This is a genomic window from Cochlodiniinecator piscidefendens (assembly GCF_011326755.1).
Classification (GTDB): Bacteria; Pseudomonadota; Alphaproteobacteria; order Rhodobacterales; family Rhodobacteraceae; genus Cochlodiniinecator; species Cochlodiniinecator piscidefendens.
On the sequence record NZ_JAAOIE010000012.1, the window covers coordinates 1 to 57,107 of the forward strand.

Sequence of the window (57,107 nt, forward strand, 5' to 3'; positions counted from 1 at the left end):
TTGCTCAGCCGCATGCGCCGTAATTCCAACCGTCGCAATATCACCCTCAACTGAAACCCACTCATGATCCTCTGAATAATAGATTCCCATTACTATATCTCCCTAGCTCAACGCTTGTAGTTTGAAACCCATCAGGCCGCCTGCCCTTTGGTATACACTCAACGGTTCGGTCTTCTTTTTCTCACAGGAAAAGAAAAAGTTTCCTATCGTAAACACACTTTATCGTTAAAAGTGATCCTAAAAGAGTTCAACCATATATTTGCATACAACGGTATATATGCGAGGTTCAAAACTTAGTGCGAGTGGGCCAATATCAATGGTTGTTCTTCAGTCACTCCGCGATACCATTCAACGATCAGCGCGCGTTCTTCTTCGGACATATAGCTCACGTTTGCAGGGGGCATAGCCTGCGTTACACCAGCCTGAATGTAAATTTGGCGCGCCGCACGGGCAATATCCGCACGGGTATCTAAATAAACACCCCGAGGGGCCCATAAAATACCGTCCCAAAAAGGCTCTCGAGCATGACACATAGAACACCGCCCCATCACAATGCTCTCGACATCATCAAAACCCACTGCTTGCGCAAAAACCAACTCAACACCGGTTAACGGGCGGGCTTCGGCTTGTTCAATCGGATCTTGACGAAGAGGCGCCGTAGAAAGCCACATAATGACGATAAAAATGATCGTCGTCACGATCCAAGTCCATGTAGGATTGCCTTTGTTTGCGTGAAGTGAGTTAAAGTAATGCCGTATTGTGACCCCCATTAGAAAAACAAGAGAGGCAATAATCCAATTATATTCAGTCGCAAAGGCCAACGGGTAATGGTTACTCAGCATCAGAAAAATCACAGGCAAGGTCAGGTAGTTATTATGCGTTGAACGCAACTTGGCAATTTTTCCGTATTTTGCGTCAGGTGTGCGCCCAGCCTGAAGATCGGCAACCACAATGCGTTGATTGGGCATAATGATCAAAAACACATTTGCCGTCATGATCGTCGCCGTAAACGCACCCAGATGAAGCAAGGCAGCCCGGCCAGTGAAAACCTGCGTATATCCCCAAGCCATCACCACCAACAAACAAAATAACAAAAGCATCAAAACGGTTGGGTGTTCACCAAGTTTGCTTTTGCATAGGAAATCATAAACAATCCAACCAACAGTTAAGGATCCGGCCGAGATCAAAATTCCCTGCCATGCGGCCAGTTCGGCAACGTTCGGATCAATCAAGAAAAGTTCGGCACCTGCCCAATAGACGACCATCAGCAGCGCAGCACCAGACAGCCAAGTTGAATAGCTTTCCCATTTGAACCAAGTCAAATGTTCGGGCATTGCCGCAGGAGCAACCAGATATTTTCGAATGTGGTAAAATCCACCGCCGTGCACCTGCCATTCTTCGCCATGTGCCCCTTCGGGTAGATCGTCAGATTTGCGCAATCCTAAATCCAAAGCGATGAAGTAAAACGAAGATCCGATCCAAGCCATCGCCGTGATGACATGCACCCAGCGCACAGCAAACGCCAGCCATTCCCAAAATACCGCTAGATCATACATCTTTGAACCCTTTTTGATTTGCCCCACGTTAACGCGCTGAGGTTTTTTCTTGTATTGTCGTAATTATCCAATCACTTTCAAATGAAATCGTAAAATGACGGGATGACATGTCTTATTTTGAAAACATCCGCACTTTTGTCAGAGTGTATGAACTGGGCTCAATGTCGGCCGCCGCGCGGGATTTACGCATTTCACCTGCCGTCGCATCCTCACGTATTTCTCAATTGGAATCTCATCTCGATGTGCGCCTTTTTGCACGCACCACCCGATCCCTTCAAGCAACGGAACAAGGCCGCACATTTTACGATGGGGCCTTGCGCGTACTGGAAGCCGTCGATGCAGCCGAAGCGGGTGTAAATGACATCACCCAAACGCCAAGAGGCACTATATTTGTCGCGGCTCCGTTAGGAATAGGCCGGCGTTTCATTGCTCCGCTTATCCCACAATTCAAAAGTCAGTATCCGTTGGTCGATGTGCGGTTGCGTCTATCGGATCGAAAAATCGATCTCACCGCAGAAGGGCTCGACGTCGTGTTCTTTCTTGGAAACCCATCGGATAGCAATTTAAAAATGCGTAAAATCGCCAACTGCGACAGAGTGATTTGCGCCGCCCCCGAATACTTGGAACGCCGAGGCATTCCAGAAACTGCGCATGATTTAGTCACAGAGAAGCACGATTGCCTTGCCCTTCGGTTTCCCGGTGCACCGGAATTTCAATGGGAATTGGTAACTGAGACCGGCCCCGAACGTTTTGCTGTCACCGGCCCCTACGAAAGTGACGACGGCGACGTTTTAACAGCCTGGGCACTTGATGGGCATGGTGTCATCCTCAAACCAAGGTTTGAGGTGGCGGAACATCTACGCTCAGGCGCATTGATTCCAGTTGCCATGACGACACCACCAGTGCCAGTACAGCTTGGATGTCTTTTTGCACATCGCCGTCATCAAGATCCCAAAACACGCCTTTTCATCGAATTTATTTATGGGAAAATGTCTCAGGCGCTAAAAGACACGCTCTAATCACACTGTTTTCAGAGCTGTTTCTTGCGCAATTGTCGTGCTTTCTTACGCTTACGGTTCCATTCTCTAAGTTTGTCATACTGTCCTTCAGACACGACCTGTTTTAAAACGTCATCCAGCTTCTTTGCTTTGCGTTTCTTTTTGCGCATTTTCTCGCTGCTCTGCGCGCCCTTTAACAGAAGTTCATCAGAGGTTTGCCCAACAATCTCTTGCGTCTTCACAACAGCCCAACTCGGGTAATTACCATACGCAGAATTATCAAAGGCACCTTCGGTGACCATCAGTTCAAAACCATTTTGCTCAACGAGCTCATTCACAACACTTTGCAAAAGAGGGCATTCTTCGTGGTAGTCATCACCAGCCAAAAGCCCTCCGATTTTGACCTTGCTCGCCCATGATCGGATCGTACGGCCACCTTCGAGACCTGTGCCCGCATAACCATCCAAATACATGAAATCGAATGTTTCGTTGGGAAACAAATCAAGAGCCTCATCAAACGACATTCTTAACAGTTTGTAACTTTTAAACAGCCCGACCTTTTGCAGCGCGATTTTATATTGTTCGGTATCATGGGTATCTCCGTACATATCGACGCCAAAAAACTGATCGAACAAACCGCTTTCAACCATTCTCGCTGAATAGTCACCTGCGGCGACACCCAACTCAATTCCGGTTAAATTGCTTTGCCCCTCTAGCAATTTTAGCAAGTCAAAACGGTCGTATCCTACAAGAGTTTTGGGGGCCATTTCATTTTCTCATTCTAGGTTGCTGGATGTGCCATTATGCACTGATGAACAGCCTTTTCAATCTATTCATTCCCAAGCCAAGGCCAAACTCTGCACCAGCGCCTTTAGTGAGAAGACCAATCATTTCGAGTGCATATGTTTTTTTCTGTTCCTCGTCGTGGCCGTCGCTTCATCGCTCCCATCATGAAAGGATCCAAAAAGAACGTCCCAAGGCATTTCTGCAGTCCCGTAATTACATTCAAAATAACGGTGGTGCAGTTGATGAAAAAAATCCCCAGTATTGAACCGCTTACGATTTTCCACGCTGATCCCTTCATATCCAGAATGAGAAACGCAAGGGTTCAATCCATTTACATAGGCGTGGAAAATAAAATGGATTGGATGTGAAGGGACAACAAAATGGATCATCAAAGTGGAAAAATATAGAAGTGCCTCAATGGGGTGCATAGAAATCCCAGCCCATGGACCAATATTGATGTTCCGATGATGTAAACTGTGCGCCAGCCGATACATCGGGGGCCAATGCAAAAATCGATGCGCCCAATAAAAATGGAAACTCGACCAAATAGGAATAATGATCAGCCAAGCAATAAACCAGATAGGGTTTTCGGAAAACGATGTCTGCGGCAAGTAAGCATTGGCCGCAGCCCAGAAGTAACAAACTTCATAGGCGCTCCAAAGTGTCAAACTTGAAGCAATCGACCAAAACATATTGTCCCAAACTTGATTTCGGAACGTAAAATGCCCGTTTTTGTCAATCTGGTCTCGTTTATCAAACTTAAGCTTTTTTTGTTGCCCAATGAAGGTAATGAACCAAAGATGTAATCCTCCGGCGACAAGGCATAGCAAGATAAAATTACGCACCCAAATCTGGAAAATCCAACCAACAGATAAGGTGCGCATCTCAGCCCAATCAGGTTGAAAAAACTGATAAACCCCCAAAGCCAATGCCAATTCAATCGTTACCGAAGTAATCGCCAACCAATAAGAGCCAACCCATTTCAACCATTTCAGAGGTTGTGGTGGCCAGTTCAGAATAGGGGAGACAGGGATTGGCGATGCAGGCTGATGGTTCCACGTCGCATTGCGCCTAGGCTTATCCATGTTTTTTTCCTTTTAGGCAAACGGGTCCGATTGACTTGGATTGGTTGACAGCCAAACCGATTTAGTCTGCATAAAACAACGCATCCCTTCCCAGCCGTTTTCGCGGCCATATCCCGATTGCTTTGTACCCCCAACCGGAGATTGCGTCGCAGCATTAAAATAGTTGTTGATATAGACCGTCCCCGCTTCGATCTGATCTGCAACTCGCATCGCGCGGGCAACGTCGTTGCTCCAGATTCCTGCAGCTAGACCATAAACCGTATCATTTGCCTTAAAGATGGCTTCGCTCTCGTCTACCCAAGATTCAGTACTGACGACCGGACCAAACACTTCGTTTTGCGCCAACTCAGAACTATTTGGCACATCTGCAAAAATGGTTGGCCCAATGTAATACCCCTTATCACGACACGATGTACGCCCGTCTAAAAGCATCTTGTGTCCAGCTTTTTCAGCGGCATTGATCCGGGCCAAAACGCTTTCGTAATGTGGTTTATTCGCCATTGGTCCGATCTGTGTCGACGCATCTAATGGATCACCCACGCAGGCCTTTTGAACGACATTTACAAGCTTCTGCGTAAACTCTTCTATGATGTCAGCGTGTATCAACAACCTAGATCCGGAAATACAGCTTTGACCTCCGGGGGGAAAAATACCACCAGCGACACCATTCACAGCCAAATCAATATCAGCATCCGGGAACACAATTTGCGGAGACTTCCCTCCGAGTTCCATTACCACTGGCTTAACTTGACGCGCAGCGGTTTCAGCTGCTGCACGCCCCCCTGCTGTACCTCCGGTAAAGCTCACCATCCGTACATCGGGGTGTTCAATCATCGGCGCTGCGGTAGTTGCCCCATATCCCGTCACCACATTGATGACTCCCGGTGGAATGTCCGCTTCGGATAGAACGTCCATTAGCTCCAAGGTAGAGCAGCTCGAATGCTCTGATGGCTTGAGAACAACTGTATTACCCGCTGCAAGACAAGGCGCAAGCTTCCAAATCAACGTGCCGAGAGGCGAGTTCCAAGGCAGAACTTGGGCTACCACACCGAAAGGTGCCCCACACCACAGCTTTGTTAGTTATATGGTGTACCTACGCGCGATCCAAAACGGTTTGGGTATTGGCATCGGATGGCGACATTTACTGCAAGAATCCCTTGAAAATGGATCGTTAGTCCAAGCGTGCTCACATGAACATGAAACTCAAAGGGGCTATTTTTGTTCAATCGCCACAACAAGCGAAAAGAAGCTTGGAACGCATCATTTCATCGATTGGATCGCGAAAACCTGACGCTTAGTCTATATTTTCACCTCGAAGTAGGCCGATATTCTCTCGGCCTACTTCGGCTCTCACAGAGCTCAAGACATGGGCGTATCTTAGCTATCCCATATAGCGCCATATGCAGGAATTCCCTGTGTCTCCATGTCGTAGACCACTTTTCTGGTTAGTTTCTGGTTTGCAATAACGATCACGGCCTCCGCCCCAGTCTCGCGCACCGCCTGCAACGCAAGTGCAGAAAGGTCAGGCTTCCCATCTTTATCCGTATCCCAGATCAACGGATCTTCTGTATGCGCCTCGATTTCATCCACCAACGCGTCACCATAGGTTTTACGCGGGCTACGTGTTGACCAGATTAAGCGGTTCGGCACATCCTTAGCAAAAAGGTGCGGTAGAATAGGCCCAATACCAGACCCGGTCCCGACATAAACAACACGTTCAAACAACACTTCAATCCGCGCGACGCCACTTGTTGTGATGCCTTTCACCCAAACTTTTTTGGGCGGATTGTCTACAAATCGTCCTGTCCAATCCCCTGCCCGGGAAATCGTTAAACGATACCCTTCTTCCGTGGGTGAAGGAATGTTTGCAAAAGAATGATACTCACCAAATGGCGTCAAACTGATTGCATTTGAACTTCCAGGAAATGGCGTATCTCCGTAATTAAACCGAACCATAACAGCGTGGTCAGAAGGTTTTTCAACATCGATATCAACACGTTTCAACGATAACCATGGCGACAAAATGGATAACGTAATGAGGCACAACATCCAAAAAGCAGGTGTTTGAAGCAACACCCCTCCCAAATCACGGGTAATTGAAATCGTCTGCGCCCAAAACAGCCCTAGCACCGTCCAACCAACAAAACGATGAATTTTCTCGAACGTGTTGTGGAATTTAGCCCGAATTGGGCCCAGCGCTGAAACAACCATCAGTACCATTAGTACAACCATCGTTGAACTCAATCCCAACGTCAGATCCGAGGGCACACCTACACCGCTTAGCCGATTGGCAACCATAGCAAACAGCAGAAAGCCAAACCATATCGTACCTGCTACGGCTCCTCCTGAATGTAACCCACCCAAATGGAACACTTTGCCAGCGCCCCAACGTATCCAAAGCGGCCAACTGACAGGAATCCGAGTTGCAAGCCAGAACAACGCATTGATAACCCTTTGCTGGCGTATCAAAATTCCCACCGACAGATTGATCAGCGCCATATCTGCAATTGATCCTAGCGCATAACGACCCTCAAAGAACCAAACGCCATCGCGTATGCCGACGAAGAAGACAATTAGGTTCAAGACTGCAACAACAAAGGCGAGCCGACGATATTCCATCAGTGCTGGATGCCGTGTGAGACGTCGAAAATTGAGACGTCTAGGCGCAGGGTTTGTCATCTCCGAAGTCATTGCGCCGCGCCCTCTGCTAGATTGTTGAAATGTTGCTGAGCCAACGTCAACAATAATCGCTTGTCCAATTTACCCCGTGGTGTACGGGGCAAGGTCTCGATTGGCAGCACAGCAGCTGGGCTACAGTAGTAAGGCAAACGCTCTGCAACTTGATGAGCAGCTTTATCTGCTGATGCGGTAGCGGGGGAAATAAAGCTGACCAATGTTCGATCATCGAATTTCAAGGTGACCGCCTGCTCGCAACAATCTGACGCTTCAAGCGCGTTAGAGACTCCATCTAGCTCCACCCGAAAACCACGAATTTTGACAAGATCGTCAACACGCCCAAAATGCTCCAACTCCCCCTCTTCGGTCCAGCGACCAAGATCCCGTGTACGAAACATCATATGTCCGGGGCGAAAAGGATCGGGGCGATATCGTTCTGCAGTAAGGCTAGGGTTGTTCAAATACCCCGCACTGACACAATCCCCCCCTGCCCACATTTCGCCTTTGTGACCGATTGGAAGTGGTTGTAAATCTTCATCCAGAATATAGACGGTGTTGTTTGGTGTTGGGCGCCCAATCGACAGATAAGATTTTTCTGGACGGTGAGGCTCAGCCGTATTGATAATCGTAGTCTCAGTTGGCCCACAAGAATTATAAAACGTGCAAAAAGACCCCCAGCTGTCTGCTAATGGACGCGGACAAGGTTCCCCTGCCACCGCAGCAACCTTGACGTTTGAACATCGACTGGCATCTAAAGAATTTAAGATCGAAGGGGTTGCAATCAAGACGTCCACTTTTTCGGCTGTCTCTTGAATTGATTTGCCCCGAATGACGAGTGTCGCACCATTAGATAACGCGCCCAATGTTTCCCATGCGGCCATATCAAAAGCGATGGATAGAATTTGCCCGACTCGCCGTCCAGGCGCCATACCTAAATCACCAGGCGCGGTCAGTAAGATATTCGCCAAATTCGCGTGGGTTACTTGCACCCCATTCGGTACACCAGTGGTCCCGGACGTAAACAGGATCATTGCGACGTCACTCGGTTTTGCAGGTGACGACCCAAACTGAACCGTTTCCATTTGCGCTGTGTCTTCCATCATATCCTGATCAATTTCGATAAGCGATTGATCAGGCGTCACGGGTACCATGTCTGAAAATTCAGAAAGCGTAAGAATAACCTTGGCCTTCGTTGCCTCTGCAATGTGTCGCAAAGATTTCGCAGGGGCCACGCCTACATGTTGTGGGACGTAAGCGGCACCCACTTTGAGTATCGCTGCGATGCCAACCACCATTTCCAAAGAGCGACGTAAATAAAGACAAACAGCATCACCACGCTTGACCCCTTGCATCACAAGACGCTGCGCCAATCTGTTAGAGGCCCGATCCAGAGCGGCATAACTCAGCGTTTTCCCTGCAGCCTCAGAGGCAATCCCTTCCGGCTGAACACGCATTTGATGTAACAGTGCATCGGTAATTGTCGCAAATCGAGGGGTCTGTGTTGGTCCCCAACCAAAGGCACGAAACCGCTCCTGGTCAAGCGCACTCAGTCTGGCCAGAGGGTCAGACTGCACCGTTTGAGGATTAGAAATCTCAGATGTTGGCTGAAATCCTTTCAAGTCGTCGATGGTAATGTTTTGCATGGCGCTTTCCATTTGTGAATTCAGGTGTTAAATTTGTAATGGGTAAATTTCCCATTTGTGAATTCACATTGATTTGACAGCTGCTCACAAAACCGTTGGGTTCATTAATTTTGTGTTAATGCTAAATCAATGAAACACCGCAACGACTGTAAACAATGACAAAACCCACTGATCCCTTTGAAGCCGCCTTAGCTGCATTACTTGGCCCGTTAGCCCAAGCTATGGTCGCCCATGGAGTCACCATTGGCACAGCGACGGAAGCATTAAAAAACGCGCTGCTTCATGCGGCTTTGGCTACATCCGAAACTACAATCAATGACAGCCGCGCCAGCCTGATGACCGGGATACACCGTAAAGATATAAAAAGGTTACGCAACCTAGACGATGGAAGCATGCTAAGACGCTCTTCTAACGCGACGGCCAGTGTGATCAGTCACTGGGCGACCGATCCGGAATTTCAGGATGATGAAGGTGAACCATTAACCCTGCGGCGTAACGAAAACAGCGCCGCTCCAAGTTTTGATAGCCTCGTTCGCAAAGCTCGCATCGACATGGCCCCCGGAACCGTTTTACGCGCATTATTAGATCAGGAAGTTGTCACCGAATTGGCAGATGGTTCATACAAGTTACTCACCCATGCCTTTCTCCCCAAAGCGGGCAGCGATGCGCAAGTAGCTGCTTACCACGCGACGTTGTCTGCCCATCTCGCGGCATCTACACACAATCTTTTGTCAGACGAAGATACGGGCAGATTTTTTGATCGCGCCGTTCGGTATTCGCATCTTTCAGAAGCGTCAGTTAACGCCTTGAACGCTACCGCGAGCAAAAAGGCACAAGAATTGCTTCAGGATATCAACGCCCTAGCCCGAGACATGCAAAAAATCGATGTAGATAAAGACGAAAACGGGAAATTTGTACTGGGGGCCTATATCCTTCCAACCCTCCCCGGATCGAAGGAAGACTAACATGTCAGCGCTCCGGATTATGTTCACCCTACTTCTGTTGACCTTCAATCATGCGGCTTTTGCCCAAGACGAAGACGATCGCGAAGGGGGTATTATTGGCACCGGAATTGTCGGCACCATCACAGAGCTGGGAAGCATCTATGTCAATGAGCAGCACATTTTCATCGATGATGCCCTAGAAGTAACTGGAGCACTAGGCCATCTGACGGCCGCTGATCTGCACCCTGGTCATGTCGTCGCGGTAACAGTCCACCCAGATGGTGCCGACTGGCGCGCGCAGAGCATTCGCCAACTCTTAACCTTGGTGGGCCCTGTTGAGGCCGTAGATGACACAGGCTTTACTGTTTTAGGGACCGAAGTTGCACTTGGCGCACTCATACCACCCCCTCACTTGGGGGATTGGGTCGCAATCAGCGGGTTATGGCAGAACCAAATTGTAATTGCATCGCGCATAGACCCGGTGCACCCAAGCTATCGTCAGGCACGTATCAGCGGGACCTATTTCGGTCCGAATGAAGAAGGCCGCAACGCGATAGGCGGCACCGCTATATTGGGCCTAGAAACACGGCACCTCCAGCCCGGTGATCTGGTTCGCGCTTTTGGACAGCCCACAGCTACAGGCATTGAGGCGACGCGCATAGAGCATCGATTGTTCGAAGACGCTATCGAGGTTGTACAAATCGAAGGGTACCTCTCTCCGCCGCAGCCTTCTGGTTTATACACCGTTCTTGGCAGCGGGTTGGTGGCTTATACAGACCGCCCTGAAATGGTCGACTCCGTGAACCGAGTAATCCTATGTGGCGAAAATGGTCAATTTGAAATGCTGCAAAGCACATCACCCGTCCCCCATGAGCGCAAGCAAGTAAGGGATCGTTTGAGGTGCGCACCCTAATCAACCTCCCTATACCAACCTGAGCAACAAACAGGCGTAAACCTAGTTGCTCCCTTTATGCTCTTTCAACGATCTCAAGCGAAGCAGTCATATGCGGATGAAACGCACAGAAATAGCTAAGCTCCATGCCCTCTGTTACGATGAGCTCAACACTTTGATCTTTCGCGAGCTCACCCGTGTCCCAACCAAATTGATCAGCCGTAGCTGTATGTGGCGCGAGATCATTATTGGTCCAACGGATCGCATCGCCAACACTAACCTGAATATGATCGGGAACAAATTTAAAACGGTTGATTTCTACGTCATGCACGATTGCCCTATTAAGGGCCGCAACCTTACGAGAATTTGAAAGGGAAACCGCAATGGCTCCCCCTCCCAACAAGACATTTCGCCGAGAGATATGCCCAGTCATCAGTTTAAACTTTCAACCATCATCTCTGCATGGCCTTCGTGAACCTTAAAAATCTCAAGGCCTTGCTGAAATAACGCTCTGACTTCTTCGTTGTCGATGTTTGGGATCATAGTACCCTCAACAAGGCCATTAACCGTCTGGTGGTACGCCAATTCATTAGCCGCATATGCCTTGTCAAATTCCGCCCCACGAAGAGCAGAAAGGTCATTGATAATCTCTTCTGCTCCAGCGCTTAGCGCCTGGCTAAAAAAATTATCCTGCGCTGTCGCTCCTAATTGTTCTAGTAGACCCAAAGCTGCTGCGTTCACTGCGGTGTGGTCTCTGATCATCGTATTAGCAAATGTATGAATGTCGGAATTCGTAGAAATAGCGAGCGCAAGATGTGCATATCGAATATCGATATTATCTGCAGTGTAAGCAACATGCGCCATTTCAAGGTCATTCAAGTCACCCAAATCCTGGGCATAGACAGAAGACACGGACATTGTAGCGATAAGAGCGATTGCAGATACGAAAGGTTTCATTTCGGTAACTCCGTTTGGGTTTCAATACACCCTTAGTACCGGCGTTAATACAGGCGAAATATGCCTCAAAAACCGGGTTTTCGTGCAGATCGTTCAAAGATGCGTACTTAACAGATACGACGTTAGAGTCCCCGTATGCTTGATCTTCTTGGTGACATCTTCATCAATTTCTCTATGTGAGGTGCGCTTTATTTCAAAACTTCGTTCACCCAGCCGTGGCGTGCGGCCCATGACCTATATTGCGGGCACGAACCGGCCCGGACAGCTTTGCCGCTTGATACAGTGTTGAAAAAGTCCGGCTATACTGGTCCGCGGTGTTAATATACGGCGGAGATACACCCCAAAGCGAAACTCAATTGATATGTGGCCATTTTTCCTTCGATCCTCACGCACGTCATATTTTGATGGATCGCCTAGCTCCCTTCATTCATCTCAATAACTACGGTGAAACCGCGGATAAATAGACGGAGGTAACTAAACGGGCTATTCGCGATGAAACAGGCGGAAATCGAATGCGGTGACTTAACTGCTCTCAAGATGCCTGAAGCGATTTTTGTCCAAGGCATCAGAGGGTTTCTCGAAAGCAACGAAGCACCTGAATGGGGATTGAGCGCTTTTCCAAACAACAATCTTCGACGTATGCTTGATGTGTTTCACATCGCTCCTAACGTAACCTGGACTGTCGAAAACATCACCGCTTATTGGTATCGAGCTGCGCCGTCTCAAGAGCGTCAAGCAATTCAATTTCTTCGAAAATTGGCATCACGAACAATTCAGGGTCGAAAAAAATTGTTGGGGGAAAACCCATGCCTATAAAAAGATCAATCAGGTCTTCATCCGTAAATGAAAATTACCGAAAGTTCTGGTTTGCAAAACCCTGTAATATTGCTCGATAGCTCATGATTTAAATATCTTTTTTTCGCACAAAATTCAATCATTACCCAAATGTTCAAAATTAAATAACTTATGCGGCACGCTAATCAATACAGATAGTCGGATCGTAATCGTTTTGAGTACAATACCTCTCGGAAAACAACCTTTGTAGCACTTAAAATTACGGTTAAGATTCAACCTTCTACGAACGCAATCAAGTTTTTGCGACACTCTAACGACTCGCAACAGATGCGATGCAACGCCTAAGTAAAACGGAGTGGTAGTGTCCCACGGACGTTTTCAACGCGAAACACTTTACGCATTGAAAATTAATAATAAAAAATGATAATTTGGAGCGGGTAGCGGGAATCGAACCCGCACGACTAGCTTGGAAGGCTAGGGCGCTACCATTACACCATACCCGCGTTAGCAACCGTATAAAACTGAATAGGGGCGAGTTGCAACCCCCTCTTTTTGCAAAATTTCACCTAAGCAACGCCTTAATTCCGCCGCATTAAAATAGCCCAATAGTCAGTACCTAATTCAGGCAATTTGCACGCAGGAGGCCATGGTTTGTCTAAGAAAGTACTAATGATTGCGCTGGCCCTCGGGCTTTCACCCCAAATCGCGGCGGCTGATGAAGGCGACGCTGTCGTTGAACATGAAGTCAACATTGTAGGCAATGATTTCATGCCTCCGTTGGTTTATTCCGAACCTGGTGATGCGTTAAGGTTTGTTAATGATGACGCCGTATCTCGGACTGTTTCAGCATCTGACAACACCTGGTCAACTGGCCCCATCGGTCCCGGTGACACTGTAATTTTGCCGATCACTGAAGGCATGACGATGTCATACATCCTTCCATACTCAGAAGACGATGCGGTCATTTTTGATGAAAATGCTCCGATTCAAATGGAAGAAGTCGACATTGATGGCTTGGTAACGTTCGAAGAAATACCAAACGAATAAATCAAAACAGTGGCTTTATTGGATCGTCATCAAATGGCTCTATCAAATCTGAACCTTCTGCTCTGTTTGAATTGACCTGTGGGTGAACACGAAAAAACCGTAAGGCATCCTCGGGCGCTGCACGCATAAGCCGTGCTGCGCCTTTCCCTTTTTCCCCGAGCCAAAGCGCGTAATCCTCTGGTTTTAGCAATACTGGCATTCTGTGAAACACGTTTGAAACAACGTCGTTTGCCGGAGTTGTCACGATGGTACAGGTCTTAATCGGATCATCAGCTCCCCACTCTTGCCATATCCCGCCCAATACCAAAGGCGCGCGATCCACACTCGAAAAATACCATGGAAGGCGCTGTCCTGCAGTGTCTTTTGTCCATTCGTAATAGCCTGTAATCGGAATGAGACATCGACGCTGGCGGCACGCTTGGCGAAATGCCGGTTTCTCCGCAAGAGTTTCTGAACGCGCATTGATCAGCAACGGCCCATCGGTTGGGCTTTGATACCAATCAGGGATAAACCCCCAGCGCATCGAAATTAATCGCCTATCGTTGCCAGAGACCACAACTGAGATCTGCGTCGTTGGACAGACGTTGTAGTTTGGCACATCTGGCAAATCATTGGCAGGCACAGCCTCAAACATCTGCGCCATTGCATCAATCGGGAGAGTATTTGCAATGCGTCCGCACATATCGTGAATTTATTTCTCAATATCCTACAAAACAAAGGGGCACAAACATGCGCCCCTTCAAAGTCATTTGACCTAAGCTTTAGCGCTGGGAAATACGGCCATCCAGATAAGGCGTGTAACCACCCTGTTCTGCCATGTATTCCGCCAATACATCGGCAAGATCAGGACCATAATCATAGGCGTTCATACCACTGTCGCGGAATATTGCGTATCCATCGCCACCGCCGCGCACATAGTTATTGGTCACCACAAGGTAGGTTTTTGCTGGGTCAATGGGCGACCATGCGCCACCTTCGTTGACCATGACTTCTACAACGCGGCCCTCATTTGGAGCAACCGAAGCATCCCACTCAAAGGTAATACCAGCAACCTGCGGAAAGCGGCCTTTGACATCTTCAACTTGGCTCACACCATTTTCAAGCGCATCAATTACACCTTGGCCTGAGATTTCAAAGGTAGACAGAGTGTTCTGGAATGGCAGCACTGACAAAACTTCGCCCATGGTCACTTCGCCCGCATCCATTGAGGCTCGAATTCCACCAGAGTTTGCAATCGCTATTTGCACACCTTGATCAGCTACACGTGCAAGCATTGAATCCGCGACAAGGTTGCCCATCTGACATTCCTGCACACGGCAATTGGAACGATCACCATCAATAGCCTCGGCAGACTCAGCAACAACGTTTTGGCGAATCTCATCCAGAGGAACTGCCATTTCAGCAACACGCGCAACAGCGCTTTCATCTTCGACAACTGCGCCGTCTAGGACGATGGGTTCGCCAACCGCAGAAACAATTTCACCAGCATCGTTGAAGGTAACGTTCAATTCACCCAAAAATTTACCGTAGGCGTAAGCCTGAACAATAGCGGTATCGCCAACCATTGTCGGATATGGACCAACAGCACGCTCTTGCACGTTTGACAGCAAAGAATTTGAGTGACCGCCAACAATAACGTCAACGCCTGTTGTTTCAGCAGCAACGCGTTGGTCTACCCCATAGCCAGAGTGGCTAAGAACAATAATTTTGTTCACACCCTCAGCGGTCAAACGATCCACTTCACGCTGCACGGCCTCAACTGGATTGGAAAACGTTACATTGGGTCCGGGCGACGCCAATTCATGTGTATCTTCGGGGGTAAGACCAATCAGGCCGATCATTTCGCCACCGCGTTCGATTGTGATCGACGGCATGATCGTGTCGGCCAACAGCGGTTCATTGGTTACGTCACCATTCGACATCAGAATCGGGAATTCAACGTTGTCCGCAAATTCGCGCAATACCTCTGGGCCATCATCGAATTCGTGGTTGCCCACGGTCATCGCATCATACCCCATATGGTTCATCATTTCGGCCGCAAATACACCCTTATAATAGGTGTAGAACAATGACCCTTGAAACTGATCACCACCATCGACGAGGATCGAGTTGTTAGAACGCGCACGCGCATCACGAACCGCCGTTATCAAACGTGCAGAACCGCCAAAACATTCACCTGCAGCATTGTCCTCAGCAGAACAACCGGAATCGTATTTCGAGATCGGTTCAAAACGCGAGTGGAAATCATTGGTGTGCAAAATGGTAAGAGAATAATCAGCCGACGCCATACCAGCAGACAACGCAAGCGTAGCAGTCGCTGTGAGGAAAAGGTTTTTCATTGGGGACCCCCCTTATTGTTTTTGATGCGCCAAGAGTGACGGCAAACTCTGGCAGAGTCAAAGCCCCTGCCCCAAGTTGGCGTAACGGCAAGATGTAAACACAAGATGACGTCAAATCATTGAGCCATCCTTGACCTATGCAGTTGCTTTGGGCATTGGAACACTATGCTTATTTACAAGATCCTGCGGGCCGCGGAATGGGCCACATTCGAAAACGATCAACAGACCAATGGTGCGCCAATTGATCTGCAAGACGGCTATATCCATTTTTCAACAGGTGCACAGGCGGCCGAAACCGCTGCAAAATACTTTGCAGGTGTGGATGGCCTAATGCTTGCTGCATTCGACAGCGAAGCCTTAGGCGAAGCTCTTAAATGGGAAGAATCCCGTGGTGGAGCATTGTTCCCACATTTGTACCGAGAATTACACTTAGGTGAAATGCTCTGGGTGAAACCCTTACCATGCAAGGGCAACAGTCATGAATTCCCGGAGGGCGTCCTGTGAAATTAATCGAACGCCTAGGCCTTACGGCACTACATCGGTTTGATCCTGAAATTGCACATGGTTTGTCAATAAAAGCCCTAAAAGCCGGGGTTGTTCCACTTGCCGGCACCATTACATCCCCACGTCTTTGTACAGAAGTTGCCACGCTATCCCTCCCTAATCCGGTCGGGCTTGCCGCAGGGTTTGACAAAAACGCCGAAGCCTTGGCCCCTTTGTCACGCGCAGGGTTCGGTTTTATTGAAGTTGGCGCCGCCACCCCACGCCCCCAACCCGGCAATCCAAAACCAAGGTTATTCCGATTGACGGACGACAAAGCCGTAATAAATCGGTTTGGTTTTAATAACGAAGGCATGGACGTTATCGCCCAACGCCTGTCTCAGCGACCAAACGACGGCATCATTGGATTGAACCTTGGGGCGAACAAGGACAGCGAAGATCGTGCCGCCGACTTTGCCCGCGTATTAACGCATTGTGGGGCACATCTTGATTTTGCAACGGTCAATGTGTCGTCCCCCAATACCGAAAAACTTCGTGAATTACAGGGGGCGGCAGCGCTCGAAGCACTCTTGTCTGGGGTGATGATAGCACGGGAAAACCTAGCTCGCCCAATTCCAATCTTTTTGAAAATAGCGCCTGATCTGTCCGATAGCGAAATTGCTGAAATTGCCGAAGTAGCACGTAAAACCGGCGTTGATGCGATCATCGCAACAAACACAACACTATCGCGTGATGGTTTAACCTCGGACCACAAGAGTGAAATGGGCGGATTATCTGGCGCGCCTTTGTTTGAAAAATCAACACGTGTTCTTGCCAAACTCAGCGCAGCGACCAAAGGGGAAATACCGCTTATCGGTGTAGGCGGGGTCTCGTCAGCCGAACAAGCTTTTGCTAAGATCAAAGCCGGGGCATCCGCCGTGCAAATCTACTCAGCAATGGTTTATCATGGTCTATCCCTTGGTGCTGAGATTGCCAAAGGTCTTGAAATCCTGCTCGAAAGAGAAGGTTTTGCCAACGTCAAAGACGCTGTGGGTACAGGGCGCGAGGACTGGCTATGATCACAATATGGCATAATCCGCGTTGCTCTAAATCCCGCCAAACGCTCGCACTAATCGAAGAACAAGGCATCACCCCGAACATTCGGCTTTACCAAAAAGACGGACCAAGTGTTGCGGAAATACGCACCGTTTTGTCCCGTCTGGACCTTCCTGTCGCGGCCATCATCCGCAGCAAAGACAGCCTATTTACGGAATTGGACCTGTCTATCGATATGGACGAAGAGCGTCTCATCAATGCAATGGTTGCCCACCCAGCTTTGATCGAACGTCCCATAGTTCAATCTGACGACAAGGCAGCATTGGGTCGTCCGCCTGAGAATGTACTGACACTGTTCAAATAGGGGTAAACGGTCAATATCCACTCTCCACTTGCATCAAAACCCCTATATTGGTAACAGAACATTACCAATATAGGGAAAAGGACCCCCGATGCCAGTGATCACCAATATTGACGACCTGAAACGCATTTATAAGCGCCGTGCGCCCAAAATGTTTTATGATTATGCTGAATCAGGTAGCTGGACAGAAAAAACCTTTCGCGAAAACACCACAGATTTTGACAAGATCCGCCTGCGCCAACGTGTGGCCGTCGATATGTCTAATCGCTCAACCAAAACCCAAATGGCCGGGCAATCCGTCTCTATGCCTGTTGCACTTGCCCCTGTTGGGTTGACCGGGATGCAATGCGCCGACGGTGAAATCAAAGCTGCGCGCGCCGCAGAAAAATTCGGCGTTCCCTTCACACTATCCACCATGTCGATTTGTTCAATTGAAGATGTGGCGGAAAACACCGAGAAACCTTTCTGGTTTCAACTATACACAATGAATGACGCGGATTATGTGCGCCGTTTGATCGAGCGTGCCAAAGCGGCAAATTGCTCTGCACTGGTTATTACCCTGGACTTGCAAATTCTTGGACAACGCCACAAGGACTTGAAAAACGGCCTCTCCGCCCCGCCCAAGTTGACCATCCCTACGATGGTTAATCTTGCAACCAAATGGCGTTGGGGTCTTGGAATGCTCGGCACCAAGCGTCGCGGCTTTGGCAATATCGTCGGCCATGTCGATGGTATTTCCGATCCGTCCAGTCTGATGGCGTGGACCGCTGAGCAATTTGATCTATCGCTTGATTGGAAGAAAATCGAAAAGATCAAAGAAATGTGGGGCGGCAAAGTGATCCTGAAAGGGATCATGGACCCAGAAGACGCCAAAATGGCGGCCAAGGTCGGTGTGGACGCAATTATTGTCTCCAATCACGGGGGGCGGCAACTGGACGGTGCTTGGTCATCTATCCGCATGCTGCAACCCATTTTGGATGCTGTTGGTGGCGATGTCGAAGTTCACCTAGATAGCGGCATTCGCTCTGGGCAAGACGTATTAAAAGCCGTCGCTATGGGCGCGAAAGGCACCTACATCGGTCGCGCATTCGTTTACGGTCTGGGCGCAATGGGCGAGGCCGGCGTAACCCATACTTTGAATATTTTGCACAAAGAAATGGATGTCTCGATGGCCTTATGCGGACATCGTGATATCACCCACGTGAACAAAGATATTTTATATATTCCAGAAGGTTTCTCCGCCTTATAATTTCAGTATTTGGATCATTGATGGAAAATACCCGCGGCAGCATATTGATGGCATTGGCGATGGCTGCCTTTGCCATTGAAGACATGTTCATAAAAAGCGCGTCTCAGACTCTACCGGTGGGACAAGTCCTCATTGTTTTTGGCTTGGGGGGCATGTTGATTTTCATCGCTCTCACGAAGAAGCGAAAAGAAAGAGTCATTCATCCTGCTATCTTGCAGCGCCCAATTTTACTGAGGGCACTATCTGAAGTTATCGGTCGCCTTTCCTTTACGTTGGCGATTGCTTTTACACCTCTCTCCAGTGCTTCTGCAATTTTACAAGCAACGCCTCTGGTTGTTGTTCTGGGGGCCATCATATTTTTCAAAGAAAAAGTCGGTTGGAGACGCTGGTTCGCGATATTTATCGGCTTTGTTGGCGTCCTCATTATCCTACGGCCCGGACTCGAGGGATTTGAACCTGCATCAATATTCGCAGTTATAGGAACTCTGGGTTTTGCAGGTCGGGATTTAGCAACGCGCGCCGCGCCACCTGTATTGTCTAACATGCAGCTCGGCGTCTATGGCTTCTTCATGCTGATCCCATCAGGCGTTCTAGCGCTGTGGTTTGACAATTCCGTCAGCTGGCCCTCCATGATCGCATGGCTTTATATGTTGGGTGCCATCGTCATCGGCGTTCTGGCCTACTACGCCTTAACCGCGGCGATGCGAACGGGTGATGTGTCTGTCGTGACCCCCTTTCGCTACACCCGACTTATATTCGCATTGATCCTTGGAATATTTATCTTTGGCGAACGCCCCGATTTCATGACTTTGCTTGGCAGTGCGGTCATTGTACTCAGCGGATTATATTCTCTTTCACGTGGCAATTCGGCAAAATAGGCCAACACATCGCTTATCTAAAGAAAGCAAGTACGCCCGCCGCAGAATCAGGCTTCCCTTTTCCTTCAATCTCACCTATACGCGCGACTTCATCTGGCCCTACACCCTTGGAGGAGGGCCTAACACCAAAGGAGACCGATATGGCTGGTGAGATTCCTGATCTTAATGCTACGGTACGTTCGGGGACAGGCAAGGGGGCCGCTCGACAGGCACGCCGTGAAGGCCTTGTACCTGGTATCGTTTATGGCGGCGGCGAAGAGCCCGTTGCAATCAACATCCCATTCAACGTGCTGTTGAAAAAACTGAAAGCAGGCCGCTTTCTTTCAACACTCTTCAACCTCAAAGTTGAAGGCCACGACGATGTGCGCGTTATCTGCCGCAACGTTCAGCGTGATGTTGTAAAAGACCTTCCGACGCACCTCGACCTGATGCGTCTGCGTCGTACGTCTAAAGTTAACTTGTTCATCCCAGTTGAGTTCATCAACGAAGAAGAAGCACCCGGCATCAAACGCGGTGGTGTTTTGACTGTTGTTCGGAACGAAGTTGAACTCGTTGTGACTGCTGGCGATATCCCAGAGAAGCTGGTTGTTGACATGACTGGTCTGAATGTTGGTGACACTGTTACCATCTCTTCCATCGACCTGCCTGCTGGCGCGAAACCAACAATCGATCGTGATTTCGTTGTTGCGAACATTTCTGCTCCATCTGGCTTGCGTTCTTCTGACAACGAAGAAGGTGACGAAGGCGAAGCAACAGAAGAAGCAGCAGAAGAATAATCTCTTCTCGCTTCTATGTATTGAAACGCAGGGCCCGTGCCCTGCGTTTTTTTATGTCCAGCGCAAAGATTGAATTTCACCTCACAGGTCAGTATCATTGACCAAATAAGTTACGGAGTCATTGCATGAAGCTTTTTGTTGGCCTGGGAAATCCGGGTGCGAAATATGCCAAAAACCGGCACAACATCGGCTTTATGGCACTCGAAGAAATCGCAACTGACCATGGATTTGCCCCGTGGCGCAACAAATTTCAGGGGCAAGTCTCTGAGGGGCGGTTAGGCGGTGAAAAGGTCATTTTACTAAAGCCCGAAACTTTCATGAACCTGTCTGGTCAATCCGTTGGCGAAGCCATGCGGTTTTACAAACTCACCCCTGACGACATCACCGTTTTTCATGATGAATTGGATCTCGCCCCCGGTAAAACCCGGCTAAAAACCAGCGGCGGCCATGCAGGACACAATGGCCTGCGATCAATCCACCAGCATATCGGCGAAGCCTACCACCGTGTGCGGATGGGTATCGGGCACCCCGGTCACAAAGATCGTGTCGCTACTTATGTACTGCACGATTTTGCCAAAGCTGACGAGGTATGGCTTGATGATCTGTTGCGCGGCCTGTCTGATGGGGCAAAGCATCTCGCAGATAATGAGGGGCCAAAGTTCCTGAATGCTATTGCACTGCGCGTTGCCCCTGCGCGGTCCTCCAAGACATCCAAAGCCCCGCAAACAGAAAAGCCCACTCCAGCGCCGATCGAAGACACTCGTAGCCCTTTGCAAAAGCTCGCGGATAAATTCAGATGACCAAAACCCTGCGTGCCGCTTTCGCTGATCAGGCCATTCATTGCGACACGATGGGCAGCCCATTTATGGCCCGGCTTTTACGCCTGCTGGCGCTGAATTGGCCCGAAGTGGCCCCTCCCCCATTTGATTTATCACAGTGGGGCGGCGACATCGGCCCCTCCGGGGCTTCTATCCCGCTGCGGATATGTGGTGGACTTCATGCGTTGCATATTCTGGGCAACGCCCCAGAGCTGGGCGCCGTCTATCCTCCAAACGTCTCGAGCGATGCAGCCCTGTGGCAAGCCATCGAAACTGCGTTGCTAAGCCATGATGCCTTTTGGACAGATTGGATGCAAAGGGCGCCCCAAACAAATGAAGTACGTCGCGCAGCGGTTCTGATCGCGGCCTCCCATATGTTGGCAGATCGGTATGATCTACCGATGCGCGTATCAGAACTGGGCGCGAGCGGCGGGTTGAATTTGATGTTTGATCAATTCCACTTGGACATCAACGGGATGCACTATGGTCCCCAATCTAACGTCACCCTAACCCCGGATTGGTCCGGGCCACTGCCCATAAACTGCCCACCAAACATCGTGGAACGGCGCGGTGTCGACCTAAACCCACTTAACGCGCATAGTGCAGATGGCAGACTTCGGCTAACAGCCTATCTGTGGGCGGACCAAGAGGATCGCCTGACGCGCACCAAAGCCGCAATCGCAGTGCAAGACGCCCTGGTTGACCGCGGAGACGCCATTGAATGGCTCAGTGCGCGCATGCCACCTGTAGCGGGCCAATTGCATCTGATCTACCACACCGTTGCTTGGCAGTATTTTCCCCCGCAGGTTCAGGCCAAAGGCAAAGCTATGATCGAGGATTTCGGCGCCTCTGCAACACCAGACGCCCCCCTTGCTTGGCTGTCCATGGAAGCTGATGACAAGGGCAAAGGTGCAGCCTTATCGCTCCGTCTGTGGCCTGGCAACCATCACTACAATTTGGGTCGCGTGGATTTTCACGGCCGCTGGGTTCAATGGAATCCAAAGAGCGAAACCATCACCCGTATCTAAGACTGTCAGTCTTAAATACGAAAAAGGCGCCGTTCGAGTACCTCGCAGCGAATGTCTCTTTTGAGTCCATTTTGCCGAATCTCAGCGCCGCCGCGAATGGCTCTTTTTACTCCAGATGGTCAGTTTCAGCATTGCTTTATCGATAGGTACAACGATTGAGATTTTGAATTTTCGGAACCTTTAGTCCGCAATGATAAGAGATGCGTGAAGGTTTCGTTGTTTGCAATACCGCGAGCCATCACGATCAAACCCACACCACTTGCGACGTAGTAAAAGTTACGGCTGGACGGGTCATTGTAACACGCCGAAGAACTGCTGCCATTCGAGCATGTTTACACTGGTAACTCGGACAGTGGCAAAGGTCAGGACCCCGCCAAATAAAAAATAGACAGGCACACGCCCCAACGCATAACCGCGGAGGAAAAACCCCACTATGCCGAACAACAAGGACACAAATACGAGAAAAAATGCGATACGAAGGTTAACCATCTCAATATGCTGTGCTGCCTCCGTTTCGACAAACCGTGATGCCGCCGACGTGAACATGCACAAACACGAAATCGTGCCGAAAATGAAACCAAGAAGCGAGAAAAACACCCGCGTCCCGGCGGAGGCCAATCGCACGTTGGCTGAATACTGAGAAGCGGCAGCTTTGGCGGGTGTAGTGCGCTTGTTGAAGATCGAGCATATCATCACGATGATGCCAATAACAAAAATCGCCGTTCCAGCAAAACCAAGCCCCGCCGCCTTCTCGATCCCACTGCCGTCCCGGAGCGTTTCGTAGTTCACATTGGCGTATTTTAACACCTGACGACCTATCATCATGATCGCTGCGCCGACTACAAAATGGCGAATGTTCGGTTTCAGCGTTCCGGGATGCCCCGTGTGTGGCGCACCTCGGGTTACGGGATGTTGCTGCGGTGAGTTGGCACTAATGTTCTTTAAACGATCCTGAAAATCTGCGTTGGGCATTGGGGCGAGTTTCCAAATTCTAAAATTAACTGTTTTCGTTGATATGCCCCGAAAAAATGGCGGGAATAGGTCGAAAATTGAAACAATATATGTGTGTTGTAGGCCGCTATTTAAATTTCAACCGACAAGGGGAGGCACCAATAGCCTCCCGCTGATAAAGCGAAGCGGCGGTGTTTGAGCAGACATTTACGCAGGAGCAGCGAACGCCCGCTTGGTCCCGGCAGCACCAATTCGATGTCCGCTTTCGAAGAAGCGGAGCAACACTGTGATGGGCTGCAAACACACAACCCACCCCGAAACAAGCCTCTGTTGATCAACATGCTCTATCAATAAAAAAGGCCGCGAAACTCGCGACCCTTTCAATTGCGATATCACGCAAAACTTAGTCAGACTCAGCCATGTCAAAGCCAAGGTGCTTTGCGACTGTAAAAATATCTTTGTCACCGCGCCCACACATATTCATCACGATGATATGGTCCTTGGGCAGATCCGGTGCGATTTTCATCACATGCGCCAAGGCGTGGGACGGTTCCAATGCCGGGATAATACCCTCTTGTTGGCAACAGAACTGAAACGCTTCTAACGCTTCTTTATCCGTTATGGACACATATTGCGCACGGCCAATTTCATGCAGCCAAGCGTGCTCTGGCCCTATCCCTGGATAATCCAACCCAGCAGAGATCGAAAACCCTTCAAGGATCTGACCATCGTCATCCTGTAGCAAATAAGTACGGTTCCCGTGGAGAACCCCCGGACGCCCACCCGTAAGTGAGGCGCAGTGCTCCATCTTCATGTCGACGCCTTTACCACCGGCCTCAACACCAATGATATTAACGTCCTTGTCATCCAAGAAAGGAAAGAACAGTCCCATCGCGTTTGACCCGCCGCCAATCGCTGCAATGATGGTATCAGGCAGACGGCCTTCGCCTTCGTGTTCTTGCAACTGTTCGCGGGTTTCTTTGCCGATGATAGATTGGAAATCACGCACCATAGCGGGGTACGGATGTGGGCCAGCCACGGTACCAATGCAGTAAAACGTATCGCGCACGTTGGTGACCCAATCGCGCAGCGCATCGTTCATCGCATCCTTTAGCGTCCCACGACCAGAAGTCACGGGAACAACTTCGGCCCCCAGCAAACGCATGCGGAACACATTTGGCGCCTGACGCTCAACATCATGCGCGCCCATGTAAACGATACATTTCAAACCAAAGCGCGCGCAAACAGTAGCCGTGGCAACACCGTGCTGCCCTGCCCCAGTTTCTGCGATGATCCGCGTTTTACCCATGCGCCGCGCGAGCAAGATTTGCCCCAACACATTGTTGATCTTATGCGCACCTGTGTGGTTCAACTCGTCGCGTTTCAAGTAGATCTTAGCACCGCCAAGCGCTTCGGTCAGGCGTTCTGCGTGATACAGCGGGCTTGGACGGCCAACATAGTGCTTCCACAAATCATCCATTTCCGCCCAGAAGCTATCGTCGGTTTTGGCCTTTTCATATTCGGCCTCTAAATCCAAAATCAGCGGCATCAGGGTCTCAGAGACAAAGCGTCCGCCAAAATCACCAAAGCGGCCATTTTCATCAGGGCCCGTCATGAAGCTGTTGAATAGATCGTTCATCGCTGTTTCGCTTCCTATTAGGTTTGTGCGGCTAGAACAAAAGCCGCAATCAATTTCTCATCTTTAACGCCCGGCGCACCTTCGACACCGGAAGAAACGTCAACCTGACGTGTACCGGTTAATGCGACCGCCTCAGATACATTTTCTGGGGTCAATCCCCCTGCAAGCATCCAAGGCCGTGTCCACTGCCGGTTCGCAATCAAACGCCAATCAAAGGCAATCCCATTTCCTCCGGGCAGCACCGCGTTTTTCGGGGGTTTCGCATCGATCAAGATTTGATCCGCGACAGCCTCAAAGGCGTCAAGCTGATCTAAATCTGCCGCATCTGCAATTCCAACAGCCTTCATCACCGGCAAGCCAAAGCGACGTTTCACTTCAGTGACACGCTCAGACGTTTCTGAACCGTGCAATTGCCACATATCAATCGGCACAGCAGCATTAATCGCATCTAAAGTTGCATCGTCCGCATTCACCGTCAGCGCAACCTTCGCCACACCGAAAGGGACTTCGACCGCAAGATCGCGCGCGACATTGATGGAGACGTTGCGTGGGGATTTTTCGAAGAAGACAAATCCGACATAGGACGCGCCCGCAGCAGTTGCCGCGGCCACGTCATTCATGCAGCTCAGGCCGCAGATTTTTACTTTGGTATTCGTTGCCATATAGCGCGTTTAGCGTGTCGCGCTGCCATTCTCAAGCAAAGCAAGCACATCATCACCAGATGTTTCAGCTTTTTCTTTGCGCAAGCGGGATACTTCACGTTCCAAGGCTGCCACTTCACGTTTACCACCAGAAGCCGCCGCGCGGTGTTTATGTTCCCGCAGCCATTCCCATGTGAACCCTACCAACAAACCAACCATGATTCCCAGTAGGATTACGATAAACAATGGCAATTCAATCTGCGCAGAGAACCCAATCAAATTTGCAATTTCCTCTGGAAGAATTTGCAATGTTACAAGTCCTCTGTTCGCCAAAGCGACCAAGATAAGGCCAACAGCCAACACAGCGAGAAAGGCATAACGAATATAGCGCATCAGGATTTAGTCCCCGTTTAAACGATCACGAAGCAGTTTACCTGTCTTAAAGAACGGAACGTGTTTTTCTTCAACCGAAACCGATTCACCTGTGCGCGGATTTCGGCCCACCCGTGCTTCGCGTTTTTTGACTGAAAACGCGCCAAAGCCACGCAGTTCAACACGCTCTCCGCGCGCCATTGCTTCGATAATTTCTTCGAAAATTGTGTTTACGATACGCTCAACGTCACGCTGATAGAGATGCGGATTTTCGTCGGCGACTTTCTGGATCAGTTCGGAACGGATCATATAACTCCCCCGGGATGAAATGGCAGCGGCTCTTAATGGCCTGTTTTCTTATGGTTTCAACACTATGCCAAGATTTCCAGCTAAAAAACAGAGACAGTCTGTTTTTTTACCTATTTTCGCCGATTTCACAACTTCCAGACAAAAAAACGGCCCCCCAAATGAATGGGAGGCCGTAAAATTACAAATCTTGGTAGACTTATTCGTCGCCTTTAAGCGCTGCGCCCAAGATATCGCCGAGAGATGCGCCAGAATCAGAGGAGCCGTACTGTTCGACTGCTTCTTTTTCTTCTGCAATTTCACGTGCTTTGATGGACAGACCCAAGCGACGTGTTTTCGCGTCGATATTTGTGACACGTACGTCGATTTTGTTGCCAACGCTGAAACGCTCTGGGCGTTGCTCAGCACGGTCACGTGACAAGTCAGAACGACGGATGAATGACTTCATGCCTTCGTATTCAACTTCAACGCCACCGTCTTCGATAGCAGTCACTTCAACAGTGATGATGGAACCGCGTTTGACGCCGTCAACAACTTCTGCAAATGGGTCACCGTCAAGCGCTTTCACAGACAGAGAGATACGCTCTTTGTCGGTGTCAACTTCGGTTACAGATGCGCGTACAACGTCGCCTTTACGGTAATCACCGATTGCGTCTTCGCCGCGACCTTCCCATGTGAGGTCAGACAGGTGAACCATGCCGTCGATGTCGTTGTCGAGACCAATGAACAGACCGAATTCGGTGATGTTTTTGACTTCGCCTTCAACTTCGGTGCCAACTGGGTGAGATTCAGCAAACACTTCCCATGGGTTGCGCTGTGTCTGTTTCAGACCCAAAGAAACGCGGCGTTTTGCACCGTCGATTTCCAGAACCATAACTTCGACTTCTTGAGACGTAGAAACGATTTTGCCTGGGTGTACGTTTTTCTTTGTCCAAGACATTTCAGAAACGTGAACCAAACCTTCAACGCCTGGCTCTAGCTCAACGAATGCGCCGTAGTCAGTGATGTTGGTAACGCGACCAGTGTGTACAGACTCGAGGCTGTATTTCACGGTTACGGCATCCCATGGATCGTCTTGCAGCTGTTTCATGCCGAGAGAGATACGGTGGGTTTCTTTGTTGATCTTGATAACCTGAACTTTGATGGTTTCACCAATTGTCAGGATTTCAGATGGGTGGTTCACACGGCGCCATGCCATGTCAGTGACGTGCAACAGACCGTCAACGCCGCCAAGATCCACGAAGGCACCGTATTCAGTGATGTTTTTAACAACACCGTCAACCGCATCGCCTTCGGCCAATTTGCCGATAACTTCTGCGCGCTGTTCTGCACGTGATTCTTCAAGGATCGCACGACGGGATACAACGATGTTGCCACGACGACGGTCCATTTTGAGGATTTGGAATGGCTGCTTCATACCCATCAATGGGCCAGCGTCGCGTACTGGACGTACGTCAACTTGTGAACCAGGCAAGAACGCAACTGCGCCGCCGAGGTCAACAGTAAAGCCGCCTTTGACGCGACCGAAGATTGCACCTTCAACGCGCAATTCGTCAGCGTGTGCTTTTTCCAGACGATCCCAAGCTTCTTCGCGGCGGGCCATTTCGCGTGAAATCACGGCTTCGCCGCGCGCGTTTTCGACCTGACGAAGGAATACTTCTACTTCGTCACCGACGTTTACTTCGGGTGCTTCGCCTGGGTTAGCGAATTCTTTAAGGTCAACGCGGCCTTCCATTTTGTAGCCTACGTCGATGATGGCCTGGCCAGCTTCGACTGCGATGACTTTACCTTTTACGACAGAACCCTCAGCAGGGGTGTCAATTTCGAAGCTTTCAGCGAGAAGAGCTTCGAAGTCTTCCATAGATACGTTTTGAGCCATGAGGTCTCAGTTTCCTTTACAAGTCATTTTTCGGGCCATGCGGTTGTCTCCGCCGGTCTTTGGATGCGATTTGGTCAAAGGGTGATTCACAAACAAATGAGGGCCGGAGAAACCTCCAGACCCTGCTCACGATGTGCTTTGGACGTTGACCGCCCTTTCGACAGTCGCGGATATAGACCGCAATCGCGTTAATTACAAGGGCGAAGAGTCATGGATAAAGGCCGGATCACGACAAGGAATATGTGTTTAGCTACCCACAACACTCGCCAACCGCCCTTCTCCGGGTGTTGCCCCCATAAACGCGATTACTGAACATCCGCTTGGGTTCATTGCGCCTGCTTAATCACTGCAATCGCTTTCGCCACGGCCTCTTCAATCGACATTTCTGAGGTATCCAACAAAACCGCATCATGTGCAGCAACCATCGGTGCCGCATCGCGTGACGCATCGCGGGCATCGCGGGCGCGCACATCGGCCAACACCTGTTCGCGTGTCACATCCATATTTTTCGCCGAAAGCTCCAGATAGCGCCGTTCGGCTCGGATGACATCCGACGCGGTCACAAACAATTTTACTTCTGCGTCTGGGCAAATCACCGTCCCAATATCACGGCCATCCAATACGGCCCCGCCATCGCGACGCGCAAAGCCCTTTTGAAAATCGACCAAAGCCGCCCGAACCTGGGGGTCAGCGGCAACTTTACTAGCTGCTTGCGCCACCTCCGGGGTACGGAGCCCTTCGCCGGTCAAATCAAAGGCCGACAAAGAATAAGCGGCATCCACTGGATCATCGCCAAGCAAAACACGCCGCCCCGTTGCACGATACAACAACCCCGTATCCAAATGTGCAAATCCAAAATGCGCTGCAATCGCTTTTGAGATAGTACCTTTACCAGCTGCTGCTGGTCCGTCGATCGCAATCGTAAATGCCATATTCCGCCCCTTTGGATTCCTGCCGTTATATGCCGATGCGAATGCTGTTCCAAGTCAGGAAATTATTGACAATCAACTTGTCATAAATCATATAGCTACCATGACCCAAAAATCAGACCTCCTTTATGAATTGGCGTGGCTCAGCCGACCGCTGCATCAAGAAATCGAAGCGGCTGTTTCCGCCATGTTAGCCGAAACCACGGTGACAGTCCGTATGCGTTCAGTGTTAGAACAACTCTCAAAGCTTGGCCCATCAACTGTACCCCAGATTGCCAAAGCATTGGATATAAAACGCCAATATGTGCAGATCATGATGAACGAAGTCGAAGCCGTCGGCATGGTCGAACGTTCCGAAAACCCAGCACACAAACGATCAACCCTCTTTCATTTATCTGAGAGCGGCGCAGCAATCATTCGTCAAATTCGCGATGCAGAAGGCAAAATTATCGAAAGTTTTGGTCGCAACCTGACCCTAGACGAAGTTGAGCGCGCCCATCATGTCATGGAACATCTGCTCACCAGCTTTCGCACATTAAACCAAAGGTTAAAGACATGATTTGGATTACACTCATTATCCTCGCCCTTGTTATCTGGTGCATCATCGGCGCACGCAGGATTGGTACGATTTCTAATGGCAGCCAAATCCCGGCCGATGCGACCGGCCGCGCTCTGGTTATTATTGACGCTCAAGATTGCTTTTTAAAGAAATATGATGAAGCCGCAGTCAACGCCCTCGGCGACGAAATCAAACAGGCCAAATTCAATGGTATCCCGGTGATTGGACTGCGCCATGAATGGAAGCATCAGCCCGAAGCCCTGATGATGCGCGTTTTAGATGGTGGCACTGGTGTATCAGGCACTAAGGGGCTGCAAATCAACGCAGACCTTCGCGTCGAATTAGATCATACCGTGGATAAGTTCCGGCAGGATGGTTTCCACGATGGCGCATTAGACCAACTGCTCAGAGACCTAAATGTTGGCCATATCACGATTGCCGGTCTTGATGGAAATTTCTGCATTCAAGCCACGGCCCAAGCGGCACTTAATCGTGGCTATAGCGTAAAGCTGTCCAAATCGATCTTTGCCCGCGCCTCGGACCAATGGGAAAACACCAAAGCCAATTTGATAGCATTGGGCGCGCATACTTAACGCGCCCAATGGCGACCTTAAATCTCGTCGCGAACGACCTTTGCACCAAGCTGCGTCATCAATGGTTCAAACACAGGGAATGACGTTGCAATTGGGCTGCCATCATCGACAGAAACCGGATTATTCGCCGCCATACCCAAACACATAAATGACATCGCAATGCGATGATCTAGGTGGCTCTGACACGTACCGCCACCGGGGACACCACCAGCCCCCATACCATGTACAATCAATGTATCTTCGTCTTCTTCGGTGATAATGCCATTGGCCTCTAACCCACGCGCCATCGCATCAATTCGGTCAGATTCCTTAACCCGCAATTCTTTGACTCCACGCATGGTGGTTTTACCTTCGGCAAATGACGCAACAACTGACAGAATGGGATATTCATCAATCATGCTGGCCGCGCGCTCTGGCGGGACTTCGACGCCCTTCAACGGTGCGTGCTTAACACGAAGATCAGCGACCGGTTCGCCACCTTCTTCGCGGGCATTTTCAAACGCAATGTCCGCGCCCATTTCCACCAATGTCGTATAAAGCCCGTTACGGGTGGAATTCAAACTCACGCCCGGTACGGTTATTTCAGATCCAGGTACAATCACCGCTGCACAGACAGGAAACGCGGCTGAACTTGGGTCGCGCGGCACGGCGATCTCTTGCGGCTTCAACTCTGGCTGACCGGTCAATGTGATGACACGCCCTTCCTCCGTTTCCTCAACAGAAACTTCGGCGCCAAAACCTGCCAACATGCGTTCGGTATGATCGCGCGTTGCTTCTTTTTCGATTACTACGGTTTGACCCGGCGCATTTAACCCCGCAAGCAAAACCGCTGATTTCACCTGCGCGGATGGCATTGGCACGGTATATGTCGCCGGCGTCGGATTTGCCGCGCCAACGATCGTCATCGGCAACCGCCCGCCTTCACGCCCATAAGACGCCGCACCAAACAACGCCACCGGATCGGTGATCCGCCCCATTGGCCGTTTGTTCAATGACGCATCCCCCGTGAAGGTCGCGGTAATTGGCTGCGTTGCCATAACGCCCATAATCAAGCGAACACCAGTACCGGAGTTTCCGCAATCAATCACGTTTTCCGGCTCTGCAAATCCACCAACACCCACACCATGCACCGACCATTCGCCCGGCCCGTGCTGTGTCACCTCCGCCCCAAAGGCACGCATTGCCTTGGCAGTATCCAATACATCTTCGCCCTCAAGCAAACCCGTGATTTTAGTTTCGCCAACGGCCAGCGCACCAAAGATCAGCGCGCGGTGAGAAATGGATTTATCCCCCGGCACCTCAGCCACACCAGAAAGCGGGCCGCATTTGTGCGAAGTCATTGGAATAATGGTGCCGTGGCTGGACATGATGTATCCTTTGTTTGGTCTTTATACGCGTGATAGCGCAATCATTTCGCAAGGTCTACGCGACCTATTCGCGCCGCGTCAAAAATATCAGAGCTTTTTGAAGGTCAGATAATGTGGCGTCCGGCCCTCGCGCAGCGCTTTTTGCTCATAGCGCGTCGAAATCCAATCTGGCCAAGATGTGCGCCAATCTTCGGGGCCGTCGGCCAACCATTCAAAATCATCCCGCGCCATCATTTGCTCTAACGTCTGGCGCACGTAGTCTTCGATATCGGTCGCGACACGGAAAATCGCACCTGGCTTTAACACACGCGCCAATGGGTCCAGGTGTTCTGGCGTAACGAAACGGCGGCGGTGATGGCGCTTTTTCGGCCATGGATCAGGGTATAGCAAAAATGCCCGCTCGACCGAGGCCTCTGGCAGAACATCAAACATATCGCGTGCATCGCCGGGATGGATAGCCACATTTTTGGCACCCGCTTTGCGCAGTTTACCCAGCAGCATCGCAACACCGTTGATATAGGGCTCACAGCCAATGATCCCGACGTCGGGATTCTGGACGGCCTGATGAACCATATGTTCTCCGCCCCCAAAACCAACCTCAAGCCACAAGGGTTTGCCGCCGAACAGCGCCTCAATATCCAGAGGCGTGCGATCAGGGTTATCTTCCCAACTTACCGCGCCGGGTGACAGTGCCGCGAGATCTTCGTTCAGATAACCAACCTGACTGTCGCGCAAACCTTTACCCTTCAAGCGGCCATAAAAATTGCGCCATGGGGCACCAGAGGCGTGTTTTTCCGGGGTTTGATCGTCGGTCATCGGTCTTCCATCTCATTTCAGCGGATACACAAAAGGCGGGCTTTTGCCCGCCTTCCCTAAACAGGTTCGCGCCTTAGCGCAATCCAGCGATCAAACCGCTTTTTTCAAAGCTTCGATTAAATCGGTTTTTTCCCAGCTAAAGCCACCATCATCAGTCGGTGTGCGGCCAAAGTGTCCATAAGCTGCGGTGCGCTGATAAATCGGACGGTTCAATTGCAAATGTGTACGGATGCCCTGAGGGGTCAAATCCATGCATTGTGCCACCGCTTTTTCGATTTCAGATTCATGCACCTGACCCGTGCCATGTGTGTCGGCATAAATAGACAGAGGCTTTGCAACACCAATCGCATAAGAAAGCTGAATTGTGCAGCGTTCCGCCATGCCAGCCGCAACAACGTTCTTCGCCAAATAGCGCGCAGCATAAGCCGCTGAACGATCAACCTTTGTTGGATCTTTACCTGAAAACGCACCACCACCATGGGGTGCAGCACCACCATAGGTATCAACAATGATCTTTCGACCCGTCAAACCTGCATCACCGTCTGGCCCACCAATCACGAATTTACCGGTTGGATTCACGTGCCATTCGGTTGCAGCCGAAACCCAACCCTGCGGCAATACTTCCAGAATGTAAGGTTCAACCAATGCCCGCACATCCGCGGACGACATCGACTCATCCAAGTGCTGTGTTGACAAAACGATCGAAGAAACGCCCGTTGGCTTACCATTTTCATATGTAACAGAAAGTTGGCTTTTGGCGTCTGGGCCCAGAGCTGGCTCTGTTCCGTTTTTGCGCACTTCGGCCAAACGGCGCAAAATGGCGTGAGCATACTGAATGGGGGCCGGCATCAACGCATCGGTTTCATTTACGGCATAACCGAACATGATACCCTGATCGCCCGCGCCTTCGTCTTTGTCTGCTGCCGCATCAACACCCTGTGCAATATGCGCTGATTGCTCGTGCAACAGATTGGTGATTTCAACAGTTTCCCAGTGAAACTTGTCCTGCTCATAGCCAATATCACGGATACAATCGCGGGTGATCGCATCGATCTTACCCATGTAATCCTTGAGCTTATCTTGATCAGACAGCCCCACTTCGCCGCCAATCACCACGCGATTAGTCGTTGCAAAGGTTTCTGCGGCCACACGCGCTTCGGGTTCTTCAGCTAAAAACGCATCCAAAACTGCATCGGAAATACGGTCGCACACCTTATCAGGGTGACCCTCAGAAACGGATTCAGAGGTAAAAGTATAGTTCTGTCGGGACATTGCCTGCTCCATTTGATGATCCCCGCCACGTCAGGAAGCCGTTGTGGCAGTTCGTTACATTTGCGTTACCTAGCCAAAGACATAGGGTCAATCGGTTTTCGCCCGTGCAGACCGATTAGCCCGCCACACAAGAGAATGAGCAACAGTCCAAGCGGACCATCCCCCGTTTGGGTATAGATCGTCGCCTCCCCGGCAGTACTCAACCGATAGTCCAGATACCCTGCCTCCCCCAAAGGAAGGGATGCAGTAATAACGCCAACAGGGTTAATAAAGGCTGACACCCCCGTATTCGCTGAACGCACAGCCGGCAAAGCCTGTTCAATCGCGCGGAATCGCATTTGGGTTAAATGCTGGTAGGGACCGGAAATATCACCAAACCATGCGTCATTCGTGATTTGCAACAAAACGTCTGCGCGGCCCGCGCCTGCGCCAAAATTGGGAAATATACCCTCATAGCAAATCAACGGCAAAGCCCGACCAATCGGGGTATCAATCAACTGCGCCCCATTGCCCGGTGCAAAGCCAAAGCCACCTTGGGCAGCCAATCCGCGTATTCCGAAACGATCCAAAACTGCGCCAAACGGCACATACTCCCCAAAAGGCACCAAGTGGGATTTATCGTAAAGCGCCGTAACCCCGCCCCCATCCAACACGGCTAAGCTGTTGTGGTAGCCAGTTTCACCACGACGTTGCGCACCAACAATAACCGACGCAGTTCCTGCTGCTGTTACGATCTGTGACAAAACGGTATCGGCGTTGTTTAGAAGGGCTGGCACCGATGTTTCGGGCCAAATCACCAATGCCGGGGCTTCGCCTTGCGTTGGCGCCGCCGTCATCTCCAATCCGCGTTGGAAAAATACAGGTATCCACGCTGGGTCCCACTTCAAATGTTGTTCAGCGTTTGGTTGAATTAATCGGATGACAGGCCCCGCTTCGCGCCCATCAAACTGCGCCTCGCGCCTGTCACCCCATATCCCTGCCGCAACAACCACGACCAAGGCAATCATCTGAAAAATGCGACCCGCGAACACACAGCCCACCGCCAGTAATGTCGCAAACCCTAGGCCATGCGGCCCTACCAAAGACGCGGCTTGGGCAAATGGCGTATCAATCCACATGTAACCGAGTAACCCCCACGGAAACCCCGTGAGAATGTAGGACCGCAATATCTCAGCCAAGCACCACACCGCGATTAAAAAGAACAGACTGCGGTTCAGCCGCCGCGCAAGCCCAAAAGACAACGCCCAAAACAACGCCAAGCCGCCAGCCATGCCGAACAAAGCAAAAGGAGCCATCCAGCCAAATGTCGCAGCGTCGACCAGAAACGGCTCAACGATCCAACTCAAGACAAGCCCGAAATACCCGAGTCCCGCCCCCCAGCCGATCCATGCTGCCTGCTTTACATGTGGTGTTTGTTTGAATAGCCAAAAAAGCGCGCCCAATCCGAAAAGCGCCAAAGGCCACAGCCCCCATGGGGTTTGCCCTAACCCAATCGCCACCCCCAACAGGATGGCGATAATCAGTTTCCAACGGGTTTGAGCGCTTGCAAGCCACGCCAAATTAAGCGTCATCTGCCTTTGCCGCCAACCTCACCCGCAATCGTTTAATCCGGCGCGGATCGGCATCAACAACTTCGAATTCCGCCCCATTGGGGTGCGGGATCATTTCCCCCCGCACGGGAACGCGCCCAGTCAAAACAAAGACAAGCCCCCCCAATGTGTCGATTTCTTCGTCATCAAGACCATCGACCAAATCAACATTGGTCTCAGCCTGAAAATCCTCAAGCGGCGTGCGGGCCTCGATCAAATAACACCCCGGCATTTCTTCGGTCCACAAGGCGGCTTCGTCTTGGTCATGTTCATCTTCGATCTCACCGACAACTTGCTCGATCAAATCTTCAATGGTCACCAACCCATCCACACCGCCATATTCATCAATGACCAGTGCCATATGAATACGCTCTGTCTGCATTTTCTGCAGCAGCACACCCAAAGGCATCGACGGCGGCGCAAACAGCAATGGCCGTACCATAGCAGGCAGATCGAAAGCCTTATCATTGCCATTGAAGCCATGGCGTAATGCCATGTCCTTAAGGTGAACCAATCCAATAGGGCTATCCAACGTTCCGTCATAGACAGGAATACGGGTCAGACCGCTATCGCGGAACACCTGCACCAGATCATCTTTAGAGATATCCGAGGGCACAGAGGCAATTTCGGCCTTAGGCGTTGCCACATCCTCTAGACGCATCCGACGTAAATTCAGCATACCCGGCAACGATGCGGTCGGCATAGCGACAGGCGCAGCGGGGGCCTCTTCTTCATTTAGATCGGACGGGGACAATGCCCCAATAATGCGGCTAAAAAAGCCGCTCGATTGTGAATTGTCGTCCTCACGCGCGCTATGCGCTGCAATAGAGGATCCTTCGATGGTGTCGCCCATTGGCCCTTTCCAAAAGTCGCGCGAAATATGCGCCTCACCCTAGTATGGATTCGGCAGACCGAGTTGCGCAAGTATCTCGACCTCTAAACCCTCCATTAGGGCTGCATCTTCATCGTAAATGTGATCATAACCCAACAAATGCAATACTCCGTGAACAATCAAATGCGTCACATGGGCATCAAATGGCTTATTTTCGGCGTCAGCTTCGCGTTTGCACGTATCAAAAGAGATCGCGATATCACCAAGTTCCTCAGCCATACCTGTGGGATCGGGGACCGGCAGCTCTGGTATACCCCCGGCAAAATCCACCCCTCGTTCTTCCGAAGGCCATGACAATACATTCGTCGGCGTCGGTTTTTCCCGAAATTCTGTGTTCAATTCCGCAATACGCGCATCATCACATCCCATGATACAAATTTCGAACGCTGCGATGTCGATTGACAACCGGTTCAACACGGCGCCTGCTGCGGGTTCTGACACTGCCTCAAGCACGTCAGCCCAGCGTTCATCTTCAATCACCACATCTGTTAGCATTCAATTCAACCTGATTAAGACGCCCCGCTTAATGCGGATCGTCCTTCTCATAGGCGTTGATGATCTTGGCAACAAGCGGATGACGCACTACGTCCTTAGAGGTAAAGTAATTGAACGCGATACTATCAATATTCTTCAAAAGACGCTCTGCATCGCGCAGACCACTGGGCACGCCACGTGGTAAATCGATCTGGGTGCGATCACCCGTAATCACCATACGTGATCCTTCTCCCAATCGGGTCAGGAACATCTTCATCTGCATAGCAGTGGCATTTTGCGCCTCATCCAAGACAACAAATGCGTTCGCCAATGTACGCCCACGCATGAATGCCAGCGGCGCAATTTCAATCTTTTTATCTTCGATCAGCTTCGCCAGTTGCTTGCCCGGCAGAAAATCACCCAATGCATCATAAAGTGGCTGCATGAACGGATCGACTTTATCCTTCATATCACCTGGAAGAAAACCCAACCGTTCACCGGCCTCAACTGCGGGGCGGGACAGGATTATCTTATCAACATCCCCGTTCAGGAACATGTTTACACCAACAGCAACCGCCAGATAGGTTTTCCCAGTGCCTGCCGGGCCGATCCCAAAACCCAGCTCATTCTGAAACAGCGATTGAACATAGGCTTTTTGCGCCTCTGTGCGTGGCTCAATGGTCTTTTTACGTGTCTTGATTTCAACGCCGCCAGCTTTGAACATCTCTAGCTGATCGCCGTCACGTGTACCCGTATTGACCTCAGCGCCGCCCATACGAATTTCAGCATCGATATCGCCGGGCTCAACACCCTTACCCGCCTCAAGACGTACGTAAAGCGCATTGAGGACTCGCTCTGCTTTTTCCTGCGCTTCATCTTCGCCCATCAAAGATAAAACATTGCCCCGTCGCACAATCTGTAACGACAACGCCTGTTCTATCTGTGCAAGATTTTGATCATAAGGGCCGCATAAATCGATCAACAACCGATTATCGGGAAATTCTACCAATGTTTCACGTCCAAGCGGTTGGTTAGACGTTGGGTGTGCCAGCTCGCTAATAGCCAAATAGGCCTCCTTTGGAATGCGCCTACCCCAATCGTGCCAACTCCACGCAAGAAGGGCAAGTGATGTTTCAGTGAAACAATTGTGATTTTGACTATAATGCGTCAGTCCCTATTCAAATGCGCAAAAATTTTCGCATTTGGGCAAAACGATGGGGGAGCACAATTTTCGTCAACTGGGCTCGCTAGAAACGTACGACACTCCGCTTCGGACCCACATGCGGCACAGTGATCGAGCATCCGTATCAATGTTTCGCGCCCCAATAGCGCCTTGCGCGTCGCTTTCTGCAAATCGACTTTGGTGGCGACCGCCATTTGCTCCAGTAGACCAGTATAACCTGGCGGTGCAGCAACTTCGAACGTATTTAAGACTCCGTATAGGCCTGGCATATTGTCCACCTTTGGTGGTTAGATCACCTTTAGAATATGCAGAATTAATTAATCTCTCATAAAAAAAGGCTGCGCAAATTGCGCAGCCTTTAAGCCGAAAGATCTAATGTCTTAGATTGGGTCCCAACCGCGGTTCAGCCCAACAGCCGTTTCCGGTGGTGCAACACCTGAACAAACAGGGCGGCCATACCGATCAAGGCGGGTTGTTAGATACCCTTCGACGCCATCATCAATGATCCAGTGATCACAACCACGAGGGTCAATCCAGATACCAGCCTCTAGCGTGCTGAGGTGGTGAGAATCGATCGCACGGTCAACGGTCAAATCCTGTTTGTCACAGGCGCTAATCCCAGCGGCAAGGGCCAGAAAAAGAATAGGTTTCGTGAAAGTCATAATCGTCACTCCCCTTAGCGTACGCAAATAATTTCGACGCGGCGGTTTTGTTGCATACCTGCAGCGGTTCCATTGGTTGCGCGCGGCTGGCGTTCCCCATATCCACGAACATCGGCGATGCGCGCCCCCGCGGATTGTGCCACCTGTGCTACAGCATTGGCACGGTTCTGCGAAAGACGCATATTATATTCATCTGATGCGCGGCTATCAGTGTGACCGATCACGATATAAGATGTTGCACCGGCCTGCTGAAAGAACTGCACCAAACGTTGGCGAGCGTTCGCGTTGATATTGTAGCGATCCGTTGCAAACAGCTGGTCAGAATTCATAACCGCACAGGTTTCGATTTGGCGGCAAACAGGCGTCCCGTCGCGGTTTAGGTTGTTATCCATAAACCCTTCGACACCGTCATCCATGACCCAGTGTTCGCATCCATCTGGATCGACCCAGATCGTTGCATTGTAGCGCGTCCCAGTTACGGTCCGTTGCTGCGCAGCTGACTCCGTTGCTGAAACCACTGTAAATGTTGAAGCAAGCGCAAGCGCCAATGCGCAAGTCCCGTTCATACATGTGTGAATTGCTTTGAAAATCATGCTCCCCACAGCTCCCGTCGTTAACTATTATTTACTTGAGCGCACTTGAATACGTCGCGCCAAGCACACCATTATTACAGCAGTGTAGCAAGTTTTGGTGGGAAAGGAAGCATATTTCCCTAGATATTGTGCCCACCAAGGAAACACTAAAGGCATTTTCAAATTACTGTTGATCAAAGCCCACAACCTACGCGCAAGCACAGTTAACCTTCAGTCAACACACCCCCGAGCGAATTTTTCTCGCTATGAGTGATTCTTACCTTGCGAATGTCGCCCCGCACCACATTCTCAACAGGGGCGTGAACAGCATGAAGATACTCAGATTTCCCAATCATCTGGCCCTGAATACGTCCTGTTTTCTCAAACAACACGCTGACTTCACGGCCAACCATCGAATTTTGGATTTCGTATTGCTGCTCGCTTAGCAATCCTTGCAAACGCTGGAGCCGCTCATTCGCAACGCCAGGATCAACCAATGCGCGCTCAGCGGCGGGTGTCCCAGGACGGGTTGAATATTTAAACGAATAGGCTTGCCCGTAGCGCACTTCGCGCACCAGATCCATGGTCGCCTCAAAATCGGCGTCGCTCTCTTCAGGGAAACCAACAATGAAATCACCAGATAACAGCAAATCAGGGCGTGCTGCGCGGATGCGCTCAATCACACGGATATAGCTTTCGGCGGTGTGGCTCCGGTTCATTCGCTTCAGGATATGATCCGACCCAGACTGTACCGGCAAGTGTAAATACGGCATGAGCTTATCACAAGTCCTATGCGCTTCGATCAGATCGTCTTGCATGTCATTGGGGTGCGACGTGGTGAAGCGAATACGCTCTAACCCATCCACATCATTCAAGGCCCAGATCAACTGCGCCAAGGTCCAGTCGCCGTTTGGCCCAGCGCCGTGATATGCATTCACGTTTTGACCCAGCAACGTAATTTCACGCACGCCGCGCTCAACCAAATCACGCGCTTCGGTCAAAATACGATCAACGGGGCGGCTCACTTCAGCGCCGCGCGTATAGGGCACCACGCAGAACGCACAGAATTTATCGCAGCCTTCCTGTACCGTCAGAAACGCCGTTGGGCCGCGTTGGGCTTTGGGGCGTGATTTCAGCGCTTCGAATTTATCCTCTTCGGGAAAATCCGTATCCAGTGCCTTTTCGCCTTTGTCCACTTTGGCCATCAAATCCGGTAAACGATGATAGGTCTGCGGACCAACCACCAAATCAACCATCGGCTGACGATGCATAATTTCCGCACCTTCCGCCTGCGCAACGCAACCGGCAACACCGATTTTCAGATCAGGGTTTGCCTCTTTGAAACCGCGATACCGGCCAAGCTCGGAATAAATCTTTTCCGCAGCTTTTTCGCGAATATGGCATGTATTTAGCAGGATCATATCCGCATCATCCGGCTTGTCCGTTTGCACGTAGCCCTCACCGCCCATAGCCTCGGCCATACGCTCACTGTCGTATACGTTCATCTGGCACCCGTAGGTTTTGATGAAAAGTTTTTTTGCCTCGGCCATGGAATTTACCCTTAGATCTGTTCAGCGCGCCTTTTAACCCGTTATTGCCTGCCCTGCAACGCTTGCAATGCACCCAGAATTAACCGAATTATGAAACAGTGAACATCACCGACCTGAATGGCGTAAATATGAAATACAGTGATCTGAATACATTCCTGTCCTCTGGGGTCAAATCCCTGAAAAAAGGCCCCTATGCCTTTATCTTGGTTGAGGATCTGTCGGAGGTCGACACGACAATTCGTCATCATTTACAAGCAGGCTTTGCTGAAGTGTTGGTTTTTGGCCCCAATGAAATCGATCTGCCACCCGTCCTCAATGAACGTGTGCATCACATCATTTTTGACATGAATGAGGACCAAGCCACCGAAACCGTCATCAATGCGATGATTGAGGCAAAGCCGGGTGAATGGATGTATTACTGCTATAACGCAGAATATCTCTTCTATCCATTTAGTGATGCCCGCACCGTTGGTGAGATGCTGACCTTCCAAAACGAAGAGCGCCGCGATTCGATCCTGACCTACGTCATTGACCTGTATGCCAAGGATTTGGACACAACCCCGATGGCCGTGTCTTTAGAAACCGCGCATCTCGATAAAACCGGCTATTATGCATTGGCGCGCAACGATGCCGCCAATCACAACTACCCGAAAGAACGCCAACTTGATTTCTTCGGCGGACTGAAATGGCGGTTTGAGGAACACATACCTTATAAAAAACGCAAAATCGACCGCATCTCTTTGTTCCGTTCGAAGCCGGGCCTGGAGCTGCGCGATGATCACACCTTTAATGACGAAGAGTACAACACCTACGCCTGCCCGTGGCACAACAACGTCACTGCCGCGATTTGCTCCTTCCGCACAGCCAAAGCGCTAAAGATCAACCCCGGCAGCCGCTTTGAAATCAACAGCTTTGCGTGGCACAACTCCGTGCAATTCGAATGGCATTCCCAACAGCTGCTGGACCTCGGCCTGATCGAACCTGGGCAGTGGTTTTAATCCAATTCAGCGCAATATGCAGGCACCATAAACATAAAGTATCTAGACCATCAGAGGTTACCAGTTCCACACAGCCATCCTATCATCATGTCATACTTGCGTATCGGCCGCGACCGTTCATGACGGTTTTCATAATAGCCATCTACTATTTGAAAATGGTCCTCGCCCAGATCAATGAACATTGCCCTAGACGCAGAAGCTCGCAAGAAACCTTGCACTTGAGCAAGTCGAATACGGTTTTCAGGCCGCGTAACATCTCGACGGTAACTCGTCACTCCATCAACGTCCGCAAGAGTCGCGTGCTGTTCAAAACACTCAATGAATTCCTCATGATCACCTTGAAAAGTTAAGGCCTTTGGAAACGGGATAACTGATAAAATAGTGGTTTGAAGTGCCAAATAGAGCAAAACGAGTAAAACCAAAATAACACCTATTGATTTTGACAACCGATCAGCAAATCTCTGCCTTTTCACCCAAGGTTCCATTTAGCCAAACTTCCTAAAACACGCACAGATATAATCGAGAAATCTATATACAATCCCGACCGACCGCCAGAACCAATGCCTATTTTATTGACCCTACCCACAAAACACAAAACCGCGACAAACATTCTAATGTTGTGCGAACCGCCAATCACCCAACACCTTTACTTTCCCCAATTGCCCCCTATCCTGCCGCCGATCCATTCTGTGCGGCCTGTCATGCCCGTGCGGTTCTTTTTCTCAAACCGATAGGTTTTTTCATGACCGAAATTAAATCCGGCGATACCGTCCGCATTCACTACACTGGCACCCTTGCTGATGGGGCGACCTTTGACAGCTCCGAAGGCCGCGATCCGCTGGAATTCACTGCGGGCTCTGGCCAGATCATCGTTGGCCTGGATAACGCGATCTACGACATGAAGGTCGGCGACAAAAAATCCGTCACGATTGCCCCGGACGAAGCCTACGGCGATGTTAACCCAGATGCACGCCAAGCCGTCCCACGCGAACATATCCCGGCTGACATTCCGCTTGATCTTGGCACCATGTTGCAAATGCAAACCCCCGAAGGCCACGTGATGCCTGTGACCGTCGTTGAAGTGACCGAAACCGAAGTCACCCTCGACGCCAACCACGCGCTTGCGGGCAAAGAACTGACCTTCGATTTCGAAATCGTATCGGTCAATTGATCTAGGTCACTGAAACTCAGACCGCAAACCTATTTCTTTCATAAGGTTTGCGGGCAACTCAGGGGTGAAAATCGCTGCAATTCGTTGTCGCCTTCCCCACTGGTATATTTCATCAAATACCACCCCCATTCAACTCCCCAATAGGTCTGAAATGAAAGCAATCCTTTACCCAGCACGCGGCGAAGTCAGCGTCACCACGCTACCGGACCCAACAGCCGGCAATGACGAAGTTATAGTAAAGGTCGCCGCCAGCGGCATCTGCCATACAGATTTCGAAGTCTTAAACGCCAATTATGGAACATCCGCGTTCCCTCTCGTGCCCGGGCATGAATATTCAGGGACGATTGTTGAGGTCGGTTCAGATGTCACCGGGGTTTCTATTGGCGATCGTGTCTCCATTGATCCTAATATCGAATGCGGCACTTGTCGCGCCTGCCAACGGGGTTGGGCCCATCTCTGTGAAAAGCTTGGGGCATATGGTGTTACCCAAAACGGTGGTTTTGCCGAACTTAGCTGTGTCAAAGCCTCTGCTGTGCATCCAATCGGTGATCTCAGCTTTGCCACGGCAGCGCTGGCCGAACCGATGGGCTGTGTTCTAAATGGTGTTGAAACTGTCTTTGCGCCCAATATGGAAAACGCTCTTATTTTCGGGGCTGGACCAATGGGGCTCTTGATGGGGATTGCGTTGCAGAACCAAGGCATCTCTGACATCAGTTTTGTTGATATAGATGACTCGCGATTGGCCTTGGCCAATAGCTTTGGGTTTGGCGGGATTGCCGCAGGTTCCGCAGAATTGGCTGCAATGCATCACGGCGCCGATCTTGCTGTTGATGCCACGGGCGCCGCGCCTGTCGCTTCCCAATTGCCAAACTACATTGCAAATGGCGGCAAAGGACTGTTCTTCGGTGTTTGCTCTTCTGAGCTACGTGTTGAAATTTCACCGTTTGAAATTTTTCGCCGTCAGATAACTTTGGCTGGGTCTCATTCCCTAAACCACAATATCCCCGCGGCTCTTAAAACGATCAAAGATTACGGGCCGGATATCGAACGCTTGGTTTCACATCAATTGCCGCTAGAGGATGTCGCGCAAATTCTGGGCACGCGCCCCCCAGAACAAAGCTTAAAAGTTCAGGCGACTTTGGATTAATGAAAAACATTGCAGGAACTAACGTTGCGCAAATCGTATGCATAAAAACCATATAAAAGCTGCATAGTTCCTGCATAGAATCCATACGCCGGTTTTTTACCCGTCTGGGCTGGCGTATTTTTCCACGAAATTCTTTAAAATGCGCCCCGGTTCCTGCACATCCGCCGCATGGCACATGTCAATTAAGCGCTGTGCATCTTCTGGCGGGAAATACCCGCGATCCTTGTAAACCCCTATACGCACAGCAAAACTTTTGGCATCAGCCTCAGGGTGGAACTGCGTTGCATAGACATTTTCTTTGTAGCGGATCATTTGATAGGGGCAGCTCGGCGCACTTAACAAATGAACGCACCCCTCCGGCAGTTCTTGCAATGCCTCTTTATGTCCCACAAACGCCCCAAAAACATCCGAACACCCCGCAAGCATCGCATCCGAAATTCCTTCAGATGTCACAGAGCATTGGGTTGCACTTACGTCTTCACCATACTGGCGTTTACTAACGTCCGCGCCTAAATGATATCCAAGGATTCCAATGCCATAGCAGCACCCCATAAACGGAAAATCAGTTTTGGTAATTTCGGGCATCAACCGTAAAATGGCCGCTTCTATACGAGCCTCAATCGCGTTTTTTTTGGCTGGATCATCGCTCACACATCCCGGCCCGCCGCCAACAATCACGCCTGAATAATCCGTCAGATTTAAGGCCTGCGGCAGTTCTTCGCGATCCAAACAAACACGATGCGTTTCTTCTGATTTTAAACCCGTTTTATCCAAAAAAGCCTGATACTCATCATCAGACGCTTCCGCCTCTGGACGCAATTGCAAGATTAAAAAGGGTTTCATTGTGGCTCCGGTTTTTCTGAACCGGAAAATGACCCAAGCCCAGCGCGCCGTCAACACCAACAAAAAAGGCGCGCCAAAGCGCACCTTTCATTCTCACAAATGGCCGAAATTATTCAGCAGCGTCAATAACCTGAGGCTTTACCTGCGGTTCAGTTTGTATCTCAATCTGCCGTGGTTTCAGCGCCTCAGGCACCTCACGCACGAGATCAATATGCAACATCCCGTCCACATGACTGGCCCCGGATACACGCACATGATCCGCCAACTGGAAGCGACGTTCAAACGCGCGGGTCGCAATTCCACGATGCAGATAGGTCTTCGCATCTGTTTCCGGCGCCTTTTTCGCCGCAATGATCAATGCATTATTGCGCACCTCGACGGATAAATCAGCGTCAGAGAACCCTGCGACAGCAAGGGAAATCCGGTATGAATCGTCCGCCATTTTTTCAATGTTATAAGGGGGATAGGAATTTTGCCCGCTGTCGTTTGTTAGCGCACGATCCATAAGATCTGCGATTTGGTCAAAGCCAACAGACGCACGGTACAGAGGGGAAAGGTCAAAAGCTCGCATGGGGGATCCTCCTAAAAGCGATTCCGATAGGTGCCTTCCGAAATGGACAGGCGTTACATGAACCGGACCCACATTTGGCATCCGGTAAACTTCATGTATGTCTGGAAAATACGCTTTCAAGCCCTGCCCAGTTACGGCCTCACAAATCGCGCACCAGTGCTATTCAATTGGGAATTCATCCGCAACCTGCGAGGTTGCGTCGAGGTTTGCGTCACGGCTGTCACATCCGTCTGCAATTCCGCCATCATCTGATCCATCAACCCTTCGACTGATGTACCGATAGAAACGTCTTGCCCTCGGATATCAGCCATTGCTGAAATCACCGACACAATACGCAATTCGCCATTTTGCACTTCAAACACAGGCGCGCCAGATGAACCCGGTTCAATATCACATGACATGATCAATGTGGCGAACTGACGGCGTAGCACCTGACAACGTTCCTGCAAACTTAGGGTATCAGCACGATCTCGGCCATAGGACGCTACGCCAATTTCAGCGCCCTGCGCTGGCTTTGCACCCAACAAAAATGGGGTCACAGTCACGTTTTCAATTGGGCTTTCGAGACGAACCAGCGCCAAATCATAGTTTAACGCCGGACGCACATCCGTCGTAAAACGGTAATGCTCGTGCACAGAAATATTCACGGCACGACGATAAGCTGTCGGGCGTCCGTTGCGTAAGCCCGCCGCAAATTCAATATCATGTGCTGGACGCAACACCCCTGTCGAACGATCAAACAAACAATGTGCAGCCGTCAAAACCAAATCCGGTTCAATAAGCGCACCTGAGCAGATGCTGTTGCTGCCAATATTCAGCCGTCCAACCGCATCCCATTGCCGGCTTTGATCACTGGTTCTCAAGCTTTGCAAACCACTGTTTTGAGCAACAGCAGGCATAGCGAGGAACGCTATAAAAAATCCTAAAACTGCACATAACTTAATGATCAACTGCATCGCGCCCTCCAACATTTCCATAAAGAGGTACACACAAGGTGCGGCAAGAATAGGGCAGGATTATCGCAAAACGGGTACCTTGGGGTGTTCAGCGGCTTTCGCGGATAGTGCCGAAGGTTCAGCCCCCCCCAAAGCCCAATCGAGCAATTCTACGGTATGTACAATTGGTACGTCGGTCCCTGAACCGATCTGCATCATACATCCAATATTTCCGGCGGCGATGACATCAGGTGATTTCGCCTCCAGAGTGTTGACTTTACGTCGTTTCAACTCAGATGAAATTTCAGGTTGCATCAGATTATAAGTGCCTGCTGACCCGCAACATAGATGTGGATCTGAAGGTTCAAGAACCGTGAACCCTGCCCTTTTCAAAAGCGTTTTAGGATGGGTTTTAATCTGCTGCCCATGCTGCAAAGAGCAAGCTGCGTGATAGGCGACCCGCATGTCTTTGGCGGTGCTTTCAGGCATGTCTAACTGAATAATGATTTCCGATACATCCGCAGCCATAGCCGAAACTGCGGCGGCATCCTGTGCAAGGGCGTCGTTGCGAAACATATGACCATAATCTTTCACAGTAGTTCCGCAGCCGGAGGTATTGATCACAATGGCGTCTAGGCCATTGGCCCGTTTTTCGGCCATAACCGCCCGGATGTTTTTTGCGGCGGCTGCATGGCTTTCACCTTCACGCCCCATGTGGTGGGTGAGCGCCCCGCAACACCCCATACCATCTACAATCACAACCTCGGCCCCTAACCGTTTAAGCAATCGGATCGTCGCATCGTTGATGTCTGTATTCAGAGCCTTTTGCGCGCATCCCGTCATCAACGCGACGCGCATTTTCTTTGCTCCAACCGCTGAAAACACCTGCGGATCATCATTTCGGCTAACCGGCGGGATTTGCTTTGGTGTCATATCAAGCATCGCCCGCAAGCGCGGATCAGGTAAAAACCGTTTAAGTGGACGCGCAATTTTTGCCCCCAACAGAGCAAGACGAAACCGACCTGGATAAGGCAGTATTTTGGCCAAGCTCCACCGCAACAACCGATCCATTAACGGGCGTTTGTATGTGTTTTCGATATGCACACGGGCATGATCCACCAGATGCATATAATGCACGCCCGAAGGGCAAGTTGTCATACACGCCAAACACGATAAGCAGCGATCAACATGCTTTACTGTTTTTTCGTCAGCTGGCCGCCCAGTTTCCAACATTTCTTTAATGAGGTAAATCCGCCCTCTCGGGCTGTCCAATTCATCCCCCAACACCTGATACGTTGGGCAAGTCGCCGTACAAAACCCGCAATGCACACAGGCACGCAAAATTTCATTTGACCGGGCAAGCGCTGGAATTTCTAACTGTTCTGGCGTGAAATGTGTTTGCATGATTACCCCATCAACCCCGGATTAAATATACCCCGTGGATCAAATTTCTGCCGCAGACCTTCACTCAAACGCGTCACAATTGCATTTTCAGGTTCAAAGGATGGGAAAGCATCCCCCCGAACGAGTGTGCTGTACCCTTCGATCCCCTTTAGTATCTGACGAAGATCAACATCTTCGGGGGCCAAAGTCCAAACGAGTCCGCCCCCCCAATCCACCACATGTTCGTAGTCACTTTTCCCGACGACAGATATCATATCCGTCGGCTTCACTGAGGTCCGCCAAACATTTCCTACTTTATCACCAAAGGGCGATACGTTTCTGACGCTCTGCCATATCTGTTGGTTTTCCTCATGATCCAAGATCACCTTGGGCGCAGGGAACTCAGCAAATGTTTTTTGCAACTCTCCTAGCCGATATTTAACGGAATTCTCGAGCCCCTCAACGCGAATAAAAGTCCAAGAACTTTCGTCGCGATTTCCCCAACCTTCAGGTAAACGAGCAGCACCGGTAATATCATATGGCGACCCCAAAGCACCTGAGAATACCTTAAGCGCCGCAGCCCACCCAAGACCACTCCAGGCTAAGGTCCCAGTGCATTCCGGGATGGCCTGCACTTTAAGCGACACTTCGGTTACAACGCCCAGTGTTCCCCTGCTTCCTGCCATCAGTTTTACGAGGTCATAGCCAGTGACATTTTTCATCACCCGTCCGCCATTTTTCAAAATACGCCCGGCCCCATCGACAAAACGAACACCCAGAAGAGAATCCCTGCAGGCCCCTGCTTGAATGCGGCGCGGCCCCGATACGTTTGCGGCTACAGCACCACCAATAGTAGGTTCACCAGATGTGCTAAGCAGCCCCCGATGGTCCATCGGCTCAAATGCTAAACGCTGCCGTTCTGCGGCCAACACACGATTAATTTCTGCAATGGGTGTACCCGCTTGTGCCACCAACGTCAGAGCGCCGGGTTCATAAAGTGACACACCAGACAACCCAGCCACCGACAAAGTTTTGTCAGCCGTTACTAAATCTTTGCTCCGCGTACCACCACCAACAATCTGCAATGGGCCAGCCGTGGACTGTACGATTTCAACCACAGACTTCTCATCAATAGGTTTCATATTTGTCTTCTCGGTGGAAAGGTTACATTGAAGTGAGACGTCACGATTGCACCGGCATTCGACGTGTTTGGCTGGCTTCTAACGGAAATACTTTCGCCGGGTTAAGCAACCAATCAGGGTCAAACACATCCTTCACAGCCATCTGGATATCCAGATCATTGGGCGCGTATTGATCAATCATCAAATCGCGTTTTTCAATTCCAACACCGTGTTCCCCTGTCAGGCAACCGCCGACCTCAACACAAAGCCGCAATATGTCTGCGCCGAATGCTTCACATAGTTCCAGATCCCCTGGCTTATTCGCATCAAACAAAATCAGCGGATGCATATTGCCATCGCCTGCATGAAAAACGTTGCCGACGTCCAGACCGTATTCTTTGCTCATCTCGCCAATACGCCGCAACACAAAAGGGAGCTCAGTAACCGGGATTGTTCCGTCCAGGCACATGTAATCATTGATCTGCCCCATCGCGCCAAATGCCGACTTACGCCCAAGCCATATTCGCGCGCTTTCCTCAGAGGATTTGCTCTCGCGTAATTCAACAGGGTTATGGCGACGGGCAATTTCGACAATCCGGGCCAATTGATCGTCGATCTCTGCTTCTGAGCCTTCGACCTCAACGATCAGCAATGCCTCTACATCCGGGTATCCGGCCCCTGCAAAGGCTTCGGTCGCGCGAATGCAAGGGCGATCCATAAATTCAATGGCAACGGGCAGAATACCGGCTTTGATGATGTCCGAAACACAGGTCCCAGCAATTTCGTTATCGTCAAACCCCATAAGGATCGGGCGCGCGCCCTCTGGCTTTCGCAAAATGCGTAATGTGGCTTCGGTAACGACACCCAACTGCCCTTCAGACCCGCAGATCACCCCAAGCAAATCAAGTCCGGCTGCGTCTAAGTGCGCCCCACCGATTTCGACAATGTCACCATTCATAAGCACCAGTGTAACGCCCATCAAATTGTTGGTCGTAACTCCATATTTCAAACAATGCGCCCCACCTGAGTTCATTGCGATATTTCCAGCAATCGCACAGGCAAGTTGGCTAGAAGGATCAGGCGCGTAGAAAAAATCTTCGCCCTCAACAGCCCCAGTTACAGCAAGGTTGGTACGACCAGTTTGTACACGCACAAATCTATTTTCGTAATCTGTTTCTAACACTTCGTTCATCCGGGCCACACCCAAAATCACACTATCAGCAGTTGGCAAAGCCCCCCCTGCCAATGACGTGCCAGCCCCACGCGGCACAACTGGTACCCCTTCTTCCGAACAAATCTTCAGGATCTGAGAAACCTCATGTGTTGTTCGCGGCAACACAGCACAAAGAGGCGCACAACGATATGCCGTCAACGCGTCGCATTCATAAGCACGGGTTTCTTCTGGTGCGTCAATCACGGCATCCGACGGTAATACGGACCGGAGTCGCCGTACGATCTGCGCCTTGCGGCCTATGACCTCGGTATTTGGGGCAGGCATGTCCAATGGGGCGCTCCTTTAATTATTGGTAATAAAATATAACCAATTTAGAGAACGCGGCAAGCCCTAGTTTACTGAACCCCACACTTCCGTGTGATTCAATCAAAACGCTCTTGCTGATCATCCAGAAAACTTTGCACAAATCACATACTTGTCCAGTTAGGAAGTGAAACCAAATGAAATACGCATCGCTCTTTCTTATAATGTCTATGACATCAGTATCGGCAGATCCTGCCGTTGTTGAAGATATTGCAGCTGAAAAAAACGCCAGTGGATGGCGATTTGACGTTACGCTGCGCCATGCTGACACAGGATGGGATGACTACGCAGACGGGTGGCGCGTTGAAGCGGAAGGCGGCACAGTTTTGGGTACCCGCGTTTTGGGCCATCCTCATGTGAACGAACAACCCTTTACCCGGTCACAATCTGGAATAGAAATTCCCACTGCTGCGCAGCAAGTGTTTATCCGCACTCGTACACTAACGGGGGGGTGGGCTGAAACCACGACGCCCTTTTTGATTGATCGCTAACGGCGCCCTTCCCGCATCCAACCTGCTATCATCAATCCAACCGCGATCAACAGAAACAACCATGCAGGTAAAGCGGGGCGAATAACGACATCGGTGGTTAAATAAGCTCCCTTCGGCGTCAGCCCAATCCAACCACGTCCGGCGGCTGGCCGCCCAGCGCGGACATTTCGTAAATTTGGCATCCCCTCTTCCATGCCAATCATTCCGCCACGCATCACTGCAACAATCGGTGTCAATGCATCGTCAGATGCAATCGTGTCTACAAACTCGCGCGGCGCAGACGGCCCAAGGACAACGACTGCATCTTCGATACCGTCGCTCAGGCGATACAGCCCCACAACCGGTCCATCAAAAACCACCTCATATTGTCCGGGCGAAACCTGTGTCAGTGGCCTAACCACGACCGCCCCATCAGGCAGCGTGATTTCAACGTCAGGTACGCTTTCCTCTAACGTGCGGCGCACAATTGTCATCGACTGACCACGAACCTCCGCCCAAAGCGCTTCTTCTTCCAGTTCCGGCTCCTTCATCATCCAATGGGCCAACCGTCGCAACAATTCTGCCTGTGGGCCGCCACCTTCGAACCCGCGCGACCAAAGCCAACTGTGATCAGATGCCAAAAGCGCAACGCGCCCCTCTCCGACACGATCAAGAACAAGCAAAGGTTGCCCATCAACACCCGTCATAATCGTCTGACCGCGTTCGGGTGCAGACAATTGAATCAGCCGGAACCAACGCCCCCAATCCGTCAGTCCCTCCATCAAATCTTCGGTCACCGGATGGCGCGACCCAATTTCTGAAACTTCGGGGCGATACCCCTCTTCAAAAACTCGCGCTGTTGGGGCCGCAGGTAATACATCCGCCAGCGCCGAATGATAAAGACTATTGGCCGTCGCAAAATCTGGCCCAGCCGCAACCAAAACCGCTCCGCCGCGCTCAACATATCGCGCAACATTATCCAGATAGGCCGAAGGTAAAATGCCCCGCAATTGATACCTGTCAAATATGATAAGGTCAAAATCATCAATCTTGTCCAGAAACAGTTCGCGGGTTGGAAATGCGATCAACGACAGTTCATTAACCGGAACGCCATCTTGTTTTTCCGGAGGCCGCAAGATGGTAAAATGTACGAGATCAACGGAACTGTCAGATTTTAACAAATTGCGCCAAGTTCGTTCGCCCGGATGCGGCTCCCCAGAGACAAGCAACACCCGAAGGCGATCTCTAACGCCATTAATCTGCACCAAAGCTGTATTATTACGGTCGGTCAGCTCAAGACCCTGAGCTGCCGTCGTAAATTGAATGGTGTTCATTCCGCCGTGCGGCAACATAACGGGTACATCCAGATCAACACCTATAGGCACACGAAACGCCAGAGGGGCCTCACCGTTGATGGAAACCTGAACTTCTGCCTCCCGTTCCGGCAAAGGAGGTGCACCCATATCGTCGATACGCAATGTCAGAGTAACTTCTTCCCCCAAAATGGCATACCCCGGCGCGTTGCGTATGCTGAGGCGTCGATCCCAATCGTCGGCAAACCCGCTTCGCAATAAATGCACCGGGGCAGACAATGACGGCATAGCGTCAACGTCATGGATCAATCCATCGCTCAACACCACGACGCCAGCCAACCGCGATTGAGGAATATCTGCAAGCGCAGTGGTAATCGCCGCCGCAAGCAAACTACCTTGATCCCCATCACTGTCACCAAACCGAACAACATGCAGATCCGTATTTGAGCGACCAGATATGCGGCGACTGAGATCGTTCAATGCCTCTTCGGTTTGGGCTTCGCGCCCACCGATGCGTTGGCTGGATGTGTCATCCACAACTACAAGAACGATATCGTTTAGGGTGTCCCGCTCTTCCTGCTGCAGCGCAGGGTTTGCAATGGCGCATACTAACACAAGCGCTGCAAAGCCACGCCACCAAACGCCAGCTAACCCGCGCCAAAACGCAAAAAACACAGTCAGGATTGCCAAACCTATACAGGCAATAAGCATTGGCAACGAAACCAGCGGGTCAAAGATAATGTCATTTATCATATCGTCTACTGCCCCAGCCGATCTAACAACGCAGGCACGTGTACCTGATCCGATTTATAATTCCCTGTCAGAACGTGCATCATCAGATTGACCCCAAACCGATATGCAATTTCGCGTTGGCGTTCGCCGGTAAAGCCACGCCCAACTGGAAACATCCTATTCCCAGTACGATCAATGGCCCATGCCGACGCCCAATCATTGCCGCCAATCACAACAGGCGTGACGCCGTCATTAAGATTGCGAAACGGCATTCCTTCGATTTGTTCCGCTCCGGGAGGTGCGGCTTCGACCCAGACATCCCGTCCGGCGTAGCGCCCTGGGAAATCTTGCAGTAAGTAAAATGCACGCGTTAAAACATGATCCTCAGGAATACGTTCAAGAGGTGGAATATTCAAAGACCCCGCCAGACGTCGTAGCGCCACCGCATTCGCCCCTTCGCGCCCCGGAATATCAGCGTCGCGGGTGTCAAACAAAATCATGCCACCGCCACGCAAATAGCGATTCAACTTTGCATAAGCCTCATCTGACGGGAGCGGCTGATTTTGCGTGATCGGCCAGTACAAAAATGGAAAAAACGACAGTTCATCACGTTCCAAGTCCACGCCAACGGGTGAGGATGGTTCAATTGATGTCCTTTGGTTTAAGACCCGAGTTAACCCAGCCAACCCAGCTTGCGCCGTTCGATCCACCTCAGAATCGCCCGTAAGAACATGAGCAAGCACTACATCAGTCGTAACACCTATAGCAAAAGCGTCGTCTTGCGCTTTCACATCCATCGGCAGTGCGCTCGCCAGTAGCACAATCATTGCGCTCTTTGGAATGCTCCGCCCCCATAGGCGGCCCGTCAACCACAACGCCGCTAAGACGTCGAGTAAAAACAAACCTAAAGACCCGGTCAGCATTGGCCCCTTCAATCGTGTTTCAGGTGTCAGAGTGAGCCCTTCGATCACTGTGCCAATCGGCCAAGTCGCCGGCCGCAACACTGTATCCTCACGCATTACATTTAATGCGATCTGGCGATCAGGCCCTGCATACAACCCCGGCGGTAACGCCTGCGACAAACGCTGGATTAGCAAACTCTCGCCCGCAGTCGTAATAACGGTGTCTACATCATGCAAACTCCCAAAGGCGTCTAATGCTTTTTCCCCCACCCATGTTGTTCCTTCGAGGTCCTCGGGTGCCGGCAAAGCTGTATGAGAAGAAATCGACAAGCGTTCCAGCATTTCCACAAACAAACCTGATAGCGGAAGCGTTGACCAATCTGCGTTCGCCGTGACGTGAAACAACACAACCTGCCCAGCCCCCAATGATTTACGCGTTACCAAGGGTGTCCCATCTGCAAGCGCAGCAATCACACGTTCGGCGAGGGCCGGATCAGGCTGCGCAACGACTTGGGCATTCACAACCACATCTTGAGGAATAGTCAGACCGTAAAACGGGCTATTCTCTGGAAAAGGAAGCAACGCCTTGGGTTCCCCCCAAGTCAAAGTACCGCCAACGCTGCGACCGCCCTGCCGCAAACGAACAGGCATTAACGGGTCTTCGACGTCTCTACTTATGTCGCTCGCCGCGAGTCGCGGACCCGCAAATCGAACCAACAAGCCTCCCTGCGCAACCCACGCCGCAATATCGCGCGTTTGGCTCTGAGTAAGCTGCGCAATATCCGCCAGAACGATCACATCAGGATTGGCCGGTAAAATTGCTTCAAGCTCTCCATCAAGCAAATCGACAGACGGCTCAAGCGCGTTGTTCAGGTAATGTAGTGGCGATAGCAACTGCAATGTTTCACGCTCATTTCCCGCAGCCAGCAACGCCACTTCACGGCGCCTGAGCCCATCATCAGCCAAGCTCGTCGCGCCAGCGGTTCGGTGGCCCGAAATCTGAAACCGTGTAATACGATTGCGCAATTCCGGTTGCAGAGTAAACGCCACCTCTGCTTCGGTATCACCCGGAGCGAAATCAGCCGTTCCCACCGCTAGAATACTATCCTGACCAGCAGGGTTCAGGCCATGCACCGCAATCTCGACTTCAGCGCCAATGCCTTCGGTTGGCCGCACCGCGACAACACGCAGCGCATCGTCATCATAAACCACTGGGCGCAACGCGTAGGTTGGCCGCCCGCCCTCAATTACACGGATTGCACCGTAGGTTTGAAGAACAGTCAAAAGATCGGGGCGCCCCTCATAGGCGAGTCCATCAGAAAACCATAGCGTATCGAAATGACCCGTCAGGTTTTCGGCCCATGCGGCTGCTTCGACAAAATCAGGTTCCCACGCATTTGGGGTCATCCCCGAAACACGTTCATTCCAACCATTCGCAGCCTGAAATAGAACACCTTCTACTGGTAGATCGGTTAACATAACCACTGAAGCAGTGCGCCCTTCTCGCCCGGCTTCGGCCAAGGCTTCTTGGGCACGAGCGCGGCGTGCGTCCCAATCTCGGGCATCAGCCCATCCGCCGTCAAATAGGATCAGTAATGGCGCATCACTCCTCGCAACTTCGCCATCGGGATTTAACACAGGTCCGGCAAATCCAATGATAGCAGCGGCCACCGCCAACATACGTAGCACCAACAACCACCAAGGAGTTTTGTCGCTTTGGCTTTCGTCGTCTTTAAGGCCCAAAAGTAAGGCCACCCCCGGAAAGCGCCGCCGAACGGGTGCAGGCGGAACAGCGCGCAACAGAAGGTACAACACTGGCAATGCCAGCAATCCCCACAACAACGCCGGGGCTGCAAATCCAATTGGACCGATCACCATGTCATCACCTTTGTTCCAACGCGCGGTATAGCCACATCAATGCGATCTGTGCAGAGCTGTCAGTATGATGGCACTGATATTGCCAACCTGACGCTCGCGCCAAACGCGTTAATTCATCTTTGCGTGCAGCTAACCGATCTAAGTACCGTCGGCGCAGATCACCCGCTTTTAGGGTTTCATGCTGCAGCTGCCCGCCCATGCTTTCGAATATTGTGCGCCCATCATAAGGAAAGGCCTCTTCAGCCGGGTCCAACACCTGTAGCAAAGCGCCTCTGACGCCACGATCTGATGCTTTCTGTAGCGCGGTTTCAACTTTAGCGATGTCCCCCATGAAATCCGACACCAATACAGCACGCACATTGGGGCGCAGCCCACGCAATTCTGGCGCTCCATATTCCAAGGCCTCACGCCCCGATGCCAGAGCTTCGGCCAAGCGCAGCAACTGCGTTTCCCCGGTCGCAGGGGGCGTTTCACTATCAGCTAATCCGACACGTTCCCCGCCGCGCACCAAAAGGGTCGCTAAAGCCAATGCAACCAATCGTACCCTATGATCTTTGGTAGGGAGGTTCTTATGCGAAGAAAATGCCATGCTCTCCGATAGATCAGGCCACAAAAGAACCGACTGGGCTGCTTGCCATTCTTTTTGGCGGATAAAATGAACGTCAGACTTAGCAGACCGCCGCCAATCTATGAGCCGGGCCTCATCCCCTTCCGCAGCCGGGCGATATTGCCAGAACTCGTCGCCAAGCCCTGCCCGGCGTCGCCCATGTTCCCCGAACATAACAGTTGCCGCTAATTGTTCGGCCTCAGCTAACAGCGGTGGAAACGGCGCCGAAAGCTCCGCCGCCCCGCGCCTTAGCTGGCGCGCGTCACTCATGCGGCGACCTGAGACGCCATTAGGCTTTTGCTCACTTGATCAATCAGGTTTGTCAGATTTTCACCACGCGCGCGCGCACCAAAACTTAGCGCCATACGGTGGGTCAATACGGGACGCGCCATTGCTACCACATCATCTGGTGATGGAGACAACCGACCATCTAGTAGCGCCTGCGCGCGCGTCATCAACATCAACGCCTGCGCGGCACGCGGTCCGGGTCCCCATGCAACACTGTCTCGCACACTTTCTGGCGCGTCAGGTTCATCTGGACGAAAGGCACGCACAAGATCCAAGATCAGTTCAACAACCGTTTCCCCGACGGGCATGCGTCGCAGCAATGTCTGCGCAGCCAGTAATTCGTTCGTATCGAATACGGCTGTCGCTTCGGTCTCTTCAACACCGGTCGTTGCAATCAAAATTTCACGCTCTACATCACGAGAGGGGTATTCAACATCAATTTGCACTAGAAACCGGTCGAGCTGCGCCTCAGGCAACGGATATGTGCCTTCTTGCTCTAATGGGTTTTGCGTTGCCAAAACGTGAAAAGGTACGCCCAATGCGCGCTCTTCACCGGCGATGGTTACTCGTTTTTCCTGCATCGCTTGCAACAGCGCAGATT

General features: G+C 50.9%; 59 protein-coding genes, 1 tRNA gene, 1 pseudogene and 1 riboswitch (1 of these 62 running past the window's edge). Of the genes and pseudogenes, 20 read left to right on the top strand and 41 right to left on the bottom strand.

All coding sequences use genetic code 11. The features are described 5' to 3' along the window. Window positions 1-90, bottom strand: a pseudogene (locus tag G9C99_RS17505) (glycine cleavage system protein H); the annotation flags it as partial. 203 nt (window positions 91-293) lie between these two features. Next, complete coding sequence (locus G9C99_RS17510) at window positions 294-1,556, bottom strand: urate hydroxylase PuuD (RefSeq protein WP_166418838.1); 1,263 nt, start codon at window positions 1,554-1,556, stop codon at window positions 294-296. A 107-nt stretch (window positions 1,557-1,663) separates the two neighbouring features. Here G9C99_RS17510 and G9C99_RS17515 point away from each other — a divergent pair, with 107 nt between their 5' ends. Further along, window positions 1,664-2,575, top strand: coding sequence for a LysR family transcriptional regulator (locus G9C99_RS17515; protein WP_166418839.1), 912 nt, complete (start codon window positions 1,664-1,666; stop codon window positions 2,573-2,575). Window positions 2,576-2,586: 11 nt separating this feature from the next. Here G9C99_RS17515 and G9C99_RS17520 read toward each other — a convergent pair whose 3' ends face one another. The 5 genes from G9C99_RS17520 to G9C99_RS17540 form a co-directional block, all read right to left on the bottom strand. Then, window positions 2,587-3,321: a class I SAM-dependent methyltransferase gene (locus tag G9C99_RS17520; RefSeq protein WP_166418840.1), complete on the bottom strand. Its 735-nt coding sequence runs from the start codon at window positions 3,319-3,321 to the stop codon at window positions 2,587-2,589. A 120-nt stretch (window positions 3,322-3,441) separates the two neighbouring features. Further along, window positions 3,442-4,302 carry a sterol desaturase family protein gene (locus G9C99_RS17525; protein WP_231704127.1) on the bottom strand — a complete coding sequence of 287 codons (861 nt, stop codon included), beginning with the start codon at window positions 4,300-4,302 and terminating at the stop codon, window positions 3,442-3,444. Window positions 4,303-4,437: 135 nt separating this feature from the next. Further along, a complete protein-coding gene (locus G9C99_RS17530; RefSeq protein ID WP_166418842.1) occupies window positions 4,438-5,472 on the bottom strand; it encodes an aldehyde dehydrogenase family protein in 1,035 nt (344 codons plus the stop codon). Window positions 5,473-5,802: 330 nt separating this feature from the next. Then, on the bottom strand, window positions 5,803-7,116 hold the full coding sequence (locus G9C99_RS17535; RefSeq protein WP_166418843.1) for a ferredoxin reductase domain-containing protein: 1,314 nt from the start codon (window positions 7,114-7,116) through the stop codon (window positions 5,803-5,805). Beyond that, a complete protein-coding gene (locus G9C99_RS17540; protein WP_166418844.1) occupies window positions 7,113-8,744 on the bottom strand; it encodes an amino acid adenylation domain-containing protein in 1,632 nt (543 codons plus the stop codon). Before G9C99_RS17540 ends, G9C99_RS17535 begins: the two co-directional genes overlap by 4 nt. Before the next feature lie 155 nt (window positions 8,745-8,899). On the opposite strand from G9C99_RS17540, the gene G9C99_RS17545 reads away from it, so the two are divergent. Together G9C99_RS17545 and G9C99_RS17550 are read left to right on the top strand one after the other, a co-directional pair. Next, a complete protein-coding gene (locus G9C99_RS17545) occupies window positions 8,900-9,709 on the top strand; it encodes a DUF6502 family protein (RefSeq protein ID WP_166418845.1) in 810 nt (269 codons plus the stop codon). 1 nt (window position 9,710) lies between these two features. Next, window positions 9,711-10,601: a DUF5666 domain-containing protein gene (locus tag G9C99_RS17550; protein WP_166418846.1), complete on the top strand. Its 891-nt coding sequence runs from the start codon at window positions 9,711-9,713 to the stop codon at window positions 10,599-10,601. A 55-nt stretch (window positions 10,602-10,656) separates the two neighbouring features. On the opposite strand, the gene G9C99_RS17555 is transcribed toward G9C99_RS17550, so the two are convergent. Next, complete coding sequence (locus G9C99_RS17555; protein WP_166418847.1) at window positions 10,657-11,013, bottom strand: plastocyanin/azurin family copper-binding protein; 357 nt, start codon at window positions 11,011-11,013, stop codon at window positions 10,657-10,659. Then, window positions 11,013-11,537: a DUF4142 domain-containing protein gene (locus tag G9C99_RS17560; protein WP_166418848.1), complete on the bottom strand. Its 525-nt coding sequence runs from the start codon at window positions 11,535-11,537 to the stop codon at window positions 11,013-11,015. The genes G9C99_RS17555 and G9C99_RS17560 overlap by 1 nt, the downstream gene beginning before the upstream one ends. Window positions 11,538-11,851: 314 nt before the next feature. Here G9C99_RS17560 and G9C99_RS18720 point away from each other — a divergent pair, with 314 nt between their 5' ends. Beyond that, window positions 11,852-12,001 (top strand): cupin domain-containing protein, encoded by a 150-nt coding sequence (locus G9C99_RS18720; RefSeq protein ID WP_166418849.1) that lies wholly within the window; start codon window positions 11,852-11,854, stop codon window positions 11,999-12,001. A gap of 28 nt (window positions 12,002-12,029) precedes the next feature. Beyond that, complete coding sequence (locus G9C99_RS17570; protein ID WP_166418850.1) at window positions 12,030-12,353, top strand: hypothetical protein; 324 nt, start codon at window positions 12,030-12,032, stop codon at window positions 12,351-12,353. Between the two features lie 408 nt (window positions 12,354-12,761). Here G9C99_RS17570 and G9C99_RS17575 read toward each other — a convergent pair. Further along, window positions 12,762-12,835 (bottom strand) — tRNA-Gly (locus tag G9C99_RS17575). 148 nt (window positions 12,836-12,983) lie between these two features. On the opposite strand from G9C99_RS17575, the gene G9C99_RS17580 reads away from it, so the two are divergent. After that, window positions 12,984-13,379, top strand: a complete 396-nt coding sequence (locus G9C99_RS17580; protein WP_166418851.1) for a cupredoxin domain-containing protein — start codon at window positions 12,984-12,986, stop codon at window positions 13,377-13,379. 1 nt (window position 13,380) lies between these two features. Here G9C99_RS17580 and G9C99_RS17585 read toward each other — a convergent pair whose 3' ends face one another. Both G9C99_RS17585 and G9C99_RS17590 read right to left on the bottom strand, forming a co-directional pair. Next, a complete protein-coding gene (locus G9C99_RS17585; protein WP_166418852.1) occupies window positions 13,381-14,061 on the bottom strand; it encodes an SOS response-associated peptidase in 681 nt (226 codons plus the stop codon). A gap of 79 nt (window positions 14,062-14,140) precedes the next feature. Then, on the bottom strand, window positions 14,141-15,718 hold the full coding sequence (locus G9C99_RS17590; protein WP_166418853.1) for a bifunctional metallophosphatase/5'-nucleotidase: 1,578 nt from the start codon (window positions 15,716-15,718) through the stop codon (window positions 14,141-14,143). A gap of 165 nt (window positions 15,719-15,883) precedes the next feature. On the opposite strand from G9C99_RS17590, the gene G9C99_RS17595 reads away from it, so the two are divergent. The 8 genes from G9C99_RS17595 (at window position 15,884) to G9C99_RS17630 (ending at window position 22,364) form a co-directional block, all read left to right on the top strand. Beyond that, a complete protein-coding gene (locus G9C99_RS17595; protein ID WP_166418854.1) occupies window positions 15,884-16,222 on the top strand; it encodes a DUF952 domain-containing protein in 339 nt (112 codons plus the stop codon). Next, window positions 16,219-17,277: a quinone-dependent dihydroorotate dehydrogenase gene (locus G9C99_RS17600; protein ID WP_166418855.1), complete on the top strand. Its 1,059-nt coding sequence runs from the start codon at window positions 16,219-16,221 to the stop codon at window positions 17,275-17,277. Before G9C99_RS17595 ends, G9C99_RS17600 begins: the two co-directional genes overlap by 4 nt. After that, entirely contained in the window at window positions 17,274-17,618 is a 345-nt protein-coding gene (gene arsC / locus G9C99_RS17605) for an arsenate reductase (glutaredoxin) (RefSeq protein ID WP_166418856.1), read from the top strand. The genes G9C99_RS17600 and arsC overlap by 4 nt, the downstream gene beginning before the upstream one ends. An 88-nt stretch (window positions 17,619-17,706) precedes the next feature. Further along, a complete protein-coding gene (locus tag G9C99_RS17610; RefSeq protein WP_166418857.1) occupies window positions 17,707-18,864 on the top strand; it encodes an alpha-hydroxy acid oxidase in 1,158 nt (385 codons plus the stop codon). Window positions 18,865-18,884: 20 nt separating this feature from the next. Continuing rightward, window positions 18,885-19,742: a DMT family transporter gene (locus G9C99_RS17615; protein WP_166418858.1), complete on the top strand. Its 858-nt coding sequence runs from the start codon at window positions 18,885-18,887 to the stop codon at window positions 19,740-19,742. A gap of 140 nt (window positions 19,743-19,882) precedes the next feature. Next, on the top strand, window positions 19,883-20,518 hold the full coding sequence (locus G9C99_RS17620; RefSeq protein WP_166418859.1) for a 50S ribosomal protein L25/general stress protein Ctc: 636 nt from the start codon (window positions 19,883-19,885) through the stop codon (window positions 20,516-20,518). Window positions 20,519-20,643: 125 nt separating this feature from the next. Then, window positions 20,644-21,318, top strand: coding sequence for an aminoacyl-tRNA hydrolase (gene pth, locus G9C99_RS17625; RefSeq protein WP_166418860.1), 675 nt, complete (start codon window positions 20,644-20,646; stop codon window positions 21,316-21,318). Next, complete coding sequence (locus G9C99_RS17630) at window positions 21,315-22,364, top strand: DUF2332 domain-containing protein (RefSeq protein WP_166418861.1); 1,050 nt, start codon at window positions 21,315-21,317, stop codon at window positions 22,362-22,364. Before pth ends, G9C99_RS17630 begins: the two co-directional genes overlap by 4 nt. 291 nt (window positions 22,365-22,655) lie before the next feature. On the opposite strand, the gene G9C99_RS17635 is transcribed toward G9C99_RS17630, so the two are convergent. From G9C99_RS17635 to G9C99_RS17665, 7 genes are all read right to left on the bottom strand, one after another. Beyond that, window positions 22,656-23,336 (bottom strand): hypothetical protein, encoded by a 681-nt coding sequence (locus G9C99_RS17635; protein ID WP_166418862.1) that lies wholly within the window; start codon window positions 23,334-23,336, stop codon window positions 22,656-22,658. Window positions 23,337-23,718: 382 nt separating this feature from the next. Beyond that, on the bottom strand, window positions 23,719-24,954 hold the full coding sequence (gene trpB, locus G9C99_RS17640) for a tryptophan synthase subunit beta (protein WP_166418863.1): 1,236 nt from the start codon (window positions 24,952-24,954) through the stop codon (window positions 23,719-23,721). Between the two features lie 17 nt (window positions 24,955-24,971). Beyond that, on the bottom strand, window positions 24,972-25,616 hold the full coding sequence (locus tag G9C99_RS17645) for a phosphoribosylanthranilate isomerase (RefSeq protein WP_166418864.1): 645 nt from the start codon (window positions 25,614-25,616) through the stop codon (window positions 24,972-24,974). A gap of 9 nt (window positions 25,617-25,625) precedes the next feature. Further along, the gene (locus G9C99_RS17650; RefSeq protein WP_166418865.1) at window positions 25,626-25,988 is read right to left on the bottom strand and encodes a lipopolysaccharide assembly protein LapA domain-containing protein; all 363 of its coding nucleotides are present in this window, start codon (window positions 25,986-25,988) and stop codon (window positions 25,626-25,628) included. A 6-nt stretch (window positions 25,989-25,994) separates the two neighbouring features. Then, window positions 25,995-26,276: an integration host factor subunit beta gene (gene ihfB, locus G9C99_RS17655; RefSeq protein WP_166418866.1), complete on the bottom strand. Its 282-nt coding sequence runs from the start codon at window positions 26,274-26,276 to the stop codon at window positions 25,995-25,997. A gap of 196 nt (window positions 26,277-26,472) precedes the next feature. Beyond that, complete coding sequence (gene rpsA / locus G9C99_RS17660) at window positions 26,473-28,152, bottom strand: 30S ribosomal protein S1 (RefSeq protein WP_231704128.1); 1,680 nt, start codon at window positions 28,150-28,152, stop codon at window positions 26,473-26,475. A gap of 326 nt (window positions 28,153-28,478) precedes the next feature. Then, window positions 28,479-29,084, bottom strand: a complete 606-nt coding sequence (locus G9C99_RS17665) for a (d)CMP kinase (protein ID WP_166418867.1) — start codon at window positions 29,082-29,084, stop codon at window positions 28,479-28,481. Window positions 29,085-29,184: 100 nt separating this feature from the next. Between G9C99_RS17665 and G9C99_RS17670 the strand changes: the two genes are divergently transcribed. Both G9C99_RS17670 and G9C99_RS17675 read left to right on the top strand, forming a co-directional pair. Beyond that, a complete protein-coding gene (locus G9C99_RS17670) occupies window positions 29,185-29,640 on the top strand; it encodes a MarR family winged helix-turn-helix transcriptional regulator (RefSeq protein WP_166418868.1) in 456 nt (151 codons plus the stop codon). Next, complete coding sequence (locus G9C99_RS17675; protein WP_166418869.1) at window positions 29,637-30,233, top strand: cysteine hydrolase family protein; 597 nt, start codon at window positions 29,637-29,639, stop codon at window positions 30,231-30,233. The genes G9C99_RS17670 and G9C99_RS17675 overlap by 4 nt, the downstream gene beginning before the upstream one ends. A gap of 17 nt (window positions 30,234-30,250) precedes the next feature. On the opposite strand, the gene aroA is transcribed toward G9C99_RS17675, so the two are convergent. The 11 genes from aroA to miaB form a co-directional block, all read right to left on the bottom strand. Continuing rightward, window positions 30,251-31,600, bottom strand: a complete 1,350-nt coding sequence (gene aroA, locus G9C99_RS17680; RefSeq protein ID WP_166418870.1) for a 3-phosphoshikimate 1-carboxyvinyltransferase — start codon at window positions 31,598-31,600, stop codon at window positions 30,251-30,253. Between the two features lie 87 nt (window positions 31,601-31,687). After that, on the bottom strand, window positions 31,688-32,416 hold the full coding sequence (gene trmB, locus G9C99_RS17685) for a tRNA (guanosine(46)-N7)-methyltransferase TrmB (protein ID WP_166418871.1): 729 nt from the start codon (window positions 32,414-32,416) through the stop codon (window positions 31,688-31,690). 90 nt (window positions 32,417-32,506) lie between these two features. Then, window positions 32,507-33,688 (bottom strand): methionine adenosyltransferase, encoded by a 1,182-nt coding sequence (metK, locus tag G9C99_RS17690; protein ID WP_166418872.1) that lies wholly within the window; start codon window positions 33,686-33,688, stop codon window positions 32,507-32,509. Window positions 33,689-33,692: 4 nt separating this feature from the next. Beyond that, window positions 33,693-33,741, bottom strand: a riboswitch (SAM-SAH riboswitch). Window positions 33,742-33,753: 12 nt separating this feature from the next. Beyond that, window positions 33,754-35,259 (bottom strand): apolipoprotein N-acyltransferase, encoded by a 1,506-nt coding sequence (gene lnt / locus G9C99_RS17695; protein WP_166418873.1) that lies wholly within the window; start codon window positions 35,257-35,259, stop codon window positions 33,754-33,756. Then, entirely contained in the window at window positions 35,249-36,130 is an 882-nt protein-coding gene (locus tag G9C99_RS17700) for a hemolysin family protein (protein WP_166418874.1), read from the bottom strand. Before G9C99_RS17700 ends, lnt begins: the two co-directional genes overlap by 11 nt. Window positions 36,131-36,169: 39 nt before the next feature. Then, on the bottom strand, window positions 36,170-36,664 hold the full coding sequence (gene ybeY / locus G9C99_RS17705; RefSeq protein ID WP_166418875.1) for an rRNA maturation RNase YbeY: 495 nt from the start codon (window positions 36,662-36,664) through the stop codon (window positions 36,170-36,172). Between the two features lie 28 nt (window positions 36,665-36,692). Then, window positions 36,693-37,703 carry a PhoH family protein gene (locus tag G9C99_RS17710; RefSeq protein WP_166418898.1) on the bottom strand — a complete coding sequence of 337 codons (1,011 nt, stop codon included), beginning with the start codon at window positions 37,701-37,703 and terminating at the stop codon, window positions 36,693-36,695. A gap of 107 nt (window positions 37,704-37,810) precedes the next feature. Further along, window positions 37,811-38,095 (bottom strand): DUF6455 family protein, encoded by a 285-nt coding sequence (locus G9C99_RS17715; RefSeq protein ID WP_166418876.1) that lies wholly within the window; start codon window positions 38,093-38,095, stop codon window positions 37,811-37,813. Between the two features lie 111 nt (window positions 38,096-38,206). Then, the gene (locus tag G9C99_RS17720) at window positions 38,207-38,488 is read right to left on the bottom strand and encodes a hypothetical protein (RefSeq protein ID WP_166418877.1); all 282 of its coding nucleotides are present in this window, start codon (window positions 38,486-38,488) and stop codon (window positions 38,207-38,209) included. 14 nt (window positions 38,489-38,502) lie between these two features. Next, window positions 38,503-39,081 (bottom strand): OmpA family protein, encoded by a 579-nt coding sequence (locus G9C99_RS17725; RefSeq protein ID WP_231704130.1) that lies wholly within the window; start codon window positions 39,079-39,081, stop codon window positions 38,503-38,505. Between the two features lie 203 nt (window positions 39,082-39,284). Beyond that, window positions 39,285-40,610, bottom strand: coding sequence for a tRNA (N6-isopentenyl adenosine(37)-C2)-methylthiotransferase MiaB (gene miaB / locus G9C99_RS17730; protein ID WP_166418878.1), 1,326 nt, complete (start codon window positions 40,608-40,610; stop codon window positions 39,285-39,287). Between the two features lie 128 nt (window positions 40,611-40,738). Here miaB and G9C99_RS17735 point away from each other — a divergent pair, with 128 nt between their 5' ends. Further along, window positions 40,739-41,608 carry a glycosyltransferase family 2 protein gene (locus G9C99_RS17735; RefSeq protein WP_166418879.1) on the top strand — a complete coding sequence of 290 codons (870 nt, stop codon included), beginning with the start codon at window positions 40,739-40,741 and terminating at the stop codon, window positions 41,606-41,608. A gap of 50 nt (window positions 41,609-41,658) precedes the next feature. Here G9C99_RS17735 and G9C99_RS17740 read toward each other — a convergent pair whose 3' ends face one another. Beyond that, on the bottom strand, window positions 41,659-42,081 hold the full coding sequence (locus G9C99_RS17740; protein WP_166418880.1) for a hypothetical protein: 423 nt from the start codon (window positions 42,079-42,081) through the stop codon (window positions 41,659-41,661). A gap of 269 nt (window positions 42,082-42,350) precedes the next feature. On the opposite strand from G9C99_RS17740, the gene G9C99_RS17745 reads away from it, so the two are divergent. Both G9C99_RS17745 and G9C99_RS17750 read left to right on the top strand, forming a co-directional pair. Next, window positions 42,351-42,779, top strand: a complete 429-nt coding sequence (locus tag G9C99_RS17745) for an FKBP-type peptidyl-prolyl cis-trans isomerase (RefSeq protein ID WP_166418881.1) — start codon at window positions 42,351-42,353, stop codon at window positions 42,777-42,779. A gap of 151 nt (window positions 42,780-42,930) precedes the next feature. Next, window positions 42,931-43,926, top strand: coding sequence for a zinc-dependent alcohol dehydrogenase family protein (locus G9C99_RS17750; RefSeq protein ID WP_166418882.1), 996 nt, complete (start codon window positions 42,931-42,933; stop codon window positions 43,924-43,926). A gap of 96 nt (window positions 43,927-44,022) precedes the next feature. Here G9C99_RS17750 and G9C99_RS17755 read toward each other — a convergent pair whose 3' ends face one another. From G9C99_RS17755 to G9C99_RS17780, 6 genes are all read right to left on the bottom strand, one after another. After that, window positions 44,023-44,769 (bottom strand): glutamine amidotransferase, encoded by a 747-nt coding sequence (locus tag G9C99_RS17755; RefSeq protein WP_166418883.1) that lies wholly within the window; start codon window positions 44,767-44,769, stop codon window positions 44,023-44,025. Window positions 44,770-44,878: 109 nt separating this feature from the next. Then, on the bottom strand, window positions 44,879-45,340 hold the full coding sequence (locus G9C99_RS17760; protein WP_166418884.1) for an Hsp20 family protein: 462 nt from the start codon (window positions 45,338-45,340) through the stop codon (window positions 44,879-44,881). Window positions 45,341-45,471: 131 nt separating this feature from the next. Further along, the gene (locus tag G9C99_RS17765) at window positions 45,472-46,296 is read right to left on the bottom strand and encodes a trypsin-like serine peptidase (protein WP_166418885.1); all 825 of its coding nucleotides are present in this window, start codon (window positions 46,294-46,296) and stop codon (window positions 45,472-45,474) included. A 60-nt stretch (window positions 46,297-46,356) separates the two neighbouring features. Beyond that, window positions 46,357-47,679 carry a glycolate oxidase subunit GlcF gene (gene glcF, locus G9C99_RS17770; RefSeq protein ID WP_166418886.1) on the bottom strand — a complete coding sequence of 441 codons (1,323 nt, stop codon included), beginning with the start codon at window positions 47,677-47,679 and terminating at the stop codon, window positions 46,357-46,359. A gap of 2 nt (window positions 47,680-47,681) precedes the next feature. Then, complete coding sequence (locus G9C99_RS17775; protein ID WP_166418887.1) at window positions 47,682-48,800, bottom strand: FAD-binding protein; 1,119 nt, start codon at window positions 48,798-48,800, stop codon at window positions 47,682-47,684. A gap of 40 nt (window positions 48,801-48,840) precedes the next feature. Beyond that, window positions 48,841-50,283: an FAD-linked oxidase C-terminal domain-containing protein gene (locus G9C99_RS17780; RefSeq protein WP_166418888.1), complete on the bottom strand. Its 1,443-nt coding sequence runs from the start codon at window positions 50,281-50,283 to the stop codon at window positions 48,841-48,843. A 170-nt stretch (window positions 50,284-50,453) separates the two neighbouring features. Between G9C99_RS17780 and G9C99_RS17785 the strand changes: the two genes are divergently transcribed. Further along, window positions 50,454-50,807, top strand: coding sequence for a hypothetical protein (locus G9C99_RS17785; RefSeq protein ID WP_166418889.1), 354 nt, complete (start codon window positions 50,454-50,456; stop codon window positions 50,805-50,807). Here G9C99_RS17785 and G9C99_RS17790 read toward each other — a convergent pair. The 4 genes in view from G9C99_RS17790 to G9C99_RS17805 are tightly spaced (at most 5 nt apart) and all read right to left on the bottom strand, a layout consistent with a single transcriptional unit that may run on beyond the window. Continuing rightward, a complete protein-coding gene (locus G9C99_RS17790) occupies window positions 50,804-52,852 on the bottom strand; it encodes a hypothetical protein (protein WP_166418890.1) in 2,049 nt (682 codons plus the stop codon). The genes G9C99_RS17785 and G9C99_RS17790 overlap by 4 nt on opposite strands. A 5-nt stretch (window positions 52,853-52,857) precedes the next feature. Next, on the bottom strand, window positions 52,858-55,611 hold the full coding sequence (locus G9C99_RS17795; RefSeq protein ID WP_166418891.1) for a DUF4159 domain-containing protein: 2,754 nt from the start codon (window positions 55,609-55,611) through the stop codon (window positions 52,858-52,860). A gap of 4 nt (window positions 55,612-55,615) precedes the next feature. Continuing rightward, entirely contained in the window at window positions 55,616-56,488 is an 873-nt protein-coding gene (locus tag G9C99_RS17800) for a DUF58 domain-containing protein (protein WP_166418892.1), read from the bottom strand. After that, window positions 56,485-57,107, bottom strand: the 3' portion of a protein-coding gene (locus tag G9C99_RS17805; protein ID WP_166418893.1) for an AAA family ATPase. 385 nt of this gene lie beyond the right edge of the window; only the last 623 of its 1,008 coding nucleotides appear in the window; its start codon lies beyond the right edge, outside the window; it ends in the stop codon at window positions 56,485-56,487. The genes G9C99_RS17800 and G9C99_RS17805 overlap by 4 nt, the downstream gene beginning before the upstream one ends.

Excerpts from the sequence above, each read along its gene's own strand:
- G9C99_RS17510 (WP_166418838.1), bottom strand. The coding sequence starts at position 1,556 with ATGTATGATCTAGCGGTATTTTGGGAATGGCTGGCGTTTGCTGTGCGC.
- G9C99_RS17515 (WP_166418839.1), top strand. The coding sequence starts at position 1,664 with ATGTCTTATTTTGAAAACATCCGCACTTTTGTCAGAGTGTATGAACTG.
- G9C99_RS17520 (WP_166418840.1), bottom strand. The coding sequence starts at position 3,321 with ATGGCCCCCAAAACTCTTGTAGGATACGACCGTTTTGACTTGCTAAAA.
- G9C99_RS17535 (WP_166418843.1), bottom strand. The coding sequence starts at position 7,116 with ATGACTTCGGAGATGACAAACCCTGCGCCTAGACGTCTCAATTTTCGA.
- G9C99_RS17540 (WP_166418844.1), bottom strand. The coding sequence starts at position 8,744 with ATGCAAAACATTACCATCGACGACTTGAAAGGATTTCAGCCAACATCT.
- G9C99_RS17545 (WP_166418845.1), top strand. The coding sequence starts at position 8,900 with ATGACAAAACCCACTGATCCCTTTGAAGCCGCCTTAGCTGCATTACTT.
- G9C99_RS17550 (WP_166418846.1), top strand. The coding sequence starts at position 9,711 with ATGTCAGCGCTCCGGATTATGTTCACCCTACTTCTGTTGACCTTCAAT.
- G9C99_RS17555 (WP_166418847.1), bottom strand. The coding sequence starts at position 11,013 with ATGACTGGGCATATCTCTCGGCGAAATGTCTTGTTGGGAGGGGGAGCC.
- G9C99_RS17560 (WP_166418848.1), bottom strand. The coding sequence starts at position 11,537 with ATGAAACCTTTCGTATCTGCAATCGCTCTTATCGCTACAATGTCCGTG.
- G9C99_RS17570 (WP_166418850.1), top strand. The coding sequence starts at position 12,030 with ATGAAACAGGCGGAAATCGAATGCGGTGACTTAACTGCTCTCAAGATG.
- G9C99_RS17585 (WP_166418852.1), bottom strand. The coding sequence starts at position 14,061 with ATGTGCGGACGCATTGCAAATACTCTCCCGATTGATGCAATGGCGCAG.
- G9C99_RS17590 (WP_166418853.1), bottom strand. The coding sequence starts at position 15,718 with ATGAAAAACCTTTTCCTCACAGCGACTGCTACGCTTGCGTTGTCTGCT.
- G9C99_RS17595 (WP_166418854.1), top strand. The coding sequence starts at position 15,884 with ATGCTTATTTACAAGATCCTGCGGGCCGCGGAATGGGCCACATTCGAA.
- arsC (WP_166418856.1), top strand. The coding sequence starts at position 17,274 with ATGATCACAATATGGCATAATCCGCGTTGCTCTAAATCCCGCCAAACG.
- G9C99_RS17610 (WP_166418857.1), top strand. The coding sequence starts at position 17,707 with ATGCCAGTGATCACCAATATTGACGACCTGAAACGCATTTATAAGCGC.
- G9C99_RS17615 (WP_166418858.1), top strand. The coding sequence starts at position 18,885 with ATGGAAAATACCCGCGGCAGCATATTGATGGCATTGGCGATGGCTGCC.
- G9C99_RS17620 (WP_166418859.1), top strand. The coding sequence starts at position 19,883 with ATGGCTGGTGAGATTCCTGATCTTAATGCTACGGTACGTTCGGGGACA.
- pth (WP_166418860.1), top strand. The coding sequence starts at position 20,644 with ATGAAGCTTTTTGTTGGCCTGGGAAATCCGGGTGCGAAATATGCCAAA.
- G9C99_RS17630 (WP_166418861.1), top strand. The coding sequence starts at position 21,315 with ATGACCAAAACCCTGCGTGCCGCTTTCGCTGATCAGGCCATTCATTGC.
- G9C99_RS17635 (WP_166418862.1), bottom strand. The coding sequence starts at position 23,336 with ATGCCCAACGCAGATTTTCAGGATCGTTTAAAGAACATTAGTGCCAAC.
- trpB (WP_166418863.1), bottom strand. The coding sequence starts at position 24,954 with ATGAACGATCTATTCAACAGCTTCATGACGGGCCCTGATGAAAATGGC.
- G9C99_RS17645 (WP_166418864.1), bottom strand. The coding sequence starts at position 25,616 with ATGGCAACGAATACCAAAGTAAAAATCTGCGGCCTGAGCTGCATGAAT.
- G9C99_RS17650 (WP_166418865.1), bottom strand. The coding sequence starts at position 25,988 with ATGCGCTATATTCGTTATGCCTTTCTCGCTGTGTTGGCTGTTGGCCTT.
- ihfB (WP_166418866.1), bottom strand. The coding sequence starts at position 26,276 with ATGATCCGTTCCGAACTGATCCAGAAAGTCGCCGACGAAAATCCGCAT.
- rpsA (WP_231704128.1), bottom strand. The coding sequence starts at position 28,152 with ATGGCTCAAAACGTATCTATGGAAGACTTCGAAGCTCTTCTCGCTGAA.
- G9C99_RS17665 (WP_166418867.1), bottom strand. The coding sequence starts at position 29,084 with ATGGCATTTACGATTGCGATCGACGGACCAGCAGCAGCTGGTAAAGGT.
- G9C99_RS17670 (WP_166418868.1), top strand. The coding sequence starts at position 29,185 with ATGACCCAAAAATCAGACCTCCTTTATGAATTGGCGTGGCTCAGCCGA.
- G9C99_RS17675 (WP_166418869.1), top strand. The coding sequence starts at position 29,637 with ATGATTTGGATTACACTCATTATCCTCGCCCTTGTTATCTGGTGCATC.
- aroA (WP_166418870.1), bottom strand. The coding sequence starts at position 31,600 with ATGTCCAGCCACGGCACCATTATTCCAATGACTTCGCACAAATGCGGC.
- trmB (WP_166418871.1), bottom strand. The coding sequence starts at position 32,416 with ATGACCGACGATCAAACCCCGGAAAAACACGCCTCTGGTGCCCCATGG.
- metK (WP_166418872.1), bottom strand. The coding sequence starts at position 33,688 with ATGTCCCGACAGAACTATACTTTTACCTCTGAATCCGTTTCTGAGGGT.
- lnt (WP_166418873.1), bottom strand. The coding sequence starts at position 35,259 with ATGACGCTTAATTTGGCGTGGCTTGCAAGCGCTCAAACCCGTTGGAAA.
- G9C99_RS17700 (WP_166418874.1), bottom strand. The coding sequence starts at position 36,130 with ATGGGCGACACCATCGAAGGATCCTCTATTGCAGCGCATAGCGCGCGT.
- ybeY (WP_166418875.1), bottom strand. The coding sequence starts at position 36,664 with ATGCTAACAGATGTGGTGATTGAAGATGAACGCTGGGCTGACGTGCTT.
- G9C99_RS17715 (WP_166418876.1), bottom strand. The coding sequence starts at position 38,095 with ATGCCAGGCCTATACGGAGTCTTAAATACGTTCGAAGTTGCTGCACCG.
- G9C99_RS17720 (WP_166418877.1), bottom strand. The coding sequence starts at position 38,488 with ATGACTTTCACGAAACCTATTCTTTTTCTGGCCCTTGCCGCTGGGATT.
- G9C99_RS17725 (WP_231704130.1), bottom strand. The coding sequence starts at position 39,081 with ATGATTTTCAAAGCAATTCACACATGTATGAACGGGACTTGCGCATTG.
- miaB (WP_166418878.1), bottom strand. The coding sequence starts at position 40,610 with ATGGCCGAGGCAAAAAAACTTTTCATCAAAACCTACGGGTGCCAGATG.
- G9C99_RS17735 (WP_166418879.1), top strand. The coding sequence starts at position 40,739 with ATGAAATACAGTGATCTGAATACATTCCTGTCCTCTGGGGTCAAATCC.
- G9C99_RS17745 (WP_166418881.1), top strand. The coding sequence starts at position 42,351 with ATGACCGAAATTAAATCCGGCGATACCGTCCGCATTCACTACACTGGC.
- G9C99_RS17750 (WP_166418882.1), top strand. The coding sequence starts at position 42,931 with ATGAAAGCAATCCTTTACCCAGCACGCGGCGAAGTCAGCGTCACCACG.
- G9C99_RS17755 (WP_166418883.1), bottom strand. The coding sequence starts at position 44,769 with ATGAAACCCTTTTTAATCTTGCAATTGCGTCCAGAGGCGGAAGCGTCT.
- G9C99_RS17760 (WP_166418884.1), bottom strand. The coding sequence starts at position 45,340 with ATGCGAGCTTTTGACCTTTCCCCTCTGTACCGTGCGTCTGTTGGCTTT.
- G9C99_RS17765 (WP_166418885.1), bottom strand. The coding sequence starts at position 46,296 with ATGCAGTTGATCATTAAGTTATGTGCAGTTTTAGGATTTTTTATAGCG.
- glcF (WP_166418886.1), bottom strand. The coding sequence starts at position 47,679 with ATGCAAACACATTTCACGCCAGAACAGTTAGAAATTCCAGCGCTTGCC.
- G9C99_RS17775 (WP_166418887.1), bottom strand. The coding sequence starts at position 48,800 with ATGAAACCTATTGATGAGAAGTCTGTGGTTGAAATCGTACAGTCCACG.
- G9C99_RS17785 (WP_166418889.1), top strand. The coding sequence starts at position 50,454 with ATGAAATACGCATCGCTCTTTCTTATAATGTCTATGACATCAGTATCG.
- G9C99_RS17790 (WP_166418890.1), bottom strand. The coding sequence starts at position 52,852 with ATGATAAATGACATTATCTTTGACCCGCTGGTTTCGTTGCCAATGCTT.
- G9C99_RS17795 (WP_166418891.1), bottom strand. The coding sequence starts at position 55,611 with ATGGTGATCGGTCCAATTGGATTTGCAGCCCCGGCGTTGTTGTGGGGA.
- G9C99_RS17800 (WP_166418892.1), bottom strand. The coding sequence starts at position 56,488 with ATGAGTGACGCGCGCCAGCTAAGGCGCGGGGCGGCGGAGCTTTCGGCG.